Origin of the sequence: Cohnella terricola (assembly GCF_007786475.1) — a bacterium.
Classification (GTDB): Bacteria; Bacillota; Bacilli; order Paenibacillales; family Paenibacillaceae; genus Cohnella; species Cohnella terricola.
Window position 1 is genome coordinate 1 of sequence record NZ_VNJJ01000019.1, and the last position, 57,671, is coordinate 57,671.

Consider the following 57,671-nt stretch of genomic DNA (forward strand, 5'->3'; position numbering starts at 1 on the left):
ACCAGACTTTTGAGCAGTTGAAGAACGATATTGATGACTACATGCACTTTTACAATAACGAACGATTGCAGCAAAAACTAAACGGCCTCAGTCCCATACAGTTCAGGACCAAGGCCGCTTAATTGCTTTTGTTTATTAGACTGTCTACTTGACGGGGTGCAGTTCAGTTCATTCCTGTACCGCCTTTTTTTGGTTTATGGCAGCTTTCTTTAGCAGATTATGGGCAAGCGATAGCCGCCCGACCCCACTTTGCGGGGTTATTTTAGATAAAGTACAGTCGATTTTATGCGTTTTTTGCGTTTCGTACAGTACTTTTTTGATGCCGCGAAAATGAGCAGTATCCAGGCGACGGACGATTCCCGTATGCTCAAGGCACAAACAAAGCGGCGGTCGCGAAATCGCCGAGAGGGGGAAACCATAAGGTGAGAATATGGACGGCGCTGCGCAACGAGGGCAGACACTTCTGGAGAGGCAAAAGTTTATTCCTCCTCAGCCTGCCCGCCATGATCATCGTATTCGTGTTTTACTATTTACCGATGTACGGCATTGTAATCGCTTTTAAGGACATTAACTATGCCAAAGGCATTTGGGGAAGCGATTGGGTCGGTCTGGACAACTTCAAGTTTTTCTTTCAATCCCAGGATGCGATGCGCATTACGAGGAACACACTTCTGCTAAACGGAGTGTTCATCGCCGTAGGTATCTTCTTCGCGGTCGTCATCGGTCTGATGATGGCAGAGCTGGGGAGAAGATGGGTGAGAATCTTTCAGACGATACTGTTTTTTCCTTATTTTCTATCCTGGGTCGTTGTCGGTTTCATCACTTACATTTTACTGAATCCGTCTTACGGCGTCATCGACAAAGCGCTGGAGTGGATGAATCTGACTCCGGTGGACTGGTATAGCAAACCCGGCTACTGGCCGGTTATTCTAACACTTACGTACTTATGGAAAAACGTCGGCTACACCGCGATCATCTTCTTCACCGGTTTGATCGCGATCGATACGACGTATTACGAGGCGGCTTCGATCGACGGAGCTACCCGGTTCCAGCAAATTCGCAAAATCTCGATTCCGCTTATCGTTCCGTTGATTACGCTGCTCGTCATCTTAAATATCGGACGGATTTTCTATTCGGATTTCGGGTTATTCTACTTCATTCCGCGGGATGCGGGGATGCTATATTCGACGACGGACGTCGTGGATACGTACGTATTCCGCGCGCTCAGGGTGACCGGGGACATCGGCATGGCTTCCGCCGCCAGCTTGTACCAGGCGATCGTCGGTTTGGTGCTCGTCTTCTCGACGAATCTGATCGTTCGCAAATTCAACAAAGAGAACGCGCTGTTCTAACGGAGGCGAGTGAAGATGCGCAAATCAAACATAGAAAAAACCGGAAACCAGCCATGGATTATCGTCGTTTTCATCGTCTTGTCGCTCTTGATCGTGTTTCCGCTTCTGTACGTGATCGCGGTATCGGTGTCCAGCGATGCGGACATCGCGAGGTACGGGTATAAGCTGATTCCGAAGAGCATTTCGTTTCAGGCGTACGAATATATTTTCCGGACCCCGAAGGGGCTCCTGCAATCTTATTTGATTACGATTATCGTGACGACTGTGGGAACGACACTCTCTCTATTGCTTACTTCGTCGATCGCTTACGTCATGACCCGCAAGGATTACCGTTACAGCCGACTAACGACGTTTTTCGTCTTCTTTACCTTATTGTTCAATGCGGGCCTCGTTCCTTCCTATATCGTTGCGACGAACGTTCTGCATATTCAGGATACGCTTTGGGCGCTTATTCTACCGTACGGCGTCAGCGCATGGTTCACGATGCTGATGAAAGGGTTCATGGACGGATTGCCGTTCGAGATCATCGAATCCGCGAAAATCGATGGCTCCGGGGAATGGGGGATATTTATCCGCATCGTCCTGCCGCTGACCAAACCGGCGCTGGCGACCATCGGCCTGTTCTATGCCCTCGCCTATTGGAATGACTGGTGGCTGGCTATGTTGTACATCCAGAGCGAACACCTTGTTCCTCTGCAGTACTACCTGCAGCGAATCATGACGAATATCGAGTTTCTGACCAAAAACATGCAGGCTGGCATCAATGTTGATATGAGCGCGATCCCGGCCGAATCGTCGCGTATGGCGATCGCGATCCTGGCGGCAGGCCCGATGATGTTCGCCTTCCCGTTCTTCCAGAAATATTTGATCAAAGGGCTGACCGTCGGTTCTATCAAAGGTTAGCGGGAGCAAAATTCCACTAGATTATCAGTCCACTTTCGGATGATAATAAATAGAACATAGGAGGGTTATTGCATGAAAAGAAAAGGGTTAAAGTTTGGCACAGTATCGCTGGCTCTCATGTTGTCCGTCAGTTCGCTGCTTGGCGCCTGCAGCAACGACAAGAAATCGGAATCGTCGCCTTCGGCTAGCAGTCCTGCCGCCAATACGGAGACGCCAGCCGGTAACGAATCAAGCGCTGCTTCGGATCTGAAGCCTTACGAAATTACATGGTATTTGCCGCAAAACGTATTCCCGGACGCGAAGCTTGTTCAGGATGCGATGAGCAAAATTACGAAAGAGAAAATTAATGCAACGCTAGATATCAAGCTGGTCGATTGGGGTACTTACGATCAGAAGATGCAAGCGATTGCCGCTTCCGGCGAGAAAGCCGACCTGATCTTCACGTCCAACTGGACGAACGATTACTTGACGAACGTGAACAAAGGCGCGTTCCTCGACGTTACGGACCTCCTGCAGCAGTATGGTCAGGACATCCTCAAGCAAGTGCCTCCGGCCGCTTGGGATGCAGCGAAAGTTCAAGGTAAGCTCTACGCGATCATCAATACGCAAGTGTTGGCCAGAACGCCTGGCGTTCTGATCAACAAGGACTATATGGATAAATACGGGTACACTGCGGACCAATTCAAGTCGCTGGCCGATCTGACTCCGTTCCTGGAAAAAGTCAAAGCAGGCGACCCGGACAAATATCCGTTCAGCTTAAAAGGCGACGTAGACATTATGAATAACTATGGGTCCGCGATGGGTCTCGAATCTTTCTCGTCCAAAAACCCGGGCGTCGTTCGGATCGACGACGACGCAACCCAAGTCGTCAATCTGTACGAAACGCAAGAATTCGCCGATCTTCTGAAGCAAATGCATGAATGGTACCAAAAGGGCATTATCCGCAAAGACGCCGCAACGCTGAAGGATGTGAGCTCCGACGAACTCGCGGGCAAATACATTTCTTCCACGTTCACGGTTATTAATCCGGATTCGGCCGCCAGCCAGGCTCCTAAATTTGGCGGAGGCGACGCGACGAAAGTGGCCGCAGTCGAATTTTCCGAGCCGTATATGAGCACGGGCTCCATTATCGCGACGATGACGGCGATCTCGCGCACGTCTAAAGATCCGGCCAGAGCGATGATGTTCTATAACCTGATGTATTCCGATCCTGAACTGTTTAACCTGATGAGCTACGGGATCGAAGGCACGCATTACACGAAAGTCAGCGACGACTTGATCAAGAAGACCGACAACGCGGGTTATTGGGTTGATTCCGGTTGGGAATATGGCAACATGTTCAACTCCTACCGCACGAGCGAGACGCAGCCGAAATGGTATCCGGCAGGCCCGGACAAAAACGCCGCGGCGATTCCGTCCAAGCTGCTGGGCTTCTCGTTCGATCCGAGCAACGTGAAGAGCGAACTCGCGCAAACGGCTTCCGTCGTAGACGAATTCTATGCCGGTCTCATTACCGGTATTGCCGATCCGGATACGACGCTGCCGAAGATGAACGCCAAGCTGAAGAAAGCCGGCCTGGATAGAATCATCTCCGAGATGCAGTCGCAGATCGACGCTTGGAAAGCTACCAAATAAACAACAAGACGAAGCACAATAGCCGCCGGCTTTCTGACAAGGAGAGAGTCGGCGGCTATTGTCGCAACACGGGGTGTATAAAATATGTCGAAAATCAAAGAAGTACTCGTCCTGCACCATAGCCATCTGGACGTCGGGTATACGCACGCGCAGCCGATTTTGTTGGAAATGCATAAAAGATATATTGACGAAGCGTTGCAGCTATGCGAGCTCACTGAACATTGGGAGGAGCGAGACCGCTTCCGCTGGACGTGTGAATCGAGTTATCCGGTGCTGTTATGGCTGGAGACGGCCCGTCCGGAGGAAGTCGACCGCATGAAGCGGTTTCTGCACAACGGACAAATGAGCCTGTCGGCTTCCTTCCTGCATGCGACTCCGTTGTGTACTGCGGAAGAGATGACAAGGATGCTGCAACCGATCGCCCGCCTGCGTACCCAATTCGGAATCGAACTGAAAACGGCGATTCATCATGATGTGAACGGTCAGCCATGGCCTTATGCCCAATTGCTTCTCGACGCCGGAGTCGACTTCTTTATTATGGGAATTAACATTCATTTCGGCGGATTTCCGCTCTCGCGGCCAAGCGCTTTCCAGTGGCAGGCGCCGGACGGGCGAAAGCTTCTCTCATTTAACGGAGAACACTATTCCCTCTTCAGCCAAGTGTGTAACGTCAACGCGAAGGATACGGGCATCATGGCGGAAGGTCTTGCGAAATATTTAGCGGGCATCGAATCGAACCCGGACTATCCGTTCGATTTCGTCTACTTGACCGCGACGAATCTGCCTCTCTACGACAACAATCCGCCCGACCGCGAACTCGCGGAGCTGATTCGCAAGTGGAACGCGGAAGGCCGAGAACCGGCGATCTCGTTCGTGACGCCGGAGCAATTGCGGGAGCGGGTGAACGCGAACAAGGAGCAACTGCGGGAGTATGCGGGGGATTGGACGGACTATTGGAATTTCGGCTCCGGAAGCTCCGCGAAAGAGACGAAGCTGAACCGCAGAACGAAGCAAGGGATGAAAGCCGTCGACCTGTTTGATGCATTCGTGAAGACGGATAATGCTTCGTACGATCGCGCCAAGAAGCAGGCTTGGGAACAAATCATGCTATACGACGAGCATACTTGGGGCGTTTTCCATTCGGTCAGCGAGCCGAACCATCTGAATACCGATATCCAATGGATGCACAAAGCGCATTACGCTTATCAGGCGAACAGCTTGACCGGCTTTCTGCTTGGCGATCAGTTGGAACGTCTGGCAGGCAACCCGCTGCAATCGGAAGAGCCCGAAGGACTGTTGCTCGTTAATCCTTCTTCTGTTCCGATCGCGTACGACGTACAGATTCCTTCGAGCTTTACGGTCCCCGGACGGCACTTGGCTGCGGACCGGATGAGGCACGTGTTGATGAACAACGAACGCTATCCGCTGAATACGAGCTACGGCACCGTCGAACTTCCGCCGTTTAGTTGGCGCAAAATCCCTTTTAGCGAATTGAACCCGGCAGATCCGTCGGCTTCGGTCGAAGTTTTCCCGGGCAAGATCGTAATCAACGGTGAAGGACTTTGGGAACGCGAAGAAGTCGACGAGGAGGGGCGAATCGAGACGCCGTTCCACCGTTTGCAGTTTAACCCATTGACCGGGCGGATTACGAGTCTGTTCGATAAGCGGAACGGCTGGGAGGCGCTCGATACCGAGAGTACGTGGACACTGTTCCAATACGTGCAGGAAACCGTCGATCCGATGTTTCACTCCAATAACCGCAGCGCGATCTTCCCGCGGGACACGGCGAAAGGGAATGAAGGGATCAGCGTATGGAACCATGAGTGGAAAGCGAGAAGACAAACCTATTCGCGCCTGATCTCTTGCCGGGTCGAGCGAGGGGCGAACTGCGCCTCGTTGATTCTAAAATGGGATGCTCCGGGCGTAGAGGAACTTGAACAACGGATTACGCTGTTCGGATACCGCGATGATATCGAAATGAAGGCCAGCTTTATCAAACAGGATATTACAACTCCGGAAGGAACGTATTTCGCGTTTCCGCTGAACTTGAAAAAGTGGCGCTGCCACTATGATACGGCGGGACAATTCGCCGAATTGGACGCCGGGCAGCTGCCCGGCGTATGCAGGGATTACTTGACGGTAGACAAAAGCGTCTCCGTCGCCGACGATCGGCACGGAGTCACGCTTGTCTGCGTCGACGCCCCGCTCGTGCAAGTCGGAGACTTCCATTTCGGCAAAGAGCAGAAGCAGGTGGAACGCCGCGACCGTCCACTGCTGTTGGCATGGCCGATGAACAACTATTGGGACACGAACTTCCGCGGTCGCCAACCGGGCTTCAACTCGTTTACGTACGTGTTGTCGACGTTCCAGGAATTCGATCCGGCGGCAACGATGACAAAAGCTCTACAGACCGTTACGCCGGTGCTTTCGGTCCCCGCGGTCGTATGTCCGAAAGAGGAAGAAGGAGCTTTCATCCAACTGAGCGGAGACGATGGCGTTCAATTGTTCGACGTCAAACGCTCCGAGAACGGGTTGGGCATCGTAGTTCGGCTCTTGAATTGCAAGGACGAAGCAACGCAGACGCGGATCGGATTCCCGGACAGAACGATCGAAGCCGCTTGCCTGACGGACGCGCTGGAGCAATTCCGCTCCGGAATCGACGAGGTCGATGAGCGTAGCGTAACGGTTAATCTCGGACCGAAGCAATTGGCGCATGTGTACGTCGTCGTGGCGTGATAATGTCACCCTGTAACTGTTCTGAGATGGGACGGGAGACAGTGACATTGACCGGAGCAGAGCTAAAGAAGGTACTTGTCGTGGAGAAGATCCTTGGCGGACAGATGACAAACTGCGAAGGTGCGGCAGTTCTAGGGGTAACGAAACGACAGGTGATTCGACTAAAGCAACGATACGAAGCAGAAGGAGCTCAAGGGCTGACACACAAGAACCGGGGTAGAAAACCGGCGCATGCCTTGGAGGATGCGGTGAAAGAACGGGCAGTGGAATTATACCTAGCCAAGTACCGCGGCAGCAACAACTGTCACTTTGCCGAGCTGCTAGCGGAACATGAATCGCTTCAATTGAGCAGTTCCAGTGTTAGACGTATTCTACTCGCTAAAGGCATTAATCAAACCAAGCAGCGGCGGCGAAGTAAGACTCACCAGCCCCGAGAACGCAAGCCGCAAGCGGGCATGTTGTGGCAGATCGACGCGAAACCGTTTGCGTGGTTGGAAGACCGCGCACCGGCTTTCGTCTTACACGCCGCCATTGACGACGCTATAGGCACAGTCGTAGGGGCTGTGTTCCGGTCCGCAGAATGTCGTGACGGTTACTCTGTCGTCATGCAGCAAGGGATCATGAAATACGGTATACCGCTTGGTCTTTATAGTGACCGACATACCATCTTTCGTTCGCCAAATGAGAAACTCACTTTGGAGCAGGAACTTGCAGGCGAGACGAAGCCGCTCTCACACTTTGGCAAGGCGATGGCGGATCTGCATATCGAGCATATCAAAGCCGTTACCCCGCATGCCAAGGGACGTGTAGAACGCCTCTGGGTGTCGCTCCGGAACCGCCTTGTAGTTGAACTACGGCTGCTTGGCATAACGACACTGGAAGCCGCTAACGAAGTATTGCCGTGGTTGATCCAGAAGCATAATCAACAGTTTGCCGTATCCCCTAAATCGGCAGAATCAGCCTATGTGAAGTTGGATAAGCAACTCAATCTAAATCATATTTTCACCATCCGGGAACCGAGGCAACTCGGACCCGGAAACACAATCTCTTACAACGGCACAAGCTATACGTTTGCAGTGCCCCCTGCCTATCGATTTGATACGAAAAAAACCGTTGAAGTGCGTGAAACGCTGTCAGGTGAAGTTTTAGTCTGGCACAAAGGCGAAGCGCTCAAGCTGAAGAAAACGGAAAAACCTCAGCGAAAAGCCGAACCAAAAACAAAAAAGGCGAGTTCTGCGCTGCAACGCATACCCGCCGCCAGTCACCCTTGGAGGAGTGCCTGGAACCCAAAGCAAGCTCAGAATAACACAAAGACGAAGACAGTCCAAGCCCCCTAACGGGGTCTTGACGGATTAAAGGGCAGCCAGAAATCGATTCTGGCTGCTTTCTTCTATGAGGCAACCATTTATTGCAGACTACGGGATATCCGGTTGGCTTTCCCGATATTGCTTTGGAGTTAACCCTGTAAGTTTCTTAAAAGCGGCGAAAAAGTGGCTTTTGGTAAGAAAGCCCGACCGCTCAATGATTTCGTACATGGTCAAGTCGGTGGACGTAAGCAGTTTTTTCGCGAGCGCAATTTTCTCGGTCAAAATATAATCGGACATGGTCATACCTGTGACTTCCCGGTGCATTTGACGCAAGTAACTGATCGAAAAGGAAAGATGTTCGGCGATGCGTTCCACGCTTAATTGAGGGTCCTGCAGATGTGTGCGGATATATTCGTGTATCTCATGAACGATCTTTTCTTGCCGGGTTTTAACTTTGGGAATCGTCATTTCCGAAATGATTTCACGAATGACGTCTTCAAGCCATGATTGAAGCTGAGCCAGGGTACTGAACCTGTCGAGCACTTGATGTATCCCTTTGAATTGCTGAATCGCATTGAGCTTATTAAAAGCTTTCGTCAACTCATAGACGAGATGAATGATGTTAAGCTTGCAATCCGAATAGGAACAGCCCGCGAACACTTTCATCTGCTGCCGGAGCTTGTCGATCGCTTGCTCGAATTGACCCTGTTGAATAAATTGGATCAATTCATGCGGTGAAATCTCGGTAGCGGGGAGCGACTGCACGAAATCCTCATATTCGTTTTCCATGAAAATATGATTTTCCCCGCTCAGGAATTTCAAGTTCGTCAATTCATAGATGTGTTGATATAGAATGCGCAAGTCGTCTTGTGAAGAAGTTGCGTTACTGATGGCAAGCGAAACGCTAATTTTAGTAATGGAAGAGATATGCTCCAGGATATCGTTCAGCTGTGGCAGTAAAGTTACAGGTTCTTGTTCTTCGGAACCGATCAATAGGACAAGATGGTCGGAGCCAAGATCCAGGCTTTCTGCAGCGATCCCTTGTTTGTGCAATATTTCTTCGGAAATGTTTCGAATGGCGTATTTCAGCAGCTTCCGAGAATTAAAGTCGTATTGTTCGCAAAAAGCGAGATAAGAGTCAATACGAATAACGGATAAATAAAGGTAATTCGTATGCAGCAGCTTCGTTTCCTGCATAAAAAAGTGACGGCTCTTCTGATTGAGATTCCCTTGAAATATCCATTGGCTCAAGTGCTCTGAACGAATCAAATCCCGATGATCCCGAATGGAAGAGTTTAACTGCTCTACATTCGTTAATATCGCTTCAAGTCCGCGGTCGATGAGTTTCATCTCGCTGTTACTAAGTATAGAAGAAATCCTATTTTTGTTATTCAAGTCCGACCCGTATTTATCTTTGATTTTCTCGGCTAATTGCGAAAGGGAGCCTAACGATCGTCGAGAGCTGATAAAAAACAGAATCGCAATAAGACCAAGCGATAAGAACGAAAAAGTCAGGAGTTTCTCTTTAAAAGCTTGGATTCGCTGTGTGATGTTACCGTAATTATTTGCATAGTAAAAATTCCAATCGTACATGTCGGATACAGCTTTATTGATATAAAATCGATCGCCTTGAAATTCAATATCGATATTGCTTTCCGTATGAGAGCGGAAGCTCTGATCGATGGCTTGATCGAGCTCGAGGAATGCACCGCCCATAATTCTTTGGCCGTCGACGGTGAAAATACTAACATCATTCGTCTCTTCGAGGTTGGGACCGAACAAGTAATTCATGAGCTTTGTTTTGTCGATCAGCAGCACCAGATATCCGTATTCCTGTTTATTAGGGGATGTAGGTACAATCATCGCCAAATATTCCGTATCGTTCACGATGTGGTTAAAAAACGACAAGTACATGTCATTATTAAAGGCAACTTTCTCTAGTATCGTATGATCCTCAAAATCTTTGAAAGCGCTTTTACCCAATTTGGAGTCAATCACGGATTGTGAAAGCGAATTAATAATGTAGGTTCTGGAGATGAAAGGTTCATTATACATAAAGTTGTTTTGTGATTTCATGGCGGCCACCGCCAAAAGCTGGTCGCTCTGATCTCCTAATAGCCAGTACTGAATATTTTGATCTTCGTACATGCTTAAGGCATAGCCCTTTAACTTTTCCAGTACATACTCGGTATTATCCCGTATTTCATTTACTTTGGTATGCGCGGTGCGGTCAACCTCTTCGATGGCGTAACGCGAAAATTGGGTCGTAATCAAAAAAATAAACGGCAGGAATACGATGATGAACACTGCCATGAACAGTATGAAGTTGCGGAAATAAATGCGCTGGAAAGCGACAAGTTGCATACGTGTCCCCCTGAGGATACATAGTTACTCTTATTATATCAAACCCTCAAGATCTTATCGGTCCTCATTCTGATACTCGAGTGTTCATTCCGATATTCCTGTGTGAAAACGAAGGTTCGATGCCGATTTGACGACTCTTGCACCGTTATCAGGACTTCCAAGCGTTGCGCCGCGAATGCTATTCTCGGTGCAACCAACATGAAAAGGAGGGGCCTGATTGAGCCTGATTAGAGAAATCTATAAGCATCGCTACATTTACTCGTTAGCGATACCTGGACTACTTATTTTATTCGTTTTTTCCTATTTGCCTCTCGCAGGCCATTTACTTGCATTCAAAAGTTTCGAGCATGACAAAGGGATTTGGGGCAGCCCATGGGTAGGCTTCGACAACTTCCGTTTCTTTTTCGGAAATCCGGATTGGATTCATATCACATGGAACACGGTGTATTTGAACTCCTTATTTCTGATAGCCGAAATTGGTATCGCGACTTTGATGGCACTATTTCTAAACGAAGTACGCCATGTGCTGTTTAAACGTTTTCTGCAATCCGTTGTTTTTTTACCCTATTTCATTTCCTGGCTTGTCGTCTCGTTAATGGTATTCGGGTTGTTAAGCAATTCGGACGGTATGGTCAACCACTTTTTGGCCAAGAGCGGGATAGAACAGATGGATTGGTACCAAACGCCTTGGATTTGGCCGATTATCCTCACCGTTACTAGGGCTTGGAAAAGTGCTGGCTATTTATCGATTATTCTGCTTGCCGCCATCACTGGAATTTCCGGCGAATATTATGAAAGCGCGAAAATCGACGGGGCAACGCGGTTGCAGCAAATGACGAAAATCACCCTGCCATTATTGAGACCGACCATTATCGTGCTGACGCTGCTTGGAATCGGGCGAATCTTTTACGGAGACTTCGGTATGATCTACGCCATTATTCAAGACAACGGTGTGTTGTTCTCCACTACGGACGTTATCGATACTTACTCGTATCGCGCTTTGCGGCAATTGGGAGATTTCAGCATGTCATCGGCGATTGTACTCTATCAATCCATAATGGGCCTAGTAACCATATTAATATTCAATACGGTCGTACGGAAAATCGACAATGATTCAAGATTGTTCTGAATCGAATTTATAACCATAGGGAGAGAACATGGAGAAGATCTTGAATTTTATCATTTACTCGTTTCTAGGTTTGTTCGCGATCGGAAGTTTGTTGCCGTTTTGGATGGTCCTCATCAATTCTTTTGCCACAGAAAGCTCCCTCATTCAGGACGGTTTTCAGTTATGGCCAAGCGAATTTGGACTGGGAGCCTACCGGTTTTTATTAAAAGGTCATCAGGTGTTAAACAGCTATGGAATTACACTGATTGTAACGATTGCCGGAACGGCTGTCGCGCTGTGGGTAACGGCAGCGTTCGCCTACGTGCTTGCCCATCCCAAGATCAAATATAACAATTTGCTGTCTATGATGACCTATATTCCTATGGTTTTCGGCACCGGATTGGTCGGGTTTTATTTGCTGATTGTCAATTGGCTTAATCTGAAAGACACGGTTTGGGCGCTTATTTTGCCTTATCTCGTCAACCCGTTTCTGGCTTTCATTTTCGTCGCTTTTTATCGAACGCTTCCTTATGAGATTAATGAGTCGGCGACAGTAGACGGCGCGAACGAGTGGCGCATTTTTTTCCAAATCGTCAGGCCGATCGTTACGCCGGTCATGGTTACCGTCGGCTTGTTCTACGCTTTGCAATATTGGAATGACTGGTGGCTTGGGCTGTTGTTCATAGACAAATCAGAAATGTATCCGCTGCAAATATTGCTCAGGCAGCTTCTCGGCTCGGCAGATGCGCTGAAACTTTCGGCTACTTACGGGATTTCACCGCCATCGACAGGAATTAAACTCGCCATGGTTATCATTACAATCGGACCGATCATTTTCGCTTATCCGTTTATCCAGAAGTATTTTGTAAAAGGTTTGACGATAGGCGCCGTAAAAGGCTGACGATGGTTTTTATCGGCAATCGCCGATGAAAATAATAAAACAAACATTTTTGGGGAGGGCATTATCCGAATGAAACAAAAGAGATTAGCTTATCTCATGTTTGCCGCCGTACTCTGTCTTACAGTCGCGCTTAGCGGATGCAGTAAATCGAATTCCGCAAACGGCACGAAAGCACCGGCAGAGGCGAATACACCGACTGCGTCAGATACACCGTCTGCGTCGAACGATGCGGAAGATACGGCTTCGAACAATGTCGGCAGCGATCCAGTCACATTAAAAATTGTCGTTCCCGGAACCAAGGAAGCGAACTACGAACCTATTAAACAAGCTGTTGAGAAAAAACTTGCAGCAGATGGCCAAAACACGAAAATCGATTTTATTTACGTTGACTGGTCTGATTTGGAACAGAAAACGAAAGTCATGCTAGCTTCCGGCGAAAATATCGATTTGATCTTCGATGCGCCTTGGCTGCATATGAACCAAATGATTGCTGCAGGGTATTATGAAGATCTCAGCGATTTGCTGAACAAATTTGGATCTAACGTATTGAAGAATCGGTCCCAGCAAATGTGGGATGCAAACACCTTTAACGGAAAAACCATGGGAATCCCATTGGGGATTTACCTCACGCAAGGCCATTCCATCAACATCCGCAAGGATCTGCGCGAAGAGCTCGGATTGCCCCCGGTCAAAACATGGGACGATGTGGTAAAGTTCGCGTACGCGGTGAAAGAAAAGTATCCGAAGATCACGCCTTATTGGCCGCACCCTAGCGATATTACTTATTCAGTGGTGAACTGGCAAGTCCGGGACGATTCAGAGCTTCAAATGCGCCCGACCGGCGTGATCGGCGCCGACCTGGTTCTCAATTACAAAGGGAACGACGGAAAAGTTTTCAATTTGTTTGATGAGATGGAACCGAAAGTATGGGATATGATCATACAGGCTCGTAAGATGTATACGGATAAAATCATTAATCAAGATACGTTGACAACCAAACTCGCGACCGGAGATGCCCTGCAGCAAGGCAAGGCGGCGGCAGCCCCTATCATGCTCTTCGGACTGACTCATACGAAGGATCAAATGTCGCAGGCAGGAGAAAACGCAGAGGTTGAGTCCGTCCGCTTATTTGACTTTACGCCAGGCAAAAACATCTCCAACTTTGCCCAGGACAATTTCGTTGCCATTCCGAAAGCAAGCAAAAATAAAGAACGCGCCATGATGTTCCTTGATTGGGCCAACGCCAATGAGGAAAACTACATGCTGGTCGAGCATGGCATCGAAGGGACAGACTGGGAAAAAGTCGGCGACAAGAAATTCAAACAGCTCGTACCCGGAAAAGATGTGAACGGCGGCGGTCTTGCTTCATTTAGCTTGGTGTGGAACCCGGTCTTGGAAAAAACGATCGATACGGATGACGACGAGACGATGAAAGCGAACGACTTTATCAAAGTTGCCGACAACTTTACGAAGGATATTTTGACAGGCTTCACATTCGATTCGGCACCGGTAAAAAATGAAATCGCTCAATACGGCACGGTTCAGGCCAAATATTACATGGGTATTTTCAACGGTGTGCTCGATCCGGATAAATACTGGGATAAATACAAAAAAGAAGGATCGGCGCCTCTGAAGAAAATTCAAACAGAGCTTCAAAAACAAATCGATGCGTTCCTAGCATCAAAGTAATCGCAGCTCAGACGGGGATGCAAAATGCATCCCCGTTTACTATACAGGAGGAGAACACACCATGTTTTGGACGGAAGAAAAACTAACGCAGAGATTGATCGAATTGGAGAAATATCGCTGTCAAGACCTTGTAAAGCTAGAGGAATGGTCGTTCCTCGTCGATGAGGAAAAACGGAATGGCGCGCACCCGCCAGAGCAAGGCGAGTGGCAAACGGTCGGCAACGGCTATCGCTGGGAAGGGCGCGATCTCTACGCATGGCTGCGTAAAAAAGTGCGCGTGCCGGCCGAATGGGCGGGCCGCGTCGCATTGGGGCTTTTCGACTTGGGCACGACCGGTTCTGCCCATAACTCGGGTTTCGAGTCGCTGATGTATGTGAACGGAGTGCCGTTCCAAGGCGTCGATTCGAATCACCGGGAAGTATTCCTGCCGGACGCTTGGGCGGGGCAGGAAATCGACATCTGTTTCCGGTTGTGGTCCGGTTTGGAAGGCGGCGGCGAGCCGCAAATCCAGGAGCACCGGATCCGCAGGATGGACCTCGCCTTGCTGCATGAGGCAGCGGATCGCCTTTATTACTTAGGTCGAGCGGTACTCGAAACGGTGAAGCAGCTGTCGGACGTCCAGCCGGAGCGACAGAAGCTGCTAAAGGCCGTCGACCGCGCGTTTAAGCTGCTCGATTGGTCGCGGCCCGGCTCCGAAACGTTCTACGCTTCCGTCGAAGCGGCCGAGGCGTGCTTGGAGCAAGAGGCGGCAACGTGGGATAAATCGGATGAAGTGACCGTTCGCTGCATCGGACATACGCATATCGACGTCGCATGGCTGTGGCGCCTCACCCATACCCGTGAAAAGGCGGCGCGTTCCTTTTCCACCGTGCTGCGCTTGATGGAGAAATATCCGGAATACGTCTTCCTCCAAGCCCAGCCGCAATTATATGAATATATCAAGCAAGATTACCCGGAGATTTACACACAAATTCGCGAACGCGTTCGTGAAGGGAGGTGGGAAGCTGGCGGCGCGATGTGGCTGGAGGCAGACTGCAACTTGACGAGCGGAGAATCGATCGTGCGCCAGATTTTGTACGGCACGCGGTTTTTCAAACGGGAGTTTGACGCGGACTGCACGTATTTGTGGTTGCCTGACGTGTTCGGGTATAGCTGGGCGTTGCCGCAAATTTTGAAAAAGTCCGGCATCGACACGTTCATGACGACCAAGATCAGCTGGAACCAGTACAATCGGATGCCGCACGATACGTTCCGCTGGCGCGGAATCGACGGCACCGAGGTGCTGACGCACTTCGTGACAACGCCTGAAATGCCGGAAGCCGCTTATTGGTGGTACACGTATAACGGCCAAATCGAGCCCTATTCGGTCAAAGGTATTTGGGACGGCTACCGCGACAAAAACGTGAACCAAGAACTGCTGCTCTCCTACGGCTATGGCGACGGCGGGGGCGGCGTGAACCGTGACATGCTGGAAACGCGCCGTCGGCTGGACCGGATACCGGGGCTGCCGAAAGTAACGACCGGGCGCGCCGACGAATACTTCGCGAAGCTTCGCGAGACGGTCGCGTCCACGGACCAATACGTCCACGTGTGGGACGGCGAGCTGTATCTCGAATACCACAGAGGAACCTACACGAGCCAAGCATTCGTCAAACGGGCGAACCGTAAGCTTGAGCTGCTATACCGCGAAGCAGAATGGATGCAGACGTTCGCCGCGCTGGTGGCGGGCGACTGGTCCGGTTACCGTCAGCAAAGCCTGTACGAGGGGTGGAAAACAGTGCTGCGCAACCAGTTCCACGATATTATCCCAGGCTCCTCGATTCCGGAAGTGTATGCGGACGCTCGTCTCGAGTACGCGGAAGCGGAGCAGATCGGGCAGGACGTTTGGCACGACGGCGTGCATACCGTCGTCTCGGCCGACGCCAATACGTGGACAGTGATTAACGGCTCATTCTTTGTGCGATCGGAGCCGGTGGTCATCCCTAACGGTCCAACTGCGGATACAGGCCGATGGGTAACGACCGACGGCGCCGAGCTGCGCGCCGTACGAGATGAGGCAGGCTGGACCGTGTTGCTGGAAAACGCGAAGCCGTACAGCGCGACGACGGTCCGCTTCGAGGCGGGGGGGATGGGTGCTGTCGCAGGGGAAGCTGTTTTCGCGTTCGACGGCGCGAGCTTAGCGACGCCGCACTACGAGATCGCATGGAACGAAGCGGGGCAACTGACGCGCGTCTACGACAAGGCTGCGTGCCGCGAAGTGCTCGCGAAGGGCGAACGCGGCAACGTATTGCAAGTGTTCGAAGATAAACCGAAAATGTTCGAGGCTTGGGACATCGACTTGTTCTATCAAGAAAAGCAGCGCGAAGTACGGGATTTGCGGTCCGTCGAGTTGCTCACTTGCGATGCGCTATCCGCGACCGTCCAGTTCGAATGGCGTTACATGAGTTCGACCGTCATTCAGCGGATGAAGGTCTACGCGGACAGCCGGCGCATCGATTTTGAAACGGAAGTCGACTGGCACGAGAAGCAGCAATTGTTGAAAGTTGCGTTCCCGGTGAATATTCGGGCGACGGAAGCGACGTACGACATCCAGTTCGGCAACGTGAAGCGCCCGACGCACTGGAACACGAGCTGGGATTACGCGCGATTCGAAACGGTCGGTCATCAATGGGCGGACTTATCCGAACGCGGCTATGGCGTCAGCTTGCTCAATGATTGCAAATATGGACACGACATCAAAGACAACGTCATCCGCTTGTCCTTGATTAAGTCGGCGACGTTCCCGGATCCGAACGCGGACCAAGGCCGCCATGCGTTCACGTACTCGCTGTTGCCGCACGAAGGAGATTGGGTCGCCGGGCGGACGGTGCAAGAAGCTTGGGCATTGAATCAACCGCTAACCGTCGCGGCCGGTCAAGCGATGCTGTATTCGAAATCGCTATTGCGGCTCGACCGTGACAATGTGGCGATCGATGCGGTGAAAAAGGCGGAAGACGCGAACGCCGTGATCGTGCGCTTGCATGAGTTTACGGGAGCCCGCGTGACTGTGAACCTATCGAGCGACTATCGGATCCTGTCCTGGCAGGAAACCGACCTGATGGAGCGTCCGCTTGGCGAAGTGAGATCGGACGGAACGATTGTGTTCGACTGTTCACCATATGAAATCAAAACTTTCTTAATCCATATGGAAGTTTGCTAGCCAAATGTTGATATTTATTTAAGGAGGATTGTTATGTTAAAGAAAGGTTTGAGACAATCTATCTCCATGGTGTTGCTATCCGCAATGACTCTCGTTTTGGGAGTCATTGCACCAGTTCCCGGGCAGAGTGTTCACGCCGCAGGCCCGTATGAAGGCACGTATCAGGTGACTCCAGCTCCTGAATGGGATGATGTATTCAATAATACGAACCATGGGGGAGACGATTTTCAATGGATTCCTTTTGGGATTAAAAACCGTCAAGGCCAGGGAACAGCATCAACAAAATCAGCGATTTTATTTGCCGATTCCTATATTAACGGTAATTTCATCTATGGAAGCTCGATGGGACAATACACGGGTATTACCGCCAATAAATCTTTAATCAACTGGTTTTGGGGGCCAAACGGTCAAAAGCAAAGCTATAACCCCATGTGGGGGATTGAAAAGGCGGAAAGCGGCTACTCAGGAACGGTTGCCTGGAACCTTGTCAGCGGCTATGGAATGAGCGGGATTAGAAACACTTCGGACACTCATGATACGGACTATCGTAAAATGTGGCTTTCAGACCGTTCTCCGTCAGCCGCTAACAGCTACATTATTATTGACGCTTATGCGACTAGAAACCTGGGCAAGATGTATATTTGGAATTTTAATGAGCAAGGAAATACAAGTAAAGGCTTAAAGAATATCAAAGTATTCACGTCCACAGATGGAGTCAACTATACGGAATTCACTGGAAGCGGATATCCGTTCCAGATTCCGCAAGCAAGTGGCACGGCCCCCAATGCCTACAACAAAATGATTGATTTGAACTCAACTTCAGCCAGATATGTGAAAATTACATTTAATCCTGTTTCCAACGACGGTAACTGGGGATTTCCTGATATGTATGGCCTCAGTGCTGTCCGAATCTATGACAACTCAGGCAAAAAGCTGGTTTTATCCGCCAAGGCCGGTTCAACGGTTACCAGAAATTTATATCCGAATAATCAAAGTTGGAATGAGTCGGCGATTTCATTAGGTAATTATGTGTATTTTGTCCTTCATGGCGCAGCAGGTTGTTGTACTCCGTATGAAGCCAATGCCACTCAGCTCATGAGATATACCATAAATAATGGCGCAATAGATTTTAACTCACTCATCGCAATTGACGGATTGCCTTTAGCCTATTATCCGGACATTCCAAGCGGCTTCTCGCCTAATGCACATGACGCAAGGGTCGGCAATACTTATCGGGTTAAACAATTTGAAAATTTAAGCTACTGGGAAGATGACGATGGTTATATTTATGCCCTTGGCGCCGATGAAACGTTTACCTATGGAGCTTGGAACGAGTATTCCAAATTACTTCTCTCAAGAGTTCCTAAAAATAGTTTTGAAGATTTTAATGCAAGAGAATATTGGAATGGCACAGCTTGGACGTCGTTATATGAAACCGCTGCCAACTTAAAGGATGTATTCGGTAACGATGTGGGGCCTGTCGGCAATAATCCTGGTTTCTTCAAAGCTCAGGGTGGCCAGTTGGATGGCAAATTTGTTCTGGTTTATATGGAAGGCGTGGATGGAAGTTCCTTCTTCAGGGTAGCCGATCGGCCTTCGGGACCGTGGAGCGATAAAAACCTTTTGTACGCGCGAAATGGCAATGAACACATTTACAACACAGGCGCTGTACCCTTTATATCTCAAAATGGAGAGTTTTACTTTTATTTAATTAAAGATGAACATACGATGAAATTCTTCAAGTATTCAGAAGGGCAAAGTGGAAAAGGTACGAATTTGGCATTAAATAAAGCTGCTACGGCTGACAGTGTGTGCGATCCCTCAGAATCGGCGGCCAAAGCCGTGGACGGCAGCATAATCAATAACAGCAAATGGTGCTCCAAATCTAACAATCGTTGGCTGCAAATCGATCTCGGTTCCGTGCAGCAAGTAAACCAGTTTGTTATCAAGCATGCATCGGAAGGCGGAGAGAGCAGCTCGTTGAACACGAAAGCTTACAATATCCAGGTCAGCAACGATGGTACAAACTGGAGTACAGTGGTCAACGTAAGCAATAATACAGGTGGCGTTACGACAGACAATATTACGTCAACATCGGCTCGCTATATCAAGTTGAACGTTACAACACCTACGCAGACCACAGATCCTGCTGCAAGGATCTATGAGTTTGAAGTATACGGACCTCGAAATTTGGCATTAAATAAGGCCGCAACGGCTGACAGCTCGTGTGATCCTTCAGAATCTGCACCTAAAGCCGTAGACGGCAGTGTCATCAATAACAGCAAATGGTGCTCCAAATCTAATAACCGTTGGCTGCAAGTCGATCTTGGCTCCGCGCAGCAAGTGAACCGATTTGTCATCAAGCATTCTTCCGAAGGAGGGGAGTCCGCTTCTTATAACACGAAGGCTTACAATATCCAGATTAGCAACGATGGTACGAACTGGAATACAGTGGTCAACGTAACGAACAATACGAACGGTATTACGGTAGACAATATAACCGCAGTATCGGCTAGATATATCAAGTTGAACGTTACGACGCCTACACAAACTACAGACCCTGCTGCTAGAATCTATGAGTTTGAGGTATACGGACCAAGTTCTTAAACGTAGGTCAGATGGGGATGCATATACCAGCGATATGCACCCCATTAACCCTATAAAATTCCTTTTGAGGAGGAGAATTATGTTAAATGCACGGTTGAGAAAATCGATTTCCGTGGTATTCATGTCCGTAGTGACTCTTGTTTTGGGAGCGGTTACACCAGCCCCCGGACAGAGCGTTCACGCAGCAGGTCCGTATGAAGGCACATACCAGGTGACGCCGGCTTATGACTGGGAAAATGTATTCAATAATACGGGTCATGGGGGAGACGGTTTTCAATGGGTTCCATTTGGAGTTAAAAACCGCCAAGGTCAGGGAACCGCGACAACTAATTCGGCGATCTTCTTTGCCGACTCCTATATTAACGGTAATTTTATTTACGGAAGCTCGCTGGGACAATTCACGGGTATTGCCGCGAACGCTTCTTTAATCAACTGGTATTGGGGAACAAACGGTCAAAAGCAAAATTTTTCTCCTATGTGGGGAATTGAAAAGGCGGAAAGCGGCTACTCGGGAACGGTTGCCTGGAACCTTGTCAGCGGTTATGGAATGAGCGGAATTAGAAATACAACGGACACGCATGATACGAATAATCTGAGAATGTGGCTGTCAGACCATAATCCGTCAGTCAATAATAGCAACATTATTTTTGACTCTTATGCGACGAGAAATCTGGGTAAGTTGTATATTTGGAACTATAATGAGCCGTCAAATACAAATAAAGGATTAAAAAACATCAAAGTATTCACATCTACAGATGGTGTTAACTATACGGAATTCACAGGAAGCGGTTATCCGTATCAGATTCCGCAAGCAAGCGGTACGGCCCCCACTGCCTACAACAAAATGATTGATTTGAACTCAACATCAGCCAGATATGTGAAAATTACATTTAATCCTGTTTCCAATGACGGTAACTGGGGAAGTTCTGACATGTATGGCCTTAGCGCAGTCCGAATTTATGATACCTCGGGCAATAAGCTGGTTTTATCGGCCAAGGCGGGTTCAACGTCAATCAGAAATTTATACCCGAATAACCAGAGTTGGAATTCGGCCGCTTTTTCATTAGGTAATTATGTGTATTTTGTCGTTCATGGTACAGCTGGTTGCTGTACTCCATATGCAGCAAATGCGGCACAGCTGTTGAGATATACAGTAACGAACGGGCAAATTGATTTTAGCTCGCTTAAGGCAATTGATGCGTTACCTTATCTCTATTATCCGGACATTCCGAGCGGATTTTCTCCTAATTCAGGCGATGCAAAAATCGGCAATACCTATCACATTAAATTTTTTGAAAACTTAAGCTTTTGGGACGACGACGATGGATATATTTATATGCTCGGTAATGATGAAACGTTTACCTACGGAGCTTGGAACGAGTATTCCAAATTAGTTCTCTCTAGAGTCCCCAGAAACAGTTTTGAAGATTTTAATGCAAGAGAATATTGGAATGGTACGGGTTGGACATCTCTATATGAGACTGCTGCTACCTTAAAAGACGTATCCGGTAACGAAATCGGACCTGTCGGCAATGATCCATCTTTGTTTAAAGCACAGGGTGGCCAGTTGGATGGCAAATACGTGCTTGTTTATATGGAGGGCGTGGACGGGAACTCCTATTTCAGGGTGGCCAATCATCCAGAGGGGCCATGGAGCGATAAAAACCTCTTGGTTGCACGTAATGGCACGGAACATATTTATAACACGGGTGCAGTACCCTTTATATCCCAGAATGGAGAGTTTTACTTCTATTTAATTAAAGATGAACATACGTTGAAATTCTTCAAGTATTCCGAAGGAAGAAGTGGAAATAATTCGAATTTGGCATTAAATAAAACTGCCACGGCTGACAGTGTGTGCGATCCCTCAGAATCAGCAGCCAAAGCCGTGGACGGCAGTGTAATTAATAACAGCAAATGGTGCTCCAAATCAAACAACCGCTGGCTGCAAGTCGATCTCGGTTCCGTTCAAGTCATAAACAAATTCGTCACCAAGCATGCGTCGGCAGGAGGAGAGTCCGCAACCTGGAACACGAAATCTTATAACATTCAGGTCAGCAACGATGGTGCAAACTGGAGTACAGTGGTTAATGTAAGCAATAATACGAGTGGCGTTACGACTGACAATATTACGGCAATATCGGCTCGCTATATCAAGTTGAACGTTACGACGCCTACGCAAAACACAGACCCTGCGGCAAGAATTTATGAGTTCGAAGTATACGGACCGCCAAATTTGGCATTATCTAAACCTGCTACTGCCGATAGTTCGTGTACGGCCTCACAAACGGCAGACAAAGCCGTGGACGGCAGCGTATTCTTTGACAGCAAATGGTGTTCCAGATCGAACAACCGTTGGCTGCAAATCGATCTCGGTTCCGTTCAAGTCGTAAACAAATTTGTTATCAGGCATGCATCGGAAGGTGGAGAGCCCGCAGCTTGGAATTCGAAGGCTTACAACATTCAGGTCAGCAACGATGGTACAAACTGGAATACAGTGGTCACTGTAAACAATAATACAAGCGGCGTTACGGTTGACAATATTTCAAATGTTTCAGCTCGGTACATTAAGTTGAACGTGACGACACCGTCTTCGCTAGCTGATGACCCTGCAGCAAGAATCTATGAGTTTGAAGTGTATGGACCCAATTCATAGACATAGAATCCCAACATAGTTGGGGGCTAAGTCACATGAAAAACCAAGGGGCTAGGCGATTAGTTCTCGCTTAACCTCTTGGTTTTTTGACTTTGCGGTTGCTCCCCTACCCGGTGCCGAGCTTAGTGGATAAGAACGGGACCAGTTCGGATTTCATCCGGCGTATTCGCATATTTTAACGGTTTTTTCGGATCGAAATTCGGGAAAACGTACTGATTCACACCGATGAGTTGATTGTATATCGCCAGATCCAACGAGGTGTTAAATTGTTGCGTCATCTCTTTCAGCGCCGATTCGGGTTGCTTTGCTCCTTGCAGGATTTCCCTGTAGGTCCTCATGCGCGCTTCATCTCCCCAGATCGACGAAGCGATCGATGATCCCGAGTCCGCCAATCCGAATTTAGGCTCTTTCGGGTAAGGGGATTCGTTCGAGCGAGGAAGAAAAGCTTCCAAATCGGGTGACAAAGTTTGATATTGTGGATTCCCCGTAATCGTAGTAAGCGTCGGGATCACGTCCCCCTGCTCGTACAATGCGCCTTGAAATTCTCGCGAGATAAGAAACCGCAACAGTTCGAAAGCTTCTTGTTTATGTACCGTAAACGTATTGATGACGAACGGCGGTTCGATGTCGATCATTAGCGCGCCGTTGTCGGCTTTAGATGCATCCAATAGCGGCGGCATCGCGGTTCCCCAGGAGAAATTCATTAGGTTCATGCGGAACAATTGAGCAATATCGGAGTTCGTAGCGTACATCATCCCGATATTACCTTCGGCAAACTGGGATAAAGCCGTATCGTTCTTTAGCGAAATCTCGCCGGGAAACAAGCCGCCATTGCTTTTCATCTCGAGAATCGTCTGGAACCACGGTTCGTATACGGAAAAATCGAATTTTCCCTTGCGAAAATCATAATAATAAACCCCGCTAAGGGTACCCGCTATTTCCAAAGGACGGCGAAACCCTGCCTTGTCGTCTCCACCCGGGAGAGCAAAGCCGTATCTTCGGAATCCGGTGCCTGCCGTCGATATTTTGATTGCGCAATCTTTCATTTCAGATAAGGTGGAGGGTGGCCGAGTGGAATCGCAGCCGGCTCCGTCAAGCAGCTCTTTGTTATAAATGAGCCGAAGAGTGTTCATACCGGTCGGTATCGCGTAATAGCGTCCGTTTTTTTGCTTCGTGTATTCCGTTGCCCATGTAGGATACGGCATTCCTTCAAAGCTTTCGTCTGAAAGATCGACCAGCCACTCCTTGCTGATATACGAATTCAACCAAAGAGTATTTAATTGAAATACGTCCGGGCCTTTACCCGATGTCATCAACCGATTCAACGTAACGTCGTAGTTATCGTGCGGAATTTTGATCAATTCCACGAGCCAATCCGGGTGGGAAGCGTTGAAGTCGGCGATTTGACGTTCCATCTCTTTCGTATCCGCGAATGCTTGAACCGCCATCGAAATCTTGGTGATCGGTTTTTCTATGGTCTGCGAGATCGTTGAATCGGGACTATCGTGTCGTGTGCATCCTGAGATCGCGGATATCGCACAGAAGGCAATCAACCAGGTTCGCGCAAGCCCGAAAGTTCTTTTCAAGGTTATCCATCCCTCTTATAATTGAAATGATCTGTCACTCAACCTTTTTTTGGGAGGCTTAATGCCATGTTTCCGAGACTGGCCTTGTTATCGGGAATGAATCGTATCAGCCTCAAATACAGACTTTTATTATATTTTCTAATGCTTGTCATCTTGCCGACGACGATCATTTCTGTCACGATCTATAACCAGTCTTACCACACAATAACGGAAAATATCAACACCTCGGTGCAAACGAATCTCAATATGGTAGAAGTGGTTTTACTCAAAAAGATCGAAGAAATGGACGAGGCCGCGAATTCGATTTATTTGAACCCCGACATGATCGATCGTTTATCTTCTGATCGGCCATCGGATCAAGTCGATTTCGTGAACGAATTGGCTACGCTTAATAAAATCATCGACGGTTACGATTTGCCAAACCGTTCCGGTTCACGGTTCATTCCTAAGCTCTATATGCTGAACAGGCCGGAGTACACGCAATACAATTTCTCGCGCAACGTGGGGTCGACCAGCGAAATCGAAGACGAGAAGTGGTATGCGAAGCTTCCTCCGAAAGCGCAATATACGATTAGCAGCTTGCAAGCTCCTTCGAAAGCGGGCGGAAGCGGGTACAGTATCAGACTGGCCAAACGGCTGTTCGGCCTGAAGAACGTAACGATCCCATTCGTCGGTGTGCTTACGATTGATGCTGACATCTCTGATTTTGCCGGTGTGCTCGACCAACTGAAACCTTCGGTCAACAGCTCCGTCATGATTCTCGACGGTCAGGCGAACGTGTTGGTCAGTCCGGATCTTTCGATGATCGGACGTAGTTTGGCTAGCGCTCCTTACGTTCATGGCATTATTCGAGGAGCGGGACAAACAGGCACGTTCGAGCAGTCGATTTCGGGAAAAGAAATGCTTGTCTCCTACCGCGAGATTGGCTCGCTCGGTTGGACGGTCGTATCGATGTCCCCGGTCGGCGATTTGAACGGCAAGTTGATCGCGTTCCGCAGGACGATGTATATCGTGTTAGTCTTATGTATGGTAATCGCTGCGCTGATTGCCGTTCTATTGTCCAATAACATAACGAACCCCATCCGCAAGTTCATCAAATCGATGTCGTACGCACAGGAAGGCAATTTTGACATCCAGATCCAGTACAAACGCAAAGACGAGTTTACGCAGCTATTCAGCCAGTATAATGTCATGCTAAAGCAAACCAAAGAGCTCATCAAAAGGCTCATCATCAGCGAGAACAAGAAAAAAGAAGCGGAACTTCAGGCGCTTCAAGCTCAAATCAATCCGCATTTTCTTTATAACACGCTGGATTCCATCAATTGGATTGCTTTGCGGCACAACGTGCCCGATGTCAGCCATATGGTGACGTCCCTCTCGGACTTTTTTAGATACAGCCTAAACAAAGGAAAAAACATCATTTCGATCGAAGACGAAATCCGCCAAGCGGAAAGTTATCTTTCAATTCAAAAGATACGATTCAACGATCGGCTTGGCTACGCGATTCATACGGAGCCTGAGGTTTACGGTTACCAAGCGGTCAAGCTGATTTTACAACCTCTCGTCGAGAACGCCCTTATTCACGGTATCGAAAGAAGACCAGGGAATGGTTATATCGTAATAACGGCGACAAAACGGGGGGATAAAATCGAGATCGAAATCGAGGATAACGGAGTCGGCGCGGATTCGGATAAACTGAACGCGATGCTTAGGGACGAAGGCAATCAAGATAAAACGATCGGTATCTTTAACGTAGATCAGCGAATTAAGCAGGTTTTCGGACCGGAGTTCGGTATCGAATACCGCAATAAGGACGAGCCCGGCTTGATCGTGACAGTAACGCTGCCGGCGACGACTACCTTAGTGGAGGCGAAAGACTTTGCTGAAAATGATCATAGCCGATGACGAATATAACGTCCGGGAAGGGTTAAAGGATTTGGTCAAGTGGGGGGAACTCGGCATAGAAGTGATCGGCCTTGCCGCCGACGGCCAAGAGGCGTACGACCTATGCCGGGAGCTTAAACCCGATATCCTCCTAACGGACATCCGAATGCCTTTAATGGACGGGCTTGAGGCGGGGCTTAAGCTGAAAGAGCTGGATAATCCTATTCGGATCATCATTATCAGCGGCGCACAGGACTTTAACTATGCGAAAATCGCGCTCAACATAAACGCGGACGGCTACATTTTGAAACCGATCAAAATCCCCGAGTTGGTGGAGACGGCCCGCAAAATCGTCGCTTCCATCGAAAGAGAACGCAACCGCGAGGAAAACAACGATAGATTGAAGCGCCAACTGCAGGAAAATATGCCGATGCTTCGGGAGAAATTATGGGCGAATTTAACGCAGGGGATGTACGGCAGCGAGAAGGAGGTTCGGGACAAATTACAATTTTTCGGAATGCCCTTCGAACGAAACGGGAATTGGTCCGTCGCGGTGCTGCAAATCGACGATTACGAACAAGCGATCGAAAGATATAGCGAAGAGAATAGGCAACTATTGTCCTTTTCTATTCTCAACATCGCGGAGGAAATCGCCGGACGAGAAGCGGTATTTTCCTTCAGCATGAACGAGAACGAAACGGTCATCGTTTTTCGGCATGGGGATCAAGGAAGCGATCTGCTGGCGAATATATGCCAGGAAATCGGCGATAACGTTGATAAGTATTTAAAAATGACGGTTTCGGCAGGAATCGGAAGCCGGGTAAATGCCTACGTCGATTTGCAGGTTTCCTATCGGGAGGCGCAAGCGGCGATCAAATATAAGTTCTATACCGGCAAAAACTCTATCCTTCACTTCGCAGATGTTCGCCCGGGAAGCCGCGGGATTGAATTTCCAAAGCTCCACGAAGCCGAAAGCAAACTCGTGAACGATATGAAGTTAGGGAGAAGCGGGGATGCCGCGGCCGTTTTGGAAGACATATTCGACAAACTTTGCTCCACCCGCGACTTGCCGATCGATTACGTACAAAGCGTCTGCGTTGAGCTCATCCATATGGCTTCCCGAACGTTCTATGAAATTGGCGAGGACATGAACCGGATTGCGCCTCAACATTCGAACGTCATCCAAGTGATCTACGACAAACGTGAGGCCGTCGAATTGAAAAGCGTTTTGCTCGCCTTTTTCGGGGATTTGACGGATCACTTTTCACATAAATATACGCAAAAGAACAGCAAGCTTATTCAGAAGATCAAGGAAATCATTTCGAATTCCTATATGAAAAACATCACGGTATCACGCATAGCCGAAGATGTGTTCCTATCGCCGAATTATATTAGTCTCATATTCAAGAAAGAAACCGGTGAGGGCATTACGGAGTATATCACGAAAGTGAGAATCGACGCGGCGAAAGAGTTGCTAAAATCGGAGGATTTGAAAGTTCTGGAAATCGCCGAAATGGTCGGTTTCGAGAACGCCACATATTTCAGTACCGTGTTCAAAAAAGTAACAGGCATCCATCCGCAAAAGTATCGCGAGCTCTTACAGGAGTAACGGATGGCGCGGCAAGCTTCTGGCAAATCCGGAAGCTTTTTTTAATGTCGATAGATTTTTTAACTCCGTTATAGATATCTTTATTCCTCGAAAGGCCTTGCCAAAGTAGAATCAGTACATAGATACAGCGTGTGCTAAGGGGGGGAGTTCAATGGTAGAAAATAGCTTTATCCGCGAAATCAGAAAGAACTGGGCGTTGTTTGCCCTGCTGCTGCCGGCGTTCGTCATCGTACTCGTCAACAATTATATCCCGATGCTTGGTTCTTTTATCGCGTTCAAAGACATCAGGTATACAAAGCCGGGGTTCATTCAAAATATGATAGCGAGTCCCTGGGTAGGCTTTAAAAATTTCGAATTCTTGTTCAATTCTAATTCCGCATTCATCATCACCCGCAACACGATTTTGTACAACGTTTTGTTCATGGTTCTCGGTACTGTGTTGGCTGTACTGTTGGCTATTCTCTTGAACGAAGTTACGGGAAAGCGCAAGGCCAAGGTGTATCAAAACATTACGTTTATCCCTTATTTTATCTCTTACGTAGCCGTCGCTTATCTCGTTTATGCCTTCTTAAGCTTCAACTACGGCCTCGTTAATCAAGGATTATTGAAAGCGTTGGGAATCGCGGAGATCGATTGGTATTCATCCAAGGAGTACTGGCCGTTGATCCTTACGATCGTTGTCATGTGGAAATGGACAGGTTATAACGCGGTCGTGTATTTGGCGGGAATTTCGGGCATAAACAGTGAATATTTCGAAGCTGCTCAAATCGACGGAGCTTCGAAAATGAAGCAAATAAGGTACATTACGCTGCCTTCTTTGGCTCCCTTTATCATTATCATGAACCTTCTTGCTTTGGGCCGTATTTTCTACTCGGATTTCGGACTCTTTTTCCAGACGACCATGAATATCGGCGCGTTGTACGACACGACGCTTGTCATCGATACGTACGTGTATAATTCGCTGGCAATCACAGGCGAGTTGGGTATGGCTTCGGCTGCAGGCTTCTACCAGGCGATCGTCGGATTAGCTCTGGTGTTGATGAGCAATTTCGTCGTGAAAAAACTGGACCGAGACAGCGCGTTATTCTAGGAGGTTTGACTTTGGCAGCATCTTTGAGACCACCCGGCGCCATTTCCAGGAAGGCCGAATCCGTTATTAACATCTTCTTTATTTTATTTAGTCTGGTGTGCATTCTTCCGATCGCGTTAGTTCTAATTATTTCTTTCACGGATGAAGGAAGCATCATGCGAAACGGGTATTCCTTCTTCCCCGAATCCTTCAACCTGAATGCCTATCGGTTTATCTTATCCGATACGGCGGCGATCCTTCGTTCTTATTCCGTATCCGGGATTGTCACCTTAAGCGGAACGCTGCTCGGCGTATTATTGACCGCGGCTTACGCCTATCCATTATCCAGGAACGACTTTGCTTATCGGAAGTTTTTCGCGTTCTTCATTGCGTTCACGATGCTCTTTAACGGAGGGCTCGTTCCTTGGTACATCTTGTACGTCAAAGGCTTGGCGATCAAAAATACGTATTTGGCGCTCATGCTCCCGCAATTGGTAAACGGATTTTACGTTATCATTCTTAGAACGTTCATGCAGCACAACATTCCAAAAGAGGTCGTCGAATCGGCGAAGCTGGACGGAGCCGGAGAGTTTCGAATTTTCTTTCAGATTGCGCTTCGATTGGCATTGCCCGGTTTGGCTACCGTCTCTTTATTCCTAAGTTTGAGCTATTGGAACGACTGGTACAATGCGTTGCTGTTCATTGACGAAAAGAAGATGTTTCCGCTGCAGTATCTGATGTACAAAGTAAACGCCAGTATCGACGTGCTGAATACGAGCTCGTTCGCAATCAACACGGCGAATAACGTCCGGCCGAGCGAGTCCGCGAGGATGGCGATGGCGATTGTCGGCATCGGCCCAATCATATTGATCTATCCATTCTTGCAACGGTATTTCGTCAAGGGGCTCACGGTAGGCGCCGTCAAAGGTTAGTTTCGCTAGGCTATATCCGTGTAAACGGTTAGCAAATAAATAAAAAATCAAATTCAATGGAGGGGCAACATGAAAACACGGATTTTTAAGAAATCGCTTTTCCTGTTTACGGCCTTCACGCTTTCGCTCTCGCTCTTATTGGCGGGCTGCAGTAACAACAACGATTCGAAGAATGCTGGTTCCCAAGCTTCCTCGCCGAAGGCATCCGAGTCGGCTCCCTCGTCCGAAAGCGCGAACGCGGTTCCCGAAAAAGAAGTTCATCTTGATTGGTACTACGTGGGCAACAAAGAAGAAGTCGATAACCAGTTGATCAGCGATGAGATCAGCAAATACACCAAAGAAAAAATCAATGCAACCGTGCAAATGCACGTGCTGGACTGGGGATCTTTTAATCAAAAGGTCGAAATGATGATCGCTTCAGGCGAAAAAATCGACGTTCTAAGCACGGGATCGGTGTTGAATTTTCCTCAAATGATTGCTAAGGGCTCTCTCGTGGATATTACGGATTTGTACGACAAGTACGGAAAAGACATTCAGAAGTACATGCCGGAAAGCTTGATCCAAGGCGCCAAATTCGACGGAAAGCTATACGGAGTACCTTTCATCAACATTCTGGGTAGCGCATACGGTCCGGTTGTCCGTAAGGATCTCGTAGAGAAGACCGGCTTCGATATGTCGACGATTCATACATGGTCCGATATGACGAAGCTTTGGGAAGCTTTAAAGAATGTAGAACCGAACTTCACGATTAAAACTTCGGATAACGTCTCAGGTACCGTCAATTTCTTGGCGATGGGATACCAGGTCCTTGGCGATGGTCCGGGATTTTTGAAAGGCAACGACAACCTTGAGGTCGTTAACCCTTACGAAGATCCGGAAGTGCTCGAGAATTTGAAGACGACCCGCGAATGGTATAAAGCAGGATATATCAACAAAGACTCAGCGGTTCCGGGATTCAATCATACGGCTGCTTTGGGCGAAAACAAATTGCACGGCATTGTCGGCCAAGCGAAGGTCGGCATCGAATCCGAAGTATCGGTAGGGATCGGCTCGAAATACGAATTTACGAAAGCGATTCTTCGCAAGCCGATTTTGGATACGTACAGCAGCTACTTCGTTTCCACTTCGATCCCAAGAACGGCAGAGGACCCGGATAGATCCATGATGTTCATCAATCTGCTCATGGGCGATGAGTACGTGCAGAATTTAACAAACTATGGCATCGAAGGTCGTAACTATGTCAAACTTCCAGACGGTAGAATCGACTTCCCGTCGGGAGCCGATCAGGCTAATCTGACCTACAATCCGAATTTGACTTGGGAATGGCAGAACTCCTATATTCAGCTACTTAACAAATCCTATCCTGTCGATTTCGTCGATCAATTGAAGCAGTATAACGATTCTTCCGAACCGTCGATCGCGCTTGGTTTCCATTTCAATGCCGAGCCGGTGAAGAACGAAATCGCGGCATGCGCGAACGTCGAGAAGGAATACGCTCTAGGGTTGTTCATGGGGGCGATTGATCCGGAAAAGACTATTCCGGGTATGATGAAAAAGTTCAAAGCGGCAGGGATCGACAAGATTATCGCCGAGAAGCAAAAACAGCTTGACGCGTGGGCGGCTGCCAACGGCAAAAAGTAATTCATACGGTTAACGCGAAAGGCTGACTTCATCCCATGATCGTCAGCCTTTCCGATTACGGAGGGGAGTTGACGTTTATGAAGAATTCCAAGCAATCAATGTTAAGGAAATTAATAATCCTCACTATGCTGTTTTCTTTAATCTCCACACTCGCTCTGCCGGAGAAAAAAACATTCGCCGCTGATTCTATCACGTCAAGCCAAGCTTTAAGAATCGTTGGCAAATACAAAGGTATTTTTAATACTCCTCCGAGCATTACAAACCCCACTAAAGTATCGGATGCCCCATTGCTCGGGAATGGCGATGTCGGGGTTGCAGTCCTCGGGAATATTCATGCATTAACGTATGTTCTCGGCAAAAACGATTTCTGGTCATTGTCGGAGGGCCGAGTTAAAGCGATGGCTAGAATGAATGTATCGATTCCGAATATGAGCGGCGCTTCTTATCACATGGAGCAGTTGATCGCATCTGGCGAAGTGACCGGAGAGTACACTCTTAATAATGAAATGATTAATACGACGAGTTGGATGCAGGCTACGGATACGACGAGCAACTTATTTGTAACGAAGATTTCTTTTGCCGGAAGTTCTTCGAAAAACGTCAGCATTTCGTTTAATGCAGGCAACAATAATAATTACGGAATTACATACGGCTCTTCGGGAGACGTGTTATACGCGGATGTCCGTGCCGATAACACGGATCAAGTTGGAGGAGTAAATACAAGAAAAGTGAGGATCGCAACACGAATTATAGGTGCGACGGGGACGATCAGCAGCAACAACCTGAACTTCACCCTCCAGCCCGGCGGCAATTATACACTGATTACATCCATTATGAGTAATAGCGACAGCGGGAATTACCAAACAGACGCCATAAACAACATTAATACGAAAACCCAGTCCGATATCAATCATTTAAATACGTCGCATCAAGGCTGGTGGACGGATTATTGGTCCAAATCTTTTGTCAACATTCCGAATAAAGTGATTGAAAAAAATTGGTACGGTTCACTTTATTTATTAGGTTCATCTATTCGGGGCAACGAATACGCTGCAGGTCTTTGGGGAAATTGGATTTTCAGGGACATGGATTGGCTCGGAGACTTTCATCTAAACTACAATTATGAAGTGCCTTATTACGCCCTCTATCCGACCAATCATGTTGATATATCGGACAGCTACGATCAACCGCTTTTGGATTGGATCCCAAAAGGGAAAGCATCAGCATCGGCTTTGGGATATAGCGGGATTTATTACCCGGTAGGCATCGGCCCTCTACCAAACGGAAGCGGGGATTCGGCGTCTTATCTTAACCAGAAGTCCAATGCCGCCTTCGCCGCGACCAACATGCTTATGCGCTATTATTATACGCGAGATACAGCTTATGCGAACAAAGTGTACGCTTATTTGAAAGAAACTGGATTGTTCTGGGAAAGTTATTTGGTTTATGACGGTACTAGGTATGTTATCCAAAACGACGCTCAGAATGAAAACGATCCATATCCGCAAACGAACGGCACGACATCTCTCGCCCTTGTTCGATATTTGTTCAAAGGACTTATCGATATGAGTACGGATTTGAACTTAGATGCGTCGAAGAGAGCGACATGGCAAAATATTTTGGATAAACTCAGCGCCTATCCAACCTATACTTACAACGGTAAAACCATTTACAGGTTCACAGAAATCGGATCTGCCGCACCGACTAGCGCTCTTGGTACGCAGATGATATTCCCGGCGAATCAGATCGGAGCGGACAGCGACGCTGCTACGAAACAAATTGCCTATAACACGGTAGAAGCTGCGATTCAGGATGTTTTTAATTCCGACGGACATTCCAGCATGTTCTTCCCAGCGGCTGTTCGGGTAGGGTATGATCCTAATCTTATTTTGACCAAATTAACAACTTGGTTGTCGAGCTACAATAACTTCTACGTGGCCAAAAACGGAGGAGGTCTGGAAACCTTAGCAAATACCCCTCTAACGCTACACGAAATGCTAGGCCAATCTTTTCAAGGAACGCTACATTTATTCGCAAATTGGCCGACAAATACGCCGGCAAAATTCGGTGATTTTTTGACCGATGGAGGCTTTCTGGTATCTAGCGGCATCGAGAATAACCAAGTTCAGTATATGAGGGTGATCAGTCAAAAGGGGAAAAGCCTAACGTTCGTGAATCCTTGGCCCGGTCAAACTTTGCAAATCTATCGGAACGGGAGCAGTGCCGGGACGTTGTCGGGAAGCACGATCACGATTACTACATCCGTGAACGAGACCATTCATATTGCGCCTTCCGGAACTCCCTATTCGAACATTTTGACGTTAATGGGGCAGCCGATAAGTACAGATGGGAACTCGAGTAATTTAGCGCTTAATAAAGCTGCCAGCGCTACAGATGAATTCACGAACGATGGAAGATATGCATCAACTGCCGTGGATGGAGATGCGAACACATTCTGGAGCTCAAACTTGTGGGCGAACTCTTCTGATTATAAGTGGCTGACAGTAGATCTAGGTCAAAGCTATAACATTCAGAGGTGGGTTGTCACACATGCTGGAGGAACCAGTGATACTCGGGACTTCAAGCTGCAGAAAAGTACGGGGAATGCATCCGGTCCGTGGGTTGACGTGGATACGGTGACGGGAAATACGAGCGACGTAACCGATCGCACCGTTGCTTCGTTTAGCGCACGTTATGTCAGATTGTATATTACGAACCCGGTGCAAAGCGGTAGCCTGTATTCTAGAATCAGAGAGTTTGAATTATACCCGAGTAACAATGTAGCGCTTAATAAAGCTGCCAGCGCTACAGATGAATACACGAACGATGGAAGATATGCATCAACTGCCGTGGATGGAGATGCGAACACATTCTGGAGTTCAAACTTGTGGGCTAACTCTTCTGATTATAAGTGGCTGACGGTAGATCTAGGTCAAAGCTATAACATTCAGAGATGGGTTGTCACTCATGCTGGAGGAACCAGTGATACTCGGGACTTCAAGCTGCAGAAAAGTACGGGGAATGCATCCGGTCCGTGGGTTGACGTGGATACGGTGACGGGAAATACGAGCGACGCAACCGATCGCACCGTTGCTTCGTTTAGCGCACGTTATGTCAGAGTGTATATTACAAACCCGGTGCAAAGCGGTGGCCTGTATTCTAGAATCAGAGAGTTTGAATTGTATTAGGGTTTTTCTAAACAATTTTATGAAGCTATAACGGAGACGCCGAACATTTTCGGCGTCTCAGCTTGATGGGTATCAGGCATGTCCCCACTCTGATACTTGAGTGCTTATTTTAATTCTTCTTAAAGAAACAAAAGTTCAATGTCGATTTAACGACTAAAGTACTGTAATGAGGACTTCCGAGTGACGTGTCGCAAGTGTTATCTTTTGGTACAACAAGAAGCAAAGGAAGTGCGGACATGCCCGAAACGATATTGAACAGAAAATGGAAGCTATTCGTTATTCATCACTCACATACGGATATTGGGTATACGGAAAGACAGGAAAAAATCGAGCGATATCATGTGGATTTTATCCGACAAGCTCTCCGGATCTGGGAAGAGGCCAAATCAGGTAAGCGTAACGAATGGAAGGGATTCAAGTGGACCTGCGAGACGTTCTGGGCGGTTGAACGTTTTCTGGAGAAAGCCTCTTTGGATGAGAAAGAGAGGTTTGCAGATGCTTTAAGGGACGGAGATATCGAACTCTCTGGTACTTACTTAAACCTGTCCGAATTGATCGGTTACGATACATTAGCCAAAAAACTCCAAGCAGCAGGAAACTATGCGCAATCCATCGGTGTATCGGTAAACGCCTCCATTACCGCGGATGTTAACGGCTACAGCTGGGGATATTCGCAAGCGCTGTACGACGCAGGCATCCAAAACCTGTATTCCTGCGTTCATACGCATCACGGGATGTTTCCGATTGGAAGGAAACAGACGCCGTTTTATTGGGAAACACCGAGAGGGGACAAGGTGCTCGTATGGAACGGCGAGCATTATATGATCGGCAACGATCTGGGGCTGTTGCCGAACGGCAGCTTCTCCTACACCATTCAAGACGAATTCTATACAAATGGAGCGGCGGAAGATCACTGGAAGCTGGCCGAGACGAGAATTCAACGTTATCTGGAACAACTTGAATCCGAATCATACCCCTATGACTTTGCGATCGTCAACGTCAGCGGCTTGCTCACCGACAACGCGCCACCGAGCGGTACGATCATGGAGTTCATACAGGAATGGAATGAGAAGCATGGGGATCGCATCGAGATTGAGATGACCACGCTTCACAAGTTTTTTGAACATGTTCGAACGCAATCCTTCCCGATTCCGGTATACAAAGGAGACTGGCCGGACTGGTGGACCGACGGTACGATTTCTACTGCCGTTCACACGCAAGTGTTCCGCGATGCTCAACGTACGATGCAATTAGCCAAAACCTTAAGCGATACAAACTCGCTGTTAGAGTCTCGAATCTCTGATGCAGAGCATCAATTAATGATGTATGCCGAACATACGTGGGGGTACCATTCCTCCATCTATGAACCATGGCATCCGATGGTGCATGCGCTTGCTGTGCGAAAGGAAGCTTACGCCGCCAACGCAAGCCGACAGGCGTATGAAGTGTTGGATGATTTGCTTTACGGCAAGGGAGCGGCAAATCTTGCGGCTGGACTGCCTTTTCGTTATAAAGTCATCAATCCCTATGAGCATCCCGTTCGGGACACGGCGCAAATTTATCTAGAAAATTGGGAGCCTTCCCTATTCACGGACGGATTCGAAGTGTACGAGGAAACAAGCGGCCTGACGGTGCCTCATCAGCTAGAGAAGGTTAGTCGGGGACATCAGATCACGATTTATCAAGAATTGGCCTCGAAAGAGGAGCGCTACTACCGGATTCGGCCACAAAACCGGTCGACGGCCGTAACAACAAGCAGCATCCGACTTATGGGCCTGGATAGAGTAGATGATCTACTAGACCTGTACCCCGCGGTCGATTCGAGAGGATCGGCAAACGGCATCATGATTGCAGAGAATGTTATTAAATCCCCATTTGTTTGCATCCGCTGGGACGGCAATGGAATCTTCTCCTGCATCGATAAAGTATCAGGACGAGAAATGATCCGGACAGATGCGCAGCATAGGGCGTTTACACCGGTATACGAGTTGACCAAAGCGCCTTCGGAATCGCAGATGGCGGATGTTCGCCGCCGGATGGGGCGCAATCGGAAAGGGATAGACGTACAAAGGCACGTCGGAAAATGGAGTGGCGCCAATTCCGTTGTCCAAGGGGAGCTTTACGGGGTTGTAGAGCTCAAATACTTGTTGGAAGGGACAAGTTATTACTCTTTATATTTGAAAGTCTATCGGGATATGGCAAGAGTAGACGTGTCTGTCCGTTTGCATAAGAATAGCGTGTGGGATCCAGAGAATGTGTATATTTCTCTACCTTTCGGAACCGATTCGCAGAACGAACAGGTGTGGCTGGATAAAGCAGGCGCCCCGGTTCGCCCGGGAATAGACCAGCTGCCGGGTACGCTCATCGATTATTACTGCGTCCAAGAGGGTTATGCCCACCTATCTGACCGGTTCGGACTTCTTGTATCCACTCCGGATACACCACTGATTCAGACAGGATCGCTGGAGTATGAAACGAGATTGCTGAATGGTCAGGGAGGTGCGAGAAACGCCGACCGTCCGTTGTATTCCTGGGTTCTCAGCAACTATTGGGAAACAAACTTCAAAGCGACGCTTGGCGGCTTCTATGAATTTCAATACAAGCTGCAGTGGGGAGAAGAGTGGGACACGCCGGAGAAGGCATTCCAGAAATGTTTGGAGTTGAATACGGAACTGCCCGCTTTTCGAACGAAAGAGCCAGGGAACGTTTAAGAAAGCAGTCTCGATCATTGATCGGGACTGCTTTGTTGATTTGATCATTTATGTTAGAATAAGTGAAAAAAAGTCGAGGTGTGGATATGCTTCCCTTGCAGAGAAAACAGATGCTCCTGAATTACTTAGCGCAACACGGCGCGGCAACCATGAAAGAGTTGAGCGACCATTTCGGCGTGTCGGAAATGACGGTTAGACGCGACCTGAGCGGGCTGGAGCAGGAGAACCGCGTGCGGCGCTCGCATGGGGGAGCAGTCTTTCTTGGCACATTACCCGCGCCCGAGGAGCCGGAGGCTTCCGTCAAGCAATCGCGCAATCGCGATGTCAAACAGAGGCTCGCCGCTTACGCTGCGGAAACGTTCATACGGGAACGCGACGTCATTATTCTGGAGAACGGGACGACCGTGTCTCGAATGGCAGAGTCGCTGGGCGGATACACGGAATTGACCGTGCTGACGAACGGGGTGGATACAATGAACCTTTTTCGCCCTCTCGTCACCGATCGAAGATCGATGATTTGCGGCGGAGGCATGCTTCGCGAAGTGTCGGGCACGTTCGTCGGACCGCTGGCGGAGCAGTTTTTTGCGAGCTACCATGCGGACACGCTGTTTATTTCGGCATTGGGATTCACGGCCGAGGACGGTTTTACCGATCCGAACTTGATGGACACGCAGGTGAAAAAAGCGATGATCCAATCGTCCGACAAAGTCGTCATGATCCTTGATGCTTCCAAGATCGGAAATCGGTATTTTACGACGGTGGCCCAATTGTCCGATATTGATATTTTCGTTACCGATTCAAGTATCCAAGACGCTGACCGCGTTTTAATCGAAAGCAGCGGCACAGAATTGCACATCGTAGATATTAATTTGTGAATTGTTATGTTCATTTATGATAATATGTGATATATTATGATAAATTGAACATGGAGGTTGATGAACTGGTGAACAAATTGTACAACAAGTATCCGTTTACCCGAATCGAAAACATGGACAGCGAAGCTTGGGCTGGTTACGAGGCAATCGGTGCTCGGATTCAAGAGGCGGTTGCCGCAACGGGTAAGAAACGTGCGGTCGTCATCGTGGAATGTTACCCAGGCGTCAGGCAGGAGGAAATCGTAGCAGGGTTAGCGGATTCGCTCGCTCCCGCTCTGATCGTACGCTCGGAGGATGCGGCGCTGGAGCCGTCCGAAGTGGATCGCATTGTCGAGAGATACATGACGGACGATCGGGTATTCGGCTATATGGCTCCGTTCAGAATTGATGAATTTTATGTTCCGGCTCGCATAGAGGCAATGCGTCGTCAACTGAACGAAGTGGACAATGGCATAGCGATCGTAATCGGCTTCGGCGCTTCGCTGATCGCCGAGGGCGATGTCGTTGTCTATGCGGACTTGGCCCGTTGGGAAATTCAGCAGCGTTACCGCTCGAAAGAAGTCAGCAACTGGCGGACGGATCGGGTTGAAAACGATATTTTGCGTTTATATAAACGCGGATTTTTCTTCGAGTGGCGGATGGCGGACCGGTTGAAAAAATCGTTGCTGGGCAAAGTTGATTTCTATCTGGATACGAACGTCAAGGATGCACCGAAGATGGTCACGCGGCAGGCACTGTTTGCCGGATTCGCGCAGACGGCAAGCCAGCCGTTCCGTCTTGTGCCTTATTTCGACCCTGGCGTATGGGGCGGAACATGGCTAGAAGCGAACATCGAGCTTCCCAAGCGGGAGCATCCGTATGCATGGGGCTTCGACGGAGTTCCGGAGGAGAACAGCCTCTATTTTCAATATGGCGATGTCAAGGTGGAGCTTCCGGCCATTAATCTCGTCTTTTTCGAGTCGATCAAGCTGCTTGGGGATCGGGTTTATGCACGGTTCGGCGCTGAGTTTCCGATTCGCTTCGACTTTCTGGATACGATCAGCGGGGGAAATCTCAGTCTGCAGGTCCACCCGACGGTCGAGTATATCCGCGAGCAATTCGGCATGAACTATACGCAAGATGAAAGCTACTACATTCTAGATGTCGAGCCGGGAGCAGAAGTGTATTTGGGACTGAAGGACGGCATTGAACCGGAAGCGATGCTGGCTGACTTACGCAAGGCGGAAAAGGGCGGATTCACGTTCCCTGCGGAGAAATACGTTAACGTATATCCTACGGACAAACACGACCATTTCCTTATTCCTGCCGGAACGGTGCATTGCTCGGCTACGGGCTGTATGGTGCTGGAAATCAGCGCAACGCCGTATATTTTCACATTTAAGCTATGGGACTGGGATCGTCTCGGCCTCGACGGCAGACCGCGTCCCGTTCACGTGGACCATGGCAGCAAAGTCATCGATTGGAATCGGAAGACGGATTGGACGACATCGCAGCTCGTCAACCGGATTGAAAAGGTGAAAGAAGGAGAAGGCTGGACAGAAGAACGTACGGGTCTGCACGAGCTCCAGTTCATTGAAACCCGTCGCTTCTGGTTCTCGGAGCCGGTATTGCATGAAGCGAACGGCAGCGTGCACATGTTGAATCTGGTCGAAGGCGAAGAAGCGACCGTGGAAAGCCCAACCAACGCGTTCGAGCCGTACGTCATCCGTTATGCCGAGACGTTTATCGTCCCTGCTTCCGTCGAAGCATATACGATTCGGCCGAGCGGCCCGAGCGCGGGCAAGAAGGTCGGCGTTATCAAAGCCTTCGTAAGAGAATAAGGGGAGCGAGAGACGATGGATCGAAACCTCATACTCGCGTTCGACGTCGGAGGAACGCAGATCAAAGCCGCTGCGGTCATTGGCGGAGAGATCCTCGAAGAGACAATATCGCATTATGATTCGCATGCCGACCGAAGCGTCGAAGAGATTGTCGCGCACTTCGCGGACATTGCCGTCGATCTCCTCGCAAAAGCGGGGGAAAATCGGCCGCTCATCGGAGGGATCGGCATGGCATTTCCCGGTCCTTTCGATTACGACGCGGGTATTAGCTACATTCGTGGGCTGAGCAAATTCGAAGCTTTGTACGGCATTCCTTTTGGAGAGCGCTTGGAGGAAGCCGTTCGATCCCATGGGAAACTGGTTCCCCGTCTTTCCCCGTCCTTCGGCATCCGGTTCGAGAACGACGCCTCGCTGTTTGGGCTCGGCGAAGCCGGCTACGGCGAAGCGAACGGATGCAATAGAGCCGTATGCCTTACGATCGGTACCGGACTCGGTTCCTGCTTCCTGGAGAACGGACTTCCGGTTCGGCATCGCGACGACGTTCCGGATCAGGGCTGGTTGTATAACGTTCCCTATCAAGACAAGATCGCTGACGATTGGATTTCCAGAAGAGGAATCTTGCATTTGGCTTCGGAAATGGGGCTGGGACCGGATGGGCTCGACGTCCATGATTACGCGAAAGCGGCACTGGCCGGAGACCGGCTTGCAGTCAAGCTGTTCGAGACTTTCGGGAGAAGGATGGCGGCGATTCTCGCTTCTTCGCTGCAGGCATTTACACCCGACCGCATCGTGATCGGGGGGCAAATTTCCAAGAGCGGGATTCTGTTCGTGCCGGCTTTTAAGGAAGAGTTGGAGAACGCCGGAGTGTATACCGATGTAAAACTAAGCAACAACACGCTAAATAGCACGTTTAGGGGCATTTATCATTTAGTCGAAAACAAAATGTGAACGATCCCGGTCATGCGACCGGAGAAGCGCCGCCGACCACCGTGTCGGCGGCTTTTCCTTTAAATTACAGTGCCGGCGGCGCATGCTGCAAAAATAAGCAGTATTCAAATCGGCTCAAAATTGCGTATGCTCGAATCAATTATCACTCCGATCCGGATCGGATGATAATAAAAGGCAATACCCATACAAGCTCTCAAATCAAAGGAGGTATTATGATGAAAAAAGGTTGGCTCGCCGGCTTGGTTCTCGCCATCGCTGGCGTCTCGGCCCTCGGGACAGTCGGTATTCCGACGGCCGTTGCCGACGGGATCACTACGAATCACGCCTTACGAATTGTCAGCGCTTACAAAGGTACCTGGACGTCACCGCCGACGGACAGCAATTTCGGGAACACGTCGAACGCCCCGCTGCTCGGAAACGGTGACGTAGGAGCGGTGATGGTAGGCAATATTGACGCGATGACGGTTGTCCTCGGCAAAAACGAGTTTTTCTCCGTCGCGGATCGTCAATTAAAATCGCTTGCGAGATTGGGCATTTCGGTATCTGGAATGACCGGCGCTTCGTACTTGACCGAGCAGAAAATCGCGAACGCCCAGGTAGACGGCACATTTTCCGCGGGAGGCAATATCGTCAACACGACCAGCTGGGTACAGGCGACGGATACGGCGAACAATCTGTTGATCACGAAGTTCACCTATTCGGGAAGCGGATCGAAAACGGTCACCGTCACGCTTAACCCGGCGAATCAGAACACGTTCGCCAGCTCCGTCGGCGCGTCCGGAGACGTATTGTACCGCGACGTCCGCGCGGACAGCTCCGACAACGTGAACGGCATCGCGACGCTAAAGGCCAGAGTCGCCACGCGCGTCATCGGTGCGACGGGCACGGTCAGCGGAAACCAGCTTTCTTTCACCATGAATCCCGGCGGCACATACTCTCTCATCACTTGTATGATGAGCAACACCGATTCCGGCAGTTACCAGTCGTCGGCGATCGGCAACATCAGCGGGAAAACCCAGGGCGATGTGGATTCCCTGAAATCCTCGCACCAATCTTGGTGGGATTCTTTCTACAGTAAATCGTTCATCGAAATTCCAAACAAGACGATCGAGAAATTTTACTATGGGTCGCTCTATTTGCTCGGCAGCAGTTCGAGAGCAGGCGAAGCGCCTCCCGGATTGTGGGGGGCTTGGATCGCCCGTAACTCCGATTGGGGCGGGGATTACCATATGAACTACAACTACCAGGCTCCGTTCTATTTCGCCATGCCGACGAACCATGCAGAACTCGCGGCTTCTTACGATAAACCGATCCTGGATTACGTGCCGAAGGCGCAGGCCAGAGCGGCTTCCGCCGGTTATGCGGGCGTCTACTATCCCGTCGGCATCGGCCCCTATACGATCGATACGGACGGCGCATACCATAACCAGAAGACATTCGCGGCGTTCGGAGCGACGGTCATGCTCGATCACTATTACGCGACGTCCGACACGGCTTATGCGAATTCCATCTACGGCTTCTTAAAAGAAGCGGCCAAGTTCTGGGAAAATTACTTGACCTGGGATGGCTCGAGGTACGTGATCAACAACGACGCCCAGCACGAAGGCGACGCCTATCCGCAGACGAACGGCGTGATGTCGCTGGGATTGGTCCGGTACTTGCTGCAAGGATGCATTGATATCAGCAGCGCATTGGGTCAAGACGCTTCATTAAGATCGACCTGGCAGAACATCCTGAACAATATGAGCTCGTTCCCCACCCAATCGAGAAACGGCCAAACGGTATTCCGCTATACGGAAGTCGGACGGGACTGGAGCAACGATAACGCGATCGGCATCCAGCACATTTACCCCGGTCGGCAAATCGGTCTTTCCAGCAGCGCCGCTTTGCTTCAGACCGCCCGGAACATGATCGGCCAGATGGCCCGTTGGACGGACGGCAACGGCACGAACACGTTCTATCCCGCGGCGGCCCGGGTGGGATACGACCCGACGACGATTCTGAACCAGCTGACTTCCTTTATCAACAGCAACGGCTACAAAAACCTTTTCCTCAAGGCAAACGGCGGAGGCATCGAAAACTTCAACACGACGACGGCGACGCTGGCCGAGATGTTCCTGCAATCGTTTCAGGGAAAAATCCGGATTTTCCCGAACTGGCCGGGCAATACGGACGCCAAATACGGCGATCTGCGGGCTGATGGTGCTTTCCTCGTGTCAAGCGAAATGAGGAGCAATCAGGTTCAATATGTGCGCCTTCTCAGCGAGAAGGGCAAAACGGCGACGCTGGTCAACCCGTGGCCGGGTCAGACGCTGCGGCTCTACAGAAACGGCACCGATGCCGGAACCGTTTCGGGGACGGACATATCGCTGACGACTTCAGCCAACGAAACGTTGCTGCTTGCGCCTAACGGTACCGCGTACAATACGATCGTCGACCGGATGAATCAGCCGTTGGCCGGCGGATCGGGCGGCGGATCCGGCAATCTGGCGATGAATAAAGCGGCAACCGCGAGCGACATCAACAGCCCGAGCGAATCGGCGGACAAAGTGGCGGACGGATTGGGCGCGACGAAATGGACTTCCCAGCCGCAAAGCGCCGTTCCCGGCGACAAATGGCTGCGCGTCGATCTGGGCGGCAGCTACAATATCACGAGATGGGTCGTCAAACACGCGAGCTCGGGCGGCGAGACGACAGCGTACAACACGAAGAACTTCAAGCTGCAGATAAGCAGCGACGGTAATACGTGGACGGACGCGGACTCGGTAACGAACAACGCGGCCGGGGTAACGGACCGAAACATTGCGCCGGTATCCGCCCGCTATTTCAGACTGTATATTACAGCGCCCGTTCAGGATAACGCCGGTTATTTCCAAGTTCCGGGAGACCGGAACAATGCGAGAATCTATGAATTCGAGCTGTATGGTTCTCCGTCCGGCGGAGCGGGTTCGGGCAGCGCGCCGATCGGCCAAATCATCGCGATGAAGGCAACGGCGAACAATCAGTATGTCTGCGCGGATAGCGCGGGAGCCAGTCCCTTGATCGCCAACCGGACCGCGGTCGGACCGTGGGAGCAGTTCGCGGTGGCGGATGCCGGCGGCGGAATGATCGCGCTCAGATCGCAGGCGAACAACAAGTATGTCACGGCGGATAACGCGGGAGCTTCCAATCTGATCGCTAAGGCGGACACCATCGGTTCCTGGGAACAATTTCGCTGGATCGACAACGGAGACGGCACTTTCTCGCTGCAAGCGGTCGTGAACAATCAGTATGTTTGCGCGGATAACGCCGGGGCGAGTCCGCTCATCGCGAACCGGAACGCGATCGGCGGATGGGAAAAGTTCCAGAAGGATTAAAGGGGATGGATGTCATGAGGCAAACAACATGGAAAGGTCACACCCGGTACGACTTCTCTGTCAACGAAAGAGAAGGCTTGGTCGTCGTTCCGGCTAACCCGGCAGAAGGGAATCCATGGATTTGGCGCGCCGCGTTCTTCGACGCGTTCGCGCAGGCGGACATGGCCATGCTGCAGAGAGGGTGGCATTTAGCTTATTACGAAGTGAGCGATATGTACGGATGTCCGGAAGCGGTTCGCTTGATGCGGTCCTTTCAAGGCCATGTGGAATCGCAATTCCATTTAGCCAAGAAAACCGTTCTATTCGGCTTCAGCCGTGGCGGATTCTATTCTTTCAATTACGCGGCCGAGTATCCGGAGCAGGTTTCCGGTTTATATCTCGATGCGCCCGCGTTGGATATCCGAAGCTGGCCGGGCGGTTACGGAAAAGCGCCGCGGGCGGAAAAAGAATGGCAGGAGTGCCTGCAGAATTACGGTTTGACGGAAGAGACGGCGCGCGATTTCAAAGGGAACCCGCTGGACAAAATCGATCAGGTGGCGGAAGCCGGAATCCCGATTCTCGTCGTATACGGCGATGCGGATAAAGACGCCATTTTCAGCGAGAACGCCGAAATCCTCATTCGCCGGTATCGCGAATTGGGCGGAGAAATCAAATCGATCGTTAAACCGGGAGGAGAACATCATCCCCACAGTCTGGAAGATCCTGCGCCTATCGTGGAATATCTGATCGCTAACTGTAATAGCTAAGACGAGCATTCGTTCCATTGCGGTATATTCCCTTCCGAGGGGGGAATAATCGATGGTATCTTTGGCGCAAAGGAGCTCGTTGTTGTTGAAAGTAAGTTTTATTTGGGAAGCTATGGCGATCTTGTTCGTGGGCTTCTGCCTGCTTCGGATTTTAGGTAAAAAAACGGTCGGCGAAATGACGGGACTCGAGATTATTACGCTGCTTGCTATGGCTTCCCACATCGGGCATGCGATTCCCGGGGACGGATTATTGAAGACGATCATCGTATTATCCACTTTCGTGGCCTTATTGCTGGTGATACAGTATTTGTCCGTCAAATTCAACAAAGTGGAGAAGCTGTTTATGGGCGAGGCTGCCGTCGTCATTAAAGACGGGCAAATCCAGACCGATGCCTTAAAAAGGCTGCGAATGTCCGTCGATCAATTGGAAGCGAGATTAAGAGAGAACAGTATCATGTCGTTCGAGGACGTCAAGACGGCGACGATCGAGATCAGCGGGCAGCTCGGATACGAATTGAAGAGGCAGGCGAAGCCCGTTACGATCGGGGAATTGGAGAAAATATTGGCGCCGTTGCTCATGACGAAAGCTCCTCCTCAGCCCCAATACAATTTGTTCAAAGAAGTGAGAGAGAAGGAACACGACAAGGAGATTCCGAAAAATTTGCAATAGCGGCCATAACCAATCGAGCAGGCTCATGCAATCACGCATAAGCCTGCTCGATTTGTCTCGCGCTAGTCGGTCAAGTTCAGCGTACGCAGCATTCTCATGACCGATACCGTCGCTTGGGCTTTCGTCACCGTCGCCAGAGGTGCAAGCTTCGTTTCGGATACCCCATTTAGTATTTTACGCTCCGTCATGAGTGCCATGGCGCCTTGGGCGAAGGGGGCGATATCCGCACGGTCCTTAAACGGTGTTAACGCCGCGGGATCGGTTCGATTCGCGACGCCGACGAAGGCCATCGCTTGTTCAAGCACCGTCGCCAGTTCTTGCCGGGTTATGAGTCCCATCGGATCGAAGGCGTCCGCCGATTTGCCTTTGATCAGACCGAGCTTCCAAGCGACCGCGATCTCTTCCGCGTATTTCGTTCCGTCGCCGACGTCCTTGAACGGCGATTTCGCGCTATCCGGCACGATGCCTAGTCCGTTCACGATGATCGAGACGAGTTCTCCGCGGGTGATGTCTTGTTTCGCCCCAAACACGTTCGGACTGTCTCCGAAGGCGATGCCTTTTGCTGCCGCCTGCTTGATATCCTGCGCCGCCCATGTCTGGTTCGTATCGAGAAAGCTCGGATTGGACTGGACGACTCCGTAGATGCCGCTGCCGCTCCGCTTCAGTTCTGCCGAGACCGAGCCGTCGGAGTGGGCTGCGAACAGCGTAGGCACATGCCGGTAAGTCTTTCTGTCCCGCAAGTAGATCGCGCCGGTCGCTAGATCCGGATCGACTTTAGGATCGGCGTTCAGCTTGAAAATCCGGCTGGCCTCGCCCGATTTGAAGTCCTCCATCTGAGAAGATTTGTTCGCGGAATCCAGAACTTCGATCTTAAATTCCAGCGGTCCGCTAATAATCTGAGCGTTGCGTGCTTTCGCGGCCGCCCGGAATTGGGCCGCAATATCCTCCCCGGGAGGCTGGATCGTAATCCGGACGTTTGCGACCGTTTCCCCGAGCTTGAAGGCTTCGGCCGGGACGCTGAGTTCGACGCCGTTGACGAGAAGCGATAGCGTACCGCCGGTTCCTTTGCCGGCAATCGCCTGGATGATTTCTTTGGCCATGATCGTCTCGACGATCTCGGCGTCCGTGACTACGACGATCTGGGATTTCTTAGCTTCGGAATCCCGTATCGACTTCACGGCATCGGCGGTTTGCAGGGTGACGGTCGCCTTGTTCCCGTCCCTCGCCACTTTGGCCTTCAACCGGTTCGCCGCGGGATCGCCGATTCCGGTCGTGTCAGGCTCGGTCGAAGCGCCTCCGCCCCCGCCGCCTCCGCCAGAGGATGGTCTCGGCGCGGTCGTCGTCACATCAAGCACAGCGGCGGCAGAAACCGCCGTCGTACGGCCGCCTTCTTTGATCAGCGCAAGGACCTGAACCCGATAAGCGGTGCTTGGATTCAGATTCGTTATGGAGAATTCCGTATTCGTCGTATTTCCGATCCAGGCGTTGTCGGCGAATACGTCGTACCCGGTAGCTCCCGGCGAAGCTTCCCAAGCGATATTCGCGGCGGTACTGCCAATTGACGCGAGCATTAAGCTTCGGGGCGCAGTAAGCGTACCCGAAGCAAGGGAACCGTTGGTCGGTAAATCGCGGACAAGCCGGGTCGTCAGCGTCTTGTTGCGGTCGCCGCTAATATCCCAACTCATGACGCCAGCTAGATCCAGTGATCTAACTAGCGATGCTTTATACAGAATGGATTCTTCGTCATCATAGGAGATGAAGCGTTTATTCTCGTTATTATACAGATAAGGCACTTTGGCGGCTTCGTTCCAATATCGGATGTAGCCGTTCTTGTTCACATAGTTATCCTCGACGTCTGTGTAATCGAAAGCATAGTCTTCCCAGGTTCCGAATTTCTCTCCGGGAGGAATCGTTCCGCCTTCGCATGTCTGATACTGGCCGGGAGAAGGACAGTTCAGCCATCCTTTGCCGTAGAAAGGCAAGCCCAGAACGAGCTTGTAAGCAGGCACTCCGCCCTTCAGGTGACCGCGGACTCCGCCAGCGACGTTCCACCTCGGACCTGTTGCTTTCGGATGGTTCTTGTCGTAATACAGCGGCGCGTTATGATGAGCGAGCGGTTCCCAGGTTCCGCTGTAGTCGTACGTCATGATATTAATGAAATCCAGGTAATCTGCCGATCGGGCTAGATCGGCGTTGACGACGAATTCGTCGGATTGCGCGGATGCGATCGTCAGCAAATAATATTTGCCTTCCACCGACCCGGCGGCGTCGAACGCTTCCCGTATCGTTTTCATAAGCAACACGAAGTTTTCCTTGTCTTCGGGACTGCGCGAGTTGGTATCGACGCCGCCTTCGACCGGATATTCCCAGTCGATATCCAGACCGTCCAGCCTGTATTCGCGAACGAAGTCGACGGCCGAATCGGCGAAGGCTCGCCGGGTTTCCTCGGTCTTGGCCATATTCGAGAAGTTGCCCGACCAAGACCAACCGCCTACGGAGACGATCAAGTTCAGGTTAGGATTGTCGGCTTTCCTCGCTCTTAAGGCCGCTAAGTTCCTAAGATCGACGTCCTGGTCGCCGACGACGATCTCTCCATCGAACACGTCACGGGCTTGCAGTGGGATATCGGCGTTCTTGCAGGCGACTCCGGTCGATCCATAGCCTCTCCAGCACAGGTCGGAGAACGCGTAATTGATATGGGTAATTTGGGACACGTCGATATCTTCGGGCATAAATCCGCGGTCGAAAACGGACCAGGACGTATAGTAGGTAACGATGTTATAATGGCCGCCCGGAACGACGATCACTTCGGCGCTATCCGGCGATCTCCACAGCCGATTTTTGGCTACGGCCTTAAAAGCATAGGACTGGCCTTCCGTCAGTCCAGTTGCCACGTAACGGTTGGAGTCGCTCGTTCCGATCAGTTCGCCGTCACGGTAGATTTCGTAGCCGGTCGCTCCCGGTGTCGCGGCCCAGCCGAGCGAAGCGGTCGTTCTCGTGGCCGTGACGATTTTCATGTCGCGAGGCGCTTCAAGCTGTCCCCAGGTTAATTTGACGGGGTTGCTGTCTTTGGAAACGTCCGGCAGATTCTGCGCAGCGACCGTAAAGGTGTAGACGGCGCCGGTGACGGTCGTTTCCGCAATCGGGAACGTATAGCTGTCGGAGCCGTCCCATACCCCGCCTTTCCATTGCCCGTTCACGGATACATCGTAGCCATTCGCGCCGGGACTGCCGATCCATCCGAGCGTAATGCCGTTTTCGGTTACGTCGGTGATCTTGAGATGAAGAGGAGGCGTCAGGGGGGGCTTAGGACGTTGACTTGGATCGTCGGGAGCGGTCATCACGGTAACAACGTTGCTTTTTTTGCCGTTTTCCTTGCCGGGCGTCACATAGAAAGAATACTCGGTTTCGGGAGATAAGCCGCCAATCTCCTTTGGAGGCGCTCCAACCCAAGCTTTCCAATCCCCGGTCGCCGCGTTCCAGACGTTATACCCTTCGACGGAGGTGATTCCGTCTACCAAATCCCAAGACAAGGTGACGGAATTGTGCGTAAAGCTGTCGACCTTCAAGTTCTGCGGCGCCTCGATCTCTGCTGCAGATGCATGGGAAGCGGGGAAGAAGGGGGTGCAATAAGAGAGCACCAATACGAAGCTGAGAATCCATGTTGTCAGTTTCGCGAGTTTCGCGCGGAGATAACCGTTGGGCATTGTGAAAATAGCTCCTCTCACTAGAAAATTAATAGCATAAAATAATGTAAGCGCTTACAGAAATTTCGACAAATCCCTCCTTCTTAAGGGGTGAGATATCAATTACATGTGAGATTCTAACTTAGTCGGCTCTAGAAAACGAGATGAGAAATTAACGATTTTTTATAGATATTCACGCAATATTGTACCGGGCGGGAGGTAAGGTTCCTAGTATGCGGAAAATGGAAAAAAAGCGATCGAGCGAAGAGACGCGAACCTCTCTTGATCGACCGCTTTATGCAACCGGGATTGAAAACGTAAAGGGCCAGTGGCCTGCCGACCTAGAGGCTTTGTCGAAATTCTTCCTTGATCCGCTGCCGCAGCTCCGCGTCCGTCAGAACGTCGCAGGCGGTATACGCGAGCATGGTTGCGCCGAATACCATCGCTTTGTAAGCCCGGTCGGTCTGCGCGGCGTCTCGGAACTCTGTTGTGTGAAGCTGATAGGGCTCGTCGACGATCTTGATGAAGGGATGCGCCGCCGGACAACGCAACGATACGTTGCCCAGGTCGAGCGAGCCGTTATCGTGTCCGCCGCGAATTTCGTCCTCCGGGATTCCACTCGCAATCAAGTTCGCTGTGAAAGCTTCGGATAACGCCTCGTTGGTGAGCAGCTCGTCGTATGAATATTCGTAATTGGATACCGTCATGCTGCAGCCCGTGGCAATTCCGGCCGCCTCCGCGCAGGTGGTGACTTTGCGTGCCAGCTCGTCGACGTAGGCGCGCGTTGCGGCTCTTACGTAGAAGCGAGCTTCCGCGTAATCAGGGATAAGGTTTGGTGCTTTCCCGCCGCTCGAGATAATGCCGTGAATGCGGGCGTCTTCCCGCGTTTGCTGGCGCAGCGCATTGACGGAGTTGAACAGTTGGATCACAGCGTCAAGCGCGTTGATCCCGAGCTCCGGGTTCGCTGCCGCGTGCGCGGCTTTGCCGCGGAACTCGAATTGCAGCGCGTCCATGGCCAGTGACGCGCCGGAGCGCTCGTAGCAATGGTATGGATGAGCCATGATCGCGATGTCGCAATCGTCGAATAATCCGGCGGCGGCCATGTCGACTTTGGCGCCCATCGTCTCTTCGGCGGGCGTGCCGTATACGCGGATCGTGCCGCCGGTACGGTCGGCGACGGTGCGAAGTCCGGCGGCCGCGCCCAAGGCCATCGTGCAGATTAGGTGATGGCCGCAGGCGTGCCCGATCTCTGGCAAGGCATCGTATTCGGCCAACAATCCGACGACCGGCCCGGGTTTCCCCGATGTGTATTCGGCGATAAACGCGGTTTCCAGGCCAAGCACGGTCCGTTCCACCCGGAATCCGAGCTTCTCCAGCTCGGACGAGAGGAGGGCAGCGGCTTGTTTTTCCTCATGGCCCAGCTCGGGGTGGGCGGCGATGAACGAGGCGATCTCGGTCAATCGGCCCGAGTAGGCTTGAATGCTATCTTGAACGATCGATTTCAGATCCGTCATAGGCGATCTCCTTTTTCGTATTCGAAGGATATGTGCTCTATTTATCGTATCTCTTCCCGACAGGACAATCAAGGTTGGACGGATTGAAAAATCATGTCGCTATTTTATAGTTTAAATGGCACAAAAACTTATTATATTGGCTGAAAAAGTTGTGTAATCTTTACGTGTTGTCGTATATTTTAAGTTAAAGGCCAAGGAGGCTCTTCCATGATTCGGATCGGTAAAATCAGCTATTGGCATGTTCATGCAGACGAATACACGCAGCTCGCGTTGGCGCATCCAGACACGGAGTTGGCGGCGATCTGGGACGAGTTGCCGGAGCGCGGGCAAGCGAAAGCAGCTAAATACGGCGTGCCTTATTACGCTTCGCTCGACGAGATGCTCGCTAGAGATGACATTGACGCAGTGATCGTCGACGCGCCGACGAATCTTCACCATGAAGTCATGCTGAAGGCCGCTCGCGCGGGCAAACATATTTTCACGGAAAAGGTGATCGCACCTACCCGCAAAGAAGTCGAGGACATCGTCGGGGCGGTTCGTGAAGCCGGCGTTAAGTTCACGGTATCGCTGCCCCGTCTTTATGCGAATTACACGCAGACGATCGGGCGCATCGTGGAGGAAGGCACGCTCGGCAAGCTGACGCTGGCCAGGGTTCGCCTGTCGCACAACGGAGCGATCGCGAACTGGTTGCCTGAGCATTTCTATTCGAAGGAACAATGCGGCGGGGGTGCGCTAATCGATCTCGGCTGTCATCCGATGTATCTCGTGCGGAGCTTCCTGGGTATGCCGGAAAGTGTGATCGCGAATTTCGGATACGTAACCGGCAGGGAAGTGGAAGATAACGCCGTTGCCGTTCTTCGGTATTCCGAAGGCGCGATCGGAATCGTGGAAGCAGGATTCGTGAACAGCCACTCTCCGTTCTCCATCGAGTTGCACGGCACGGAAGGTACGTTGCTGTTCGGCTTTCCGGAAGAGGTCGTTAAAATCCGTTCGAACCGCGGAAGCGGGGAGTGGGAAACGTTGCCTCTCGGCGAGAAGCAGCCCGACGCGTTCAGCCAGTGGGTCGGGCATATTCGGAATGACACGGAAGCGACGGACAATGTTGCGGCCGCGGTCGATCTGACGAAGCTGATGGAGGCATCCACACGTTCGGTGGCGGAAGGGCGTCCGATTCGAATCGACGAATTGGCGTAAACGGTCGCATAAGGGGGGGACAGGATGTCGGCGGAAGAACGAGACAAGCAGGAGAACGGAACAAGGAAGCAGCAGGATCGGAAATCCGCCGGAGCTCCTGGTCCCTTTCCCTATGCCCGGATGGCGAAGAAACAGGACGCGCTGGACAGGCTGGATTTGCAGTTCCGCTGGGGAGGATACGGCATTCGTGTGCTGAAATGCCATCTCACTTCGTTTCCCCCGGGACAAATCGTTAATTTTCATAAACACTCCGAATACGAATTTCATTATATTCCTAAGGGCAAAGGGAAGGTCATTCTCGTTGACCAGGCCTACGATCTCCATGAAGGCTTGTTTTATTTGACGGGGCCGGATTTGGTTCATTATCAGGAATCGGATCAGAACGATCCCATGTTCGAGTTATGCTTGCACTTGGACATCGTCCCTCTCGGAACGGGAATCGAACCGGAGGGCTGGGGCGACGATCTGGAAGCGGCGGAAGCCCGGGAGTGCATCACGGCGCTGGATAAGCTGCCTCTCGTACCTATCGTCGACCGGTTCCATGCGATGAACGGGTTTCTGGAGGCATATCGAATCTGGGAAGAACAACCCGCCGGTTTCTATACGTTAATGAAGCAGGCGATCGTCCAGATTCTTCTGCGCACGACGCGGGTATCGGAGAATGAAGCGGTCCGTCCGGGAATCCCGGAAAGGGATATGAGCTTCCATCGTTACGAACTCGCCACGCAATACATTCAGGATAACGAAAGCTTGCCGATCTCGCTTGAACAGGTCGCCGAGTGGATCAGAATCAGCCCGCGGCAACTGCAGCGCATATTCCGCAGTGAGGGGCGTACGACTTTCCGCGATTATTTGGAGCACGTAAGATTGACGGCGATATGCGCCGATCTGATCCGGACGGACAAGCCGATCGAGGAAATCGCTGTTAATCACGGATACGTCAATCCGAACTATTTATACCCGGTATTTAAAGGAAAATATGAAGTGACGCCAAGCGCTTATCGCAAAATGCATTCCGGAGACACCCGCGGGTCGTCCCCTCAACTTCAAGGAGAGAAGGAAGAGACATGAGCAAACATTTACGGATCGGCATTATCGGCAGCGGGGGCATCGCCAGAGCCCATGTAGCGGCATACAGGCAGCTGCCTTTCGTGGAAATCGTAGCCGTCGCCGACGTCATTCCCGGGAAGGCAGGTCAGTTCGTCGAGGCCGAACAGCTCGTCGGGGCTGCCGCATACGACGGACATCAGAAGCTGTTGGAACAAGAGCTCGACGGTGTCAGCATCTGCACGCCGAACGTTTCGCACCACGCAACGACGGTAGACGCCTTGCGCGCAGGCAAGCAGGTGTTGCTTGAGAAACCGATGTCCGTTACGCTTGCCGAGGCCGTGGAGATGACGCAAGTTGCCCGCGAGACGGGCAATATGCTGACGATCGGCTTCCAACCGCGTTACGATCCGAACATGAAGCTGCTGCAGGAGATCGTGCAATCGGGGCGGCTCGGCAAGGTGTATTACGCTGAGACCGGAGGCGGCCGCCGTCGCGGGATGCCTGGGGGCACGTTCATCAGTAAGAAGCTGGCTGGAGCGGGAGCGATGGCCGACATCGGCTGTTATTCGCTGGACATGGCGCTTAACGCACTTGGCTATCCGCGCCCAATCACCGTCTCCGCATATACGTCGAATCATTTCGGACGCAATCCTCTTTATCATTCGGAGGCCGCGAAGTTCGAAGTGGAAGATTTCGGCGTAGCCATGGTTCGTTTCGAGAACGATCTCGTGCTGCAATTCAAAATCTCTTGGGCGATGCACATGGACACGCTAGGAGCGACAATGTTCCTCGGCACGGACGCCGGTTTGAAAATCACGCCTGCGGGCAGCGGCCCATGGTCGGGCGTGTGGGACGGCGCGGTCGGCTCAATGACCATGTTCCATGACGAGTACGGCGGCCATACGAGCACGCCGGTTCCGCTTATCGAGCACAAGCTGAATTTGTTCCACGAGAAAGTCCGGGACTTCGCCGAAGCGGTTCGCGACGGGCGTCCGGCACCGATCCCGGGCGAGCAAATTCTGATCCAGCAAGCGATTATCGACGGTGTGCTCCGCTCATCCGAGGCCGGCCGCGAAGTGTCGATCGAATTGCCGTAAGGCGTAGTAAAGACCGTTCCTCTCGCAAAGAGGAACGGTCTTTTTTCATTGCACGATTCTTTCGAGCAACTCCCGCGCACGGACGCCATAGTCGAAGAATTAATCGATTTTATCGAGCAACTTCCGCGCTAGGAAGCCGCAGTCGAAGAATAACTCGATTTTATCGAGCAACTCCCGCGCTAGGAAGCCGCAGTCGAAGAATAACTCGATTTTATCGAGCAACTCCCGCGCTAGGACGCCACAGTCGAAGAATTACTCGATTCTTTCGAGCAACTCCCGGCGAACTGAGGCCATTTTAAAAATACGCCATGTTCAAGAACATCGATACAAATAGGACCGCATGCCGATCCGGGCGGTTATCGGTCTTTCTAGCTTGCGCAAATGTTCGAAGTCGGGATGCTCCACCTCATCGGTGAGATAAGCGGATGTCATGCTTCCGGGTATTCTGATCTTATTCAGAGCGGCGATTATCTCCTCCTGCGACCGGATTCCGATCCCATGGCCGAAATATTGGTCGACGCCAAGCATGATCGCATTTTCTCCCTGCCATTCAGGCTTATCCGGATCGTGATCGGGATTCTTGAAATAAAGCACGTCCCCGGGGTAGGCCTCGTTTTTATCGTTCACCGTAATTAACCGCAGATTGCTGTCGTATTGCCAGTCGTACAAGAGCAAATTCTTAAAATGGGCATTAAACGTGTCATACCCGATCGACTCCATCACGGCCTTATACAAAATGATGACCATCGCGGTCGCGCATTCGAATGAATATAACGAGCCGTTTGCGAAAATATCGTTAATCGCGTCGGACGCAAGCACGCCGGGATTTTGTCGGAAACCTCCGTTCTCCGTCCGGGACCAATACCGCTCGTTCGCGCGGTCATCATCGAAAGTAGCGAAGCTTACCCCGCTTGCGTTCATGCTTCTGGCCGCATCTACGATCCGGCTTCTCATACGCAGCTCGAATATCAAAGCTTCCGGGGAATCGTATGAATAGACGACAGGACTTTGTTGTTTTGCGAGTAAAATCTCCCGTTCAAGTTCAGTCAATACGGACTGATCGAACGAGCCGATATCCATTCCTGATATTTGGATCATTCCGCTCCTCCTTCATATTCGGTTTTCAGCCCATAAACCATTGTACGAGGGAGAACGGGATTTGGTGAGGTTAGGTTTACAAATATAGTTGTGCATAATATAATTGTTTACACAACTAATTAATTCGACGAAAAAAAGGAGAATCGAATTCGAATGACACTTCACGATAACGATCTGAAACGATCGGCCGGATTTATGATGGGAACGGCCTATCGCAAAATATCGGCACTATTCCAAAGCAAGCTTAAAGAGTACGACATTACCACGGAACAATGGTCGGTCCTCTACCAGGTCGATCAATCCGAAGGGCTGATTCAGAAGGAAATCGCGGAGAGATCCGGCAAAGACAGACCCGCGACGACGAGAATACTGGACCAACTGGAACAGAAGGGACTGGTCGGCAAGCGTGTCGGAGAGCACGATCGCCGTTCCTTCAAGGTCTATATTACGGACAAGGGGAGAGAGCTCGTACAGCGGACGGCGCCGATTGAACGGCAATTAAACGCGGATCTGCGCCAATGCTTATCTGAGGAAGAATACGATGTATTGCTCGAGCTTCTGTACAGGATGTACCGGCATGCGAGCGACATCGCGGAAAGAGATTAGGAGTGGATCAATCTTGCAAGATCGGCAACTAAATCAATCAACAAGACTTTGGACGAAGTCTTTTATCGCTTTAACGATCAGTTCTTTTCTATTGTTTCTGAATTTGCAGATGCTGCTGGCGGCGTTCCCGTCTTACGTGCAAAAAAAGTTCCAAGCGGACGATATGACTCTCAGCCTTGTGACGAGCGTCTTCGCGTTATCCGCGATCGTCGCTCGGTTCGTGACGGCCGCGCTCATGCGCAAGGTCGGACGCAAAGCGCTGCTCTACACCGGACTCGGAATCGGAGCCGTCGTTACTTTGATTTATATCCTCGCGAACTCCATCGGTTCTTTGCTGCTGATGCGGGTCGGCTACGGAATCGGCTTCGGGATGGCGAGCACGATTATCCCGACACTCGTATCCCGGATCATTCCCGCCAGCCGGATGGGAGAAGGCATCGGGTATTTCGGATTGTCGACAAGTCTGGCCATGTCGATTGGCCCGATGATCGGGTTAAACGTCATGAAAGAGGCTGGTTTCGATAAGCTGGCGATGGCCGGCGCGGCGACTCTGCTGCTGGCGTTTCCGATCCTTCTTCTGACGCGGGCGATTCCGCCCCAACCTCGGAACCCCGTTTCTTCTTCCACGGGAACCCGGGAGAAAGTGCCTTTTAACAAGCGTTTGATCTTCCCTGCTTCGCTTAACGTTCTTCTCGCGATTACTTACGGAGGACTGCTCAGCTTCATCGCATTGTTCGGAGAATCGGTTCATCTGGAGCAAGTCGGCCTCTTTTTCCTATTTAACGCGATTACCATTATTATTATTCGGCCGATCTCCGGCAAAGTATTCGACCGCAAGGGACATGCGGCGGTATTGATTCCCGCGGTGATATGCGTGATCTCAAGCTTGGCCGTGCTTTCCTACGCGACGACGATGCCGCTTCTTATCATATCCGCTTTGCTGTACGGACTCGGGTTCGGCGCGATCCAACCGACGATCCAGGCTTGGATGCTTCGTTCCTCGGCGCAGGCGCAGTACGGAATGGCCAATAGCATGTTCTATAATTCAACGGATCTTGGCGTAGCTTCGGGAGCGTTCATCTTAGGCGCGATCTCCGCCGCCACTGATTACGCGGTTATGTATCGTTATGCCGCAGGGTTTATGGCACTTTTCCTCGTTCTGTTCGCGGCGGTCCATTTCCGCGCCAAGACGCTTAATAAAGAAGCTGCCCTTTCCTGATTGGCGCTATTAGATTTGGGTGATATAATGCAATTGCCGATTCTAGCGAAATATGGCAAAGAAAGAGGAGATTCCTATCAAATCTTGGATCAGGGTCGCGATATTCCTAGCGATCTCCGCATTCCTCACCCGACTTATTCCTTTTTCCGATTACTTCCGCAACGTAGATACGTTGATTCATGAACTGTCCCATGCGATTGCTACGCTGGCTCTATCCGGTCATGTCATGTTCGTGCACCTTTATTCGGATCATAGCGGAGTCACCTATATGTCGTACGCGGGCGGATGGAGGTCTGTTCCGATCTCGCTTGCGGGATATGTAGGTTCGGCCTTGTTTACCGTACTTCTCTTTTATTTGCATTCTATTAAAAAGGAAAAAGCGGGCTTGATTGGAATCGCGTCCTTAACGGTACTCAGCCTTGTGATCTTCGTTCGCAACGGCTACGGCGTGGGGTGGTGCGCGGGGTTCGCGATTTTGACGATTCTGATTTGCGTGCTGAACAAGCCCGGGATCATCAAAGGATATTATTTGCTCATCGCTTTTATCTGTCTCGTAGAGTCCGTCATCAGCTCGCTGATTATCCTTTCGGCTGCGTTTCAAGACCCGAACGCGGCGGGAGACGCGGCCAGCCTGGCCGCGGACACGTATATTCCCGCCTTTGTCTGGGGACTGCTGTTCACGCTGTTCTCCTTAATATGCACAAGATGGTCGATC

At 50.5% G+C, this 57,671-nt stretch carries 36 protein-coding genes (1 of these 36 running past the window's edge); 31 read left to right on the plus strand and 5 right to left on the minus strand.

Annotation, left to right across the window (positions count from 1 at the left end; translation table 11 throughout):
• From FPZ45_RS22115 to FPZ45_RS22140, 6 genes are all read left to right on the plus strand, one after another.
• A partial coding sequence (locus tag FPZ45_RS22115) for an IS3 family transposase (RefSeq protein ID WP_144703829.1) occupies nt 1-122 on the plus strand: 122 nt, incomplete at its 5' end.
• Between the two features lie 300 nt (nt 123-422).
• Nucleotides 423-1,352 (plus strand): ABC transporter permease, encoded by a 930-nt coding sequence (locus FPZ45_RS22120; protein ID WP_246120544.1) that lies wholly within the window; start codon nt 423-425, stop codon nt 1,350-1,352.
• Nucleotides 1,353-1,367: 15 nt separating this feature from the next.
• A complete protein-coding gene (locus tag FPZ45_RS22125) occupies nt 1,368-2,255 on the plus strand; it encodes a carbohydrate ABC transporter permease (protein ID WP_144706617.1) in 888 nt (295 codons plus the stop codon).
• A 72-nt stretch (nt 2,256-2,327) separates the two neighbouring features.
• Complete coding sequence (locus tag FPZ45_RS22130) at nt 2,328-3,890, plus strand: DUF3502 domain-containing protein (protein ID WP_144706619.1); 1,563 nt, start codon at nt 2,328-2,330, stop codon at nt 3,888-3,890.
• 84 nt (nt 3,891-3,974) lie between these two features.
• Nucleotides 3,975-6,626: a glycoside hydrolase family 38 N-terminal domain-containing protein gene (locus tag FPZ45_RS22135; RefSeq protein ID WP_144706621.1), complete on the plus strand. Its 2,652-nt coding sequence runs from the start codon at nt 3,975-3,977 to the stop codon at nt 6,624-6,626.
• A 47-nt stretch (nt 6,627-6,673) separates the two neighbouring features.
• The gene (locus tag FPZ45_RS22140) at nt 6,674-7,963 is read left to right on the plus strand and encodes an ISNCY family transposase (RefSeq protein WP_144706623.1); all 1,290 of its coding nucleotides are present in this window, start codon (nt 6,674-6,676) and stop codon (nt 7,961-7,963) included.
• 78 nt (nt 7,964-8,041) lie between these two features.
• On the opposite strand, the gene FPZ45_RS22145 is transcribed toward FPZ45_RS22140, so the two are convergent.
• Nucleotides 8,042-10,297, minus strand: coding sequence for an AraC family transcriptional regulator (locus FPZ45_RS22145; protein ID WP_144706625.1), 2,256 nt, complete (start codon nt 10,295-10,297; stop codon nt 8,042-8,044).
• 217 nt (nt 10,298-10,514) lie between these two features.
• Between FPZ45_RS22145 and FPZ45_RS22150 the strand changes: the two genes are divergently transcribed.
• The 6 genes from FPZ45_RS22150 (at nt 10,515) to FPZ45_RS22175 (ending at nt 22,457) form a co-directional block, all read left to right on the plus strand.
• On the plus strand, nt 10,515-11,426 hold the full coding sequence (locus FPZ45_RS22150) for an ABC transporter permease (RefSeq protein WP_144706627.1): 912 nt from the start codon (nt 10,515-10,517) through the stop codon (nt 11,424-11,426).
• A 28-nt stretch (nt 11,427-11,454) separates the two neighbouring features.
• Nucleotides 11,455-12,306: a carbohydrate ABC transporter permease gene (locus FPZ45_RS22155; RefSeq protein WP_144706629.1), complete on the plus strand. Its 852-nt coding sequence runs from the start codon at nt 11,455-11,457 to the stop codon at nt 12,304-12,306.
• Nucleotides 12,307-12,375: 69 nt separating this feature from the next.
• Nucleotides 12,376-13,995: an extracellular solute-binding protein gene (locus FPZ45_RS22160; protein WP_144706631.1), complete on the plus strand. Its 1,620-nt coding sequence runs from the start codon at nt 12,376-12,378 to the stop codon at nt 13,993-13,995.
• A 61-nt stretch (nt 13,996-14,056) separates the two neighbouring features.
• Nucleotides 14,057-17,194, plus strand: a complete 3,138-nt coding sequence (locus FPZ45_RS22165; RefSeq protein ID WP_144706633.1) for an alpha-mannosidase — start codon at nt 14,057-14,059, stop codon at nt 17,192-17,194.
• Nucleotides 17,195-17,227: 33 nt separating this feature from the next.
• Nucleotides 17,228-19,801, plus strand: coding sequence for a discoidin domain-containing protein (locus FPZ45_RS22170; protein ID WP_144706635.1), 2,574 nt, complete (start codon nt 17,228-17,230; stop codon nt 19,799-19,801).
• Nucleotides 19,802-19,880: 79 nt separating this feature from the next.
• On the plus strand, nt 19,881-22,457 hold the full coding sequence (locus FPZ45_RS22175; RefSeq protein WP_186438516.1) for a discoidin domain-containing protein: 2,577 nt from the start codon (nt 19,881-19,883) through the stop codon (nt 22,455-22,457).
• A 122-nt stretch (nt 22,458-22,579) separates the two neighbouring features.
• On the opposite strand, the gene FPZ45_RS22180 is transcribed toward FPZ45_RS22175, so the two are convergent.
• Nucleotides 22,580-24,043 carry an ABC transporter substrate-binding protein gene (locus FPZ45_RS22180; protein ID WP_144706638.1) on the minus strand — a complete coding sequence of 488 codons (1,464 nt, stop codon included), beginning with the start codon at nt 24,041-24,043 and terminating at the stop codon, nt 22,580-22,582.
• Nucleotides 24,044-24,109: 66 nt separating this feature from the next.
• Here FPZ45_RS22180 and FPZ45_RS22185 point away from each other — a divergent pair, with 66 nt between their 5' ends.
• From FPZ45_RS22185 to FPZ45_RS22245, 13 genes are all read left to right on the plus strand, one after another.
• Entirely contained in the window at nt 24,110-25,948 is a 1,839-nt protein-coding gene (locus FPZ45_RS22185) for a sensor histidine kinase (protein ID WP_144706640.1), read from the plus strand.
• A complete protein-coding gene (locus FPZ45_RS22190; RefSeq protein ID WP_246120548.1) occupies nt 25,932-27,536 on the plus strand; it encodes a response regulator in 1,605 nt (534 codons plus the stop codon). Before FPZ45_RS22185 ends, FPZ45_RS22190 begins: the two co-directional genes overlap by 17 nt.
• A gap of 151 nt (nt 27,537-27,687) precedes the next feature.
• Nucleotides 27,688-28,626, plus strand: coding sequence for an ABC transporter permease (locus FPZ45_RS22195; protein ID WP_144706644.1), 939 nt, complete (start codon nt 27,688-27,690; stop codon nt 28,624-28,626).
• Between the two features lie 11 nt (nt 28,627-28,637).
• A complete protein-coding gene (locus FPZ45_RS22200; protein ID WP_144706646.1) occupies nt 28,638-29,537 on the plus strand; it encodes a carbohydrate ABC transporter permease in 900 nt (299 codons plus the stop codon).
• Nucleotides 29,538-29,606: 69 nt separating this feature from the next.
• The gene (locus tag FPZ45_RS22205; RefSeq protein WP_144706647.1) at nt 29,607-31,178 is read left to right on the plus strand and encodes an ABC transporter substrate-binding protein; all 1,572 of its coding nucleotides are present in this window, start codon (nt 29,607-29,609) and stop codon (nt 31,176-31,178) included.
• 398 nt (nt 31,179-31,576) lie between these two features.
• Nucleotides 31,577-34,366 (plus strand): discoidin domain-containing protein, encoded by a 2,790-nt coding sequence (locus FPZ45_RS22210; protein ID WP_186438517.1) that lies wholly within the window; start codon nt 31,577-31,579, stop codon nt 34,364-34,366.
• Between the two features lie 236 nt (nt 34,367-34,602).
• The gene (locus FPZ45_RS22215) at nt 34,603-37,077 is read left to right on the plus strand and encodes a glycoside hydrolase family 38 N-terminal domain-containing protein (protein ID WP_144706651.1); all 2,475 of its coding nucleotides are present in this window, start codon (nt 34,603-34,605) and stop codon (nt 37,075-37,077) included.
• 95 nt (nt 37,078-37,172) lie between these two features.
• Complete coding sequence (locus tag FPZ45_RS22220; protein WP_186438518.1) at nt 37,173-37,952, plus strand: DeoR/GlpR family DNA-binding transcription regulator; 780 nt, start codon at nt 37,173-37,175, stop codon at nt 37,950-37,952.
• A 113-nt stretch (nt 37,953-38,065) separates the two neighbouring features.
• Nucleotides 38,066-39,772: a class I mannose-6-phosphate isomerase gene (locus FPZ45_RS22225; RefSeq protein ID WP_222430804.1), complete on the plus strand. Its 1,707-nt coding sequence runs from the start codon at nt 38,066-38,068 to the stop codon at nt 39,770-39,772.
• Between the two features lie 15 nt (nt 39,773-39,787).
• The gene (locus FPZ45_RS22230) at nt 39,788-40,720 is read left to right on the plus strand and encodes an ROK family protein (protein ID WP_144706657.1); all 933 of its coding nucleotides are present in this window, start codon (nt 39,788-39,790) and stop codon (nt 40,718-40,720) included.
• 212 nt (nt 40,721-40,932) lie between these two features.
• Entirely contained in the window at nt 40,933-44,076 is a 3,144-nt protein-coding gene (locus FPZ45_RS22235) for a glycosyl hydrolase family 95 catalytic domain-containing protein (protein ID WP_186438519.1), read from the plus strand.
• A 14-nt stretch (nt 44,077-44,090) separates the two neighbouring features.
• Nucleotides 44,091-44,822, plus strand: a complete 732-nt coding sequence (locus FPZ45_RS22240) for an alpha/beta hydrolase family protein (RefSeq protein ID WP_222430803.1) — start codon at nt 44,091-44,093, stop codon at nt 44,820-44,822.
• 85 nt (nt 44,823-44,907) lie between these two features.
• A complete protein-coding gene (locus FPZ45_RS22245) occupies nt 44,908-45,492 on the plus strand; it encodes a DUF421 domain-containing protein (RefSeq protein WP_246120546.1) in 585 nt (194 codons plus the stop codon).
• Between the two features lie 62 nt (nt 45,493-45,554).
• Here the strand turns inward: FPZ45_RS22245 and FPZ45_RS22250 are convergent, their stop codons facing one another.
• Nucleotides 45,555-49,199 carry a glycosyl hydrolase family 18 protein gene (locus FPZ45_RS22250; RefSeq protein ID WP_144706664.1) on the minus strand — a complete coding sequence of 1,215 codons (3,645 nt, stop codon included), beginning with the start codon at nt 49,197-49,199 and terminating at the stop codon, nt 45,555-45,557.
• A gap of 320 nt (nt 49,200-49,519) precedes the next feature.
• Nucleotides 49,520-50,692 (minus strand): M20 family metallopeptidase, encoded by a 1,173-nt coding sequence (locus FPZ45_RS22255; RefSeq protein ID WP_144706666.1) that lies wholly within the window; start codon nt 50,690-50,692, stop codon nt 49,520-49,522.
• A gap of 207 nt (nt 50,693-50,899) precedes the next feature.
• Here FPZ45_RS22255 and FPZ45_RS22260 point away from each other — a divergent pair, with 207 nt between their 5' ends.
• From FPZ45_RS22260 to FPZ45_RS22270, 3 genes are read left to right on the plus strand one after another with little or no spacing between them, the layout of a single operon-like run.
• On the plus strand, nt 50,900-51,886 hold the full coding sequence (locus FPZ45_RS22260) for a Gfo/Idh/MocA family protein (RefSeq protein ID WP_144706668.1): 987 nt from the start codon (nt 50,900-50,902) through the stop codon (nt 51,884-51,886).
• 24 nt (nt 51,887-51,910) lie between these two features.
• Nucleotides 51,911-52,957 carry an AraC family transcriptional regulator gene (locus FPZ45_RS22265; protein WP_144706670.1) on the plus strand — a complete coding sequence of 349 codons (1,047 nt, stop codon included), beginning with the start codon at nt 51,911-51,913 and terminating at the stop codon, nt 52,955-52,957.
• Nucleotides 52,954-54,033: a Gfo/Idh/MocA family protein gene (locus FPZ45_RS22270; RefSeq protein ID WP_144706672.1), complete on the plus strand. Its 1,080-nt coding sequence runs from the start codon at nt 52,954-52,956 to the stop codon at nt 54,031-54,033. Before FPZ45_RS22265 ends, FPZ45_RS22270 begins: the two co-directional genes overlap by 4 nt.
• A gap of 312 nt (nt 54,034-54,345) precedes the next feature.
• Here FPZ45_RS22270 and FPZ45_RS22275 read toward each other — a convergent pair whose 3' ends face one another.
• Nucleotides 54,346-55,131, minus strand: coding sequence for a protein-glutamine gamma-glutamyltransferase (locus FPZ45_RS22275; RefSeq protein ID WP_144706674.1), 786 nt, complete (start codon nt 55,129-55,131; stop codon nt 54,346-54,348).
• Between the two features lie 153 nt (nt 55,132-55,284).
• On the opposite strand from FPZ45_RS22275, the gene FPZ45_RS22280 reads away from it, so the two are divergent.
• The 3 genes in view from FPZ45_RS22280 to FPZ45_RS22290 are tightly spaced (at most 52 nt apart) and all read left to right on the plus strand, a layout consistent with a single transcriptional unit that may run on beyond the window.
• Nucleotides 55,285-55,737: a MarR family winged helix-turn-helix transcriptional regulator gene (locus tag FPZ45_RS22280; RefSeq protein ID WP_144706676.1), complete on the plus strand. Its 453-nt coding sequence runs from the start codon at nt 55,285-55,287 to the stop codon at nt 55,735-55,737.
• 13 nt (nt 55,738-55,750) lie between these two features.
• Nucleotides 55,751-56,956: an MFS transporter gene (locus FPZ45_RS22285; RefSeq protein WP_246120547.1), complete on the plus strand. Its 1,206-nt coding sequence runs from the start codon at nt 55,751-55,753 to the stop codon at nt 56,954-56,956.
• Between the two features lie 52 nt (nt 56,957-57,008).
• Nucleotides 57,009-57,671 carry the 5' portion of a M50 family metallopeptidase gene (locus FPZ45_RS22290; RefSeq protein WP_144706680.1) on the plus strand. Its footprint extends 30 nt past the window's final position, so only the first 663 of its 693 coding nucleotides appear in the window; it begins with the start codon at nt 57,009-57,011; its stop codon lies off the right edge, out of view.

What these genes read in the sequence shown, in the direction of transcription:
- FPZ45_RS22125 (WP_144706617.1), top strand. Translation starts at nt 1,368, where the DNA reads ATGCGCAAATCAAACATAGAAAAAACCGGAAACCAGCCATGGATTATC.
- FPZ45_RS22130 (WP_144706619.1), top strand. Translation starts at nt 2,328, where the DNA reads ATGAAAAGAAAAGGGTTAAAGTTTGGCACAGTATCGCTGGCTCTCATG.
- FPZ45_RS22135 (WP_144706621.1), top strand. Translation starts at nt 3,975, where the DNA reads ATGTCGAAAATCAAAGAAGTACTCGTCCTGCACCATAGCCATCTGGAC.
- FPZ45_RS22145 (WP_144706625.1), bottom strand. Translation starts at nt 10,297, where the DNA reads ATGCAACTTGTCGCTTTCCAGCGCATTTATTTCCGCAACTTCATACTG.
- FPZ45_RS22155 (WP_144706629.1), top strand. Translation starts at nt 11,455, where the DNA reads ATGGAGAAGATCTTGAATTTTATCATTTACTCGTTTCTAGGTTTGTTC.
- FPZ45_RS22160 (WP_144706631.1), top strand. Translation starts at nt 12,376, where the DNA reads ATGAAACAAAAGAGATTAGCTTATCTCATGTTTGCCGCCGTACTCTGT.
- FPZ45_RS22165 (WP_144706633.1), top strand. Translation starts at nt 14,057, where the DNA reads ATGTTTTGGACGGAAGAAAAACTAACGCAGAGATTGATCGAATTGGAG.
- FPZ45_RS22170 (WP_144706635.1), top strand. Translation starts at nt 17,228, where the DNA reads ATGTTAAAGAAAGGTTTGAGACAATCTATCTCCATGGTGTTGCTATCC.
- FPZ45_RS22175 (WP_186438516.1), top strand. Translation starts at nt 19,881, where the DNA reads ATGTTAAATGCACGGTTGAGAAAATCGATTTCCGTGGTATTCATGTCC.
- FPZ45_RS22185 (WP_144706640.1), top strand. Translation starts at nt 24,110, where the DNA reads ATGTTTCCGAGACTGGCCTTGTTATCGGGAATGAATCGTATCAGCCTC.
- FPZ45_RS22190 (WP_246120548.1), top strand. Translation starts at nt 25,932, where the DNA reads ATGATCATAGCCGATGACGAATATAACGTCCGGGAAGGGTTAAAGGAT.
- FPZ45_RS22195 (WP_144706644.1), top strand. Translation starts at nt 27,688, where the DNA reads ATGGTAGAAAATAGCTTTATCCGCGAAATCAGAAAGAACTGGGCGTTG.
- FPZ45_RS22205 (WP_144706647.1), top strand. Translation starts at nt 29,607, where the DNA reads ATGAAAACACGGATTTTTAAGAAATCGCTTTTCCTGTTTACGGCCTTC.
- FPZ45_RS22210 (WP_186438517.1), top strand. Translation starts at nt 31,577, where the DNA reads ATGGCTAGAATGAATGTATCGATTCCGAATATGAGCGGCGCTTCTTAT.
- FPZ45_RS22215 (WP_144706651.1), top strand. Translation starts at nt 34,603, where the DNA reads ATGCCCGAAACGATATTGAACAGAAAATGGAAGCTATTCGTTATTCAT.
- FPZ45_RS22225 (WP_222430804.1), top strand. Translation starts at nt 38,066, where the DNA reads ATGGACAGCGAAGCTTGGGCTGGTTACGAGGCAATCGGTGCTCGGATT.
- FPZ45_RS22230 (WP_144706657.1), top strand. Translation starts at nt 39,788, where the DNA reads ATGGATCGAAACCTCATACTCGCGTTCGACGTCGGAGGAACGCAGATC.
- FPZ45_RS22235 (WP_186438519.1), top strand. Translation starts at nt 40,933, where the DNA reads ATGATGAAAAAAGGTTGGCTCGCCGGCTTGGTTCTCGCCATCGCTGGC.
- FPZ45_RS22240 (WP_222430803.1), top strand. Translation starts at nt 44,091, where the DNA reads ATGAGGCAAACAACATGGAAAGGTCACACCCGGTACGACTTCTCTGTC.
- FPZ45_RS22250 (WP_144706664.1), bottom strand. Translation starts at nt 49,199, where the DNA reads ATGCCCAACGGTTATCTCCGCGCGAAACTCGCGAAACTGACAACATGG.
- FPZ45_RS22255 (WP_144706666.1), bottom strand. Translation starts at nt 50,692, where the DNA reads ATGACGGATCTGAAATCGATCGTTCAAGATAGCATTCAAGCCTACTCG.
- FPZ45_RS22260 (WP_144706668.1), top strand. Translation starts at nt 50,900, where the DNA reads ATGATTCGGATCGGTAAAATCAGCTATTGGCATGTTCATGCAGACGAA.
- FPZ45_RS22265 (WP_144706670.1), top strand. Translation starts at nt 51,911, where the DNA reads ATGTCGGCGGAAGAACGAGACAAGCAGGAGAACGGAACAAGGAAGCAG.
- FPZ45_RS22270 (WP_144706672.1), top strand. Translation starts at nt 52,954, where the DNA reads ATGAGCAAACATTTACGGATCGGCATTATCGGCAGCGGGGGCATCGCC.
- FPZ45_RS22275 (WP_144706674.1), bottom strand. Translation starts at nt 55,131, where the DNA reads ATGATCCAAATATCAGGAATGGATATCGGCTCGTTCGATCAGTCCGTA.
- FPZ45_RS22280 (WP_144706676.1), top strand. Translation starts at nt 55,285, where the DNA reads ATGACACTTCACGATAACGATCTGAAACGATCGGCCGGATTTATGATG.